Origin of the sequence: Halopseudomonas sp. (assembly GCF_047631575.1) — a bacterium.
GTDB lineage: Bacteria > Pseudomonadota > Gammaproteobacteria > Pseudomonadales > Pseudomonadaceae > Halopseudomonas.
Genome location: NZ_JBLIAB010000006.1, coordinates 113932 through 163909 on the forward strand (window position 1 = coordinate 113932; position 49978 = coordinate 163909).

The 49978-nt window shown below is 55.2% G+C and carries 52 protein-coding genes and 3 pseudogenes (1 of these 55 cut by a window edge); 19 read left to right on the plus strand and 36 right to left on the minus strand.

All coding sequences use genetic code 11. The features are described from left to right. Positions 1–76, minus strand: the 5' portion of a protein-coding gene (gene glnA / locus ACJAXR_RS12230; RefSeq protein ID WP_415058553.1) for a glutamate--ammonia ligase. 1328 nt of this gene lie to the left of the window's left edge; the window shows 76 of its 1404 coding nt (coding positions 1–76); the start codon lies at positions 74–76; its stop codon lies beyond the left edge, outside the window. A 440-nt stretch (positions 77–516) separates the two neighbouring features. On the opposite strand from glnA, the gene typA reads away from it, so the two are divergent. Further along, entirely contained in the window at positions 517–2325 is a 1809-nt protein-coding gene (typA, locus tag ACJAXR_RS12235; RefSeq protein ID WP_415058554.1) for a translational GTPase TypA, read from the plus strand. Between the two features lie 183 nt (positions 2326–2508). Here typA and ACJAXR_RS12240 read toward each other — a convergent pair. From ACJAXR_RS12240 to ACJAXR_RS12265, 6 genes and pseudogenes are all read right to left on the minus strand, one after another. Next, positions 2509–3897 (minus strand): annotated as a pseudogene (locus tag ACJAXR_RS12240) (membrane-bound PQQ-dependent dehydrogenase, glucose/quinate/shikimate family); the annotation flags it as partial. Next, positions 3887–4588, minus strand: coding sequence for a hypothetical protein (locus ACJAXR_RS12245; protein ID WP_415058555.1), 702 nt, complete (start codon positions 4586–4588; stop codon positions 3887–3889). The pseudogene ACJAXR_RS12240 and the gene ACJAXR_RS12245, both read right to left, overlap by 11 nt. 415 nt (positions 4589–5003) lie before the next feature. After that, complete coding sequence (locus tag ACJAXR_RS12250; protein ID WP_415058556.1) at positions 5004–5156, minus strand: hypothetical protein; 153 nt, start codon at positions 5154–5156, stop codon at positions 5004–5006. Between the two features lie 138 nt (positions 5157–5294). Continuing rightward, a pseudogene (locus tag ACJAXR_RS12255) lies at positions 5295–5354 on the minus strand (hypothetical protein); the annotation flags it as partial. Further along, positions 5329–5679, minus strand: a complete 351-nt coding sequence (locus tag ACJAXR_RS12260; RefSeq protein WP_415058557.1) for a hypothetical protein — start codon at positions 5677–5679, stop codon at positions 5329–5331. The gene ACJAXR_RS12260 and the pseudogene ACJAXR_RS12255, both read right to left, overlap by 26 nt. Before the next feature lie 78 nt (positions 5680–5757). Then, the gene (locus ACJAXR_RS12265) at positions 5758–5970 is read right to left on the minus strand and encodes a hypothetical protein (RefSeq protein ID WP_415058558.1); all 213 of its coding nucleotides are present in this window, start codon (positions 5968–5970) and stop codon (positions 5758–5760) included. A 324-nt stretch (positions 5971–6294) separates the two neighbouring features. On the opposite strand from ACJAXR_RS12265, the gene ACJAXR_RS12270 reads away from it, so the two are divergent. After that, complete coding sequence (locus ACJAXR_RS12270; protein WP_415058559.1) at positions 6295–7158, plus strand: DNA ligase; 864 nt, start codon at positions 6295–6297, stop codon at positions 7156–7158. Between the two features lie 164 nt (positions 7159–7322). Next, a complete protein-coding gene (locus tag ACJAXR_RS12275; protein WP_415058560.1) occupies positions 7323–7454 on the plus strand; it encodes an entericidin A/B family lipoprotein in 132 nt (43 codons plus the stop codon). Positions 7455–7514: 60 nt separating this feature from the next. Here the strand turns inward: ACJAXR_RS12275 and ACJAXR_RS12280 are convergent, their stop codons facing one another. The 3 genes from ACJAXR_RS12280 to ACJAXR_RS12290 form a co-directional block, all read right to left on the minus strand. Next, positions 7515–9173, minus strand: coding sequence for an NAD(P)/FAD-dependent oxidoreductase (locus ACJAXR_RS12280; RefSeq protein WP_415058606.1), 1659 nt, complete (start codon positions 9171–9173; stop codon positions 7515–7517). A gap of 120 nt (positions 9174–9293) precedes the next feature. Continuing rightward, complete coding sequence (gene yghU / locus ACJAXR_RS12285; RefSeq protein ID WP_415058561.1) at positions 9294–10172, minus strand: glutathione-dependent disulfide-bond oxidoreductase; 879 nt, start codon at positions 10170–10172, stop codon at positions 9294–9296. Positions 10173–10281: 109 nt separating this feature from the next. Next, positions 10282–10593 (minus strand): EthD family reductase, encoded by a 312-nt coding sequence (locus ACJAXR_RS12290; protein WP_415058562.1) that lies wholly within the window; start codon positions 10591–10593, stop codon positions 10282–10284. Between the two features lie 296 nt (positions 10594–10889). Between ACJAXR_RS12290 and ACJAXR_RS12295 the strand changes: the two genes are divergently transcribed. The 3 genes from ACJAXR_RS12295 to dtd all read left to right on the plus strand — a co-directional run bounded on the left by ACJAXR_RS12295 (position 10890) and on the right by dtd (position 13007). After that, a complete protein-coding gene (locus ACJAXR_RS12295) occupies positions 10890–11471 on the plus strand; it encodes an NnrU family protein (RefSeq protein ID WP_415058563.1) in 582 nt (193 codons plus the stop codon). Positions 11472–11594: 123 nt separating this feature from the next. Beyond that, positions 11595–12566 carry a prolyl aminopeptidase gene (gene pip, locus ACJAXR_RS12300; protein WP_415058564.1) on the plus strand — a complete coding sequence of 324 codons (972 nt, stop codon included), beginning with the start codon at positions 11595–11597 and terminating at the stop codon, positions 12564–12566. 3 nt (positions 12567–12569) lie between these two features. Then, positions 12570–13007, plus strand: a complete 438-nt coding sequence (gene dtd, locus ACJAXR_RS12305) for a D-aminoacyl-tRNA deacylase (protein WP_415058565.1) — start codon at positions 12570–12572, stop codon at positions 13005–13007. On the opposite strand, the gene ACJAXR_RS12310 is transcribed toward dtd, so the two are convergent. Both ACJAXR_RS12310 and ACJAXR_RS12315 read right to left on the minus strand, forming a co-directional pair. Beyond that, entirely contained in the window at positions 13004–13597 is a 594-nt protein-coding gene (locus ACJAXR_RS12310) for a 2-hydroxychromene-2-carboxylate isomerase (RefSeq protein ID WP_415058566.1), read from the minus strand. The genes dtd and ACJAXR_RS12310 overlap by 4 nt on opposite strands. Before the next feature lie 25 nt (positions 13598–13622). Beyond that, positions 13623–14351 carry an SDR family oxidoreductase gene (locus tag ACJAXR_RS12315; protein ID WP_415058567.1) on the minus strand — a complete coding sequence of 243 codons (729 nt, stop codon included), beginning with the start codon at positions 14349–14351 and terminating at the stop codon, positions 13623–13625. Between the two features lie 104 nt (positions 14352–14455). Here ACJAXR_RS12315 and ACJAXR_RS12320 point away from each other — a divergent pair, with 104 nt between their 5' ends. Beyond that, on the plus strand, positions 14456–14929 hold the full coding sequence (locus tag ACJAXR_RS12320; RefSeq protein WP_415058568.1) for a winged helix-turn-helix transcriptional regulator: 474 nt from the start codon (positions 14456–14458) through the stop codon (positions 14927–14929). A gap of 47 nt (positions 14930–14976) precedes the next feature. Here the strand turns inward: ACJAXR_RS12320 and ACJAXR_RS12325 are convergent, their stop codons facing one another. From ACJAXR_RS12325 to ubiE, 9 genes are read right to left on the minus strand one after another with little or no spacing between them, the layout of a single operon-like run. Then, entirely contained in the window at positions 14977–15684 is a 708-nt protein-coding gene (locus ACJAXR_RS12325; RefSeq protein ID WP_415058569.1) for a 16S rRNA (uracil(1498)-N(3))-methyltransferase, read from the minus strand. Next, complete coding sequence (gene tatC, locus ACJAXR_RS12330) at positions 15681–16460, minus strand: twin-arginine translocase subunit TatC (RefSeq protein WP_415058570.1); 780 nt, start codon at positions 16458–16460, stop codon at positions 15681–15683. The genes ACJAXR_RS12325 and tatC overlap by 4 nt, the downstream gene beginning before the upstream one ends. Next, positions 16450–16827, minus strand: a complete 378-nt coding sequence (gene tatB, locus ACJAXR_RS12335; protein ID WP_415058571.1) for a Sec-independent protein translocase protein TatB — start codon at positions 16825–16827, stop codon at positions 16450–16452. The genes tatC and tatB overlap by 11 nt, the downstream gene beginning before the upstream one ends. A 6-nt stretch (positions 16828–16833) precedes the next feature. Then, positions 16834–17070, minus strand: coding sequence for a twin-arginine translocase TatA/TatE family subunit (gene tatA, locus ACJAXR_RS12340; protein ID WP_415058572.1), 237 nt, complete (start codon positions 17068–17070; stop codon positions 16834–16836). Between the two features lie 22 nt (positions 17071–17092). Further along, a complete protein-coding gene (locus tag ACJAXR_RS12345) occupies positions 17093–17425 on the minus strand; it encodes a phosphoribosyl-ATP diphosphatase (protein ID WP_415058573.1) in 333 nt (110 codons plus the stop codon). Further along, complete coding sequence (gene hisI, locus ACJAXR_RS12350; protein ID WP_415058574.1) at positions 17418–17822, minus strand: phosphoribosyl-AMP cyclohydrolase; 405 nt, start codon at positions 17820–17822, stop codon at positions 17418–17420. Before hisI ends, ACJAXR_RS12345 begins: the two co-directional genes overlap by 8 nt. 53 nt (positions 17823–17875) lie before the next feature. Continuing rightward, on the minus strand, positions 17876–19468 hold the full coding sequence (gene ubiB / locus ACJAXR_RS12355) for a ubiquinone biosynthesis regulatory protein kinase UbiB (protein WP_415058575.1): 1593 nt from the start codon (positions 19466–19468) through the stop codon (positions 17876–17878). Beyond that, positions 19465–20088 (minus strand): SCP2 domain-containing protein, encoded by a 624-nt coding sequence (locus ACJAXR_RS12360; RefSeq protein ID WP_415058576.1) that lies wholly within the window; start codon positions 20086–20088, stop codon positions 19465–19467. The genes ubiB and ACJAXR_RS12360 overlap by 4 nt, the downstream gene beginning before the upstream one ends. Then, positions 20088–20849: a bifunctional demethylmenaquinone methyltransferase/2-methoxy-6-polyprenyl-1,4-benzoquinol methylase UbiE gene (gene ubiE, locus ACJAXR_RS12365; protein WP_415058577.1), complete on the minus strand. Its 762-nt coding sequence runs from the start codon at positions 20847–20849 to the stop codon at positions 20088–20090. The genes ACJAXR_RS12360 and ubiE overlap by 1 nt, the downstream gene beginning before the upstream one ends. Before the next feature lie 154 nt (positions 20850–21003). Here ubiE and ACJAXR_RS12370 point away from each other — a divergent pair, with 154 nt between their 5' ends. From ACJAXR_RS12370 to ACJAXR_RS12380, 3 genes and pseudogenes are all read left to right on the plus strand, one after another. Continuing rightward, complete coding sequence (locus tag ACJAXR_RS12370) at positions 21004–21279, plus strand: polyhydroxyalkanoic acid system family protein (RefSeq protein ID WP_415058578.1); 276 nt, start codon at positions 21004–21006, stop codon at positions 21277–21279. Positions 21280–21379: 100 nt separating this feature from the next. Further along, positions 21380–21802 carry a phasin family protein gene (locus tag ACJAXR_RS12375; RefSeq protein WP_415058580.1) on the plus strand — a complete coding sequence of 141 codons (423 nt, stop codon included), beginning with the start codon at positions 21380–21382 and terminating at the stop codon, positions 21800–21802. A gap of 20 nt (positions 21803–21822) precedes the next feature. Beyond that, positions 21823–22509: pseudogene (locus tag ACJAXR_RS12380) on the plus strand (phasin family protein); the annotation flags it as partial. Between the two features lie 102 nt (positions 22510–22611). Here ACJAXR_RS12380 and ACJAXR_RS12385 read toward each other — a convergent pair. The 10 genes from ACJAXR_RS12385 to ACJAXR_RS12430 all read right to left on the minus strand — a co-directional run bounded on the left by ACJAXR_RS12385 (position 22612) and on the right by ACJAXR_RS12430 (position 34889). Then, positions 22612–23226, minus strand: a complete 615-nt coding sequence (locus ACJAXR_RS12385; RefSeq protein ID WP_415058581.1) for a TetR/AcrR family transcriptional regulator — start codon at positions 23224–23226, stop codon at positions 22612–22614. 10 nt (positions 23227–23236) lie between these two features. After that, entirely contained in the window at positions 23237–24874 is a 1638-nt protein-coding gene (locus ACJAXR_RS12390; RefSeq protein ID WP_415058582.1) for a PHA/PHB synthase family protein, read from the minus strand. Positions 24875–24958: 84 nt separating this feature from the next. Further along, a complete protein-coding gene (phaZ, locus tag ACJAXR_RS12395; protein WP_415058583.1) occupies positions 24959–25816 on the minus strand; it encodes a poly(3-hydroxyalkanoate) depolymerase in 858 nt (285 codons plus the stop codon). A gap of 23 nt (positions 25817–25839) precedes the next feature. Continuing rightward, on the minus strand, positions 25840–27519 hold the full coding sequence (phaC, locus tag ACJAXR_RS12400) for a class II poly(R)-hydroxyalkanoic acid synthase (RefSeq protein ID WP_415058584.1): 1680 nt from the start codon (positions 27517–27519) through the stop codon (positions 25840–25842). A gap of 208 nt (positions 27520–27727) precedes the next feature. Beyond that, positions 27728–28111, minus strand: a complete 384-nt coding sequence (locus ACJAXR_RS12405) for a gamma-butyrobetaine hydroxylase-like domain-containing protein (RefSeq protein WP_415058585.1) — start codon at positions 28109–28111, stop codon at positions 27728–27730. A gap of 81 nt (positions 28112–28192) precedes the next feature. Then, the gene (gene hslU / locus ACJAXR_RS12410) at positions 28193–29533 is read right to left on the minus strand and encodes an ATP-dependent protease ATPase subunit HslU (RefSeq protein ID WP_415058586.1); all 1341 of its coding nucleotides are present in this window, start codon (positions 29531–29533) and stop codon (positions 28193–28195) included. Positions 29534–29552: 19 nt separating this feature from the next. Continuing rightward, entirely contained in the window at positions 29553–30083 is a 531-nt protein-coding gene (gene hslV / locus ACJAXR_RS12415) for an ATP-dependent protease subunit HslV (RefSeq protein ID WP_415058587.1), read from the minus strand. Between the two features lie 142 nt (positions 30084–30225). Further along, positions 30226–30816: an SPOR domain-containing protein gene (locus ACJAXR_RS12420; RefSeq protein ID WP_415058588.1), complete on the minus strand. Its 591-nt coding sequence runs from the start codon at positions 30814–30816 to the stop codon at positions 30226–30228. 5 nt (positions 30817–30821) lie between these two features. Next, positions 30822–32567 carry an arginine--tRNA ligase gene (argS, locus tag ACJAXR_RS12425; RefSeq protein ID WP_415058589.1) on the minus strand — a complete coding sequence of 582 codons (1746 nt, stop codon included), beginning with the start codon at positions 32565–32567 and terminating at the stop codon, positions 30822–30824. 105 nt (positions 32568–32672) lie between these two features. Continuing rightward, positions 32673–34889: a primosomal protein N' gene (locus ACJAXR_RS12430; protein ID WP_415058590.1), complete on the minus strand. Its 2217-nt coding sequence runs from the start codon at positions 34887–34889 to the stop codon at positions 32673–32675. 195 nt (positions 34890–35084) lie between these two features. On the opposite strand from ACJAXR_RS12430, the gene rpmE reads away from it, so the two are divergent. The 4 genes from rpmE to ACJAXR_RS12450 all read left to right on the plus strand — a co-directional run bounded on the left by rpmE (position 35085) and on the right by ACJAXR_RS12450 (position 38928). Then, complete coding sequence (gene rpmE, locus ACJAXR_RS12435; RefSeq protein ID WP_415058591.1) at positions 35085–35297, plus strand: 50S ribosomal protein L31; 213 nt, start codon at positions 35085–35087, stop codon at positions 35295–35297. A 5-nt stretch (positions 35298–35302) separates the two neighbouring features. Next, a complete protein-coding gene (locus tag ACJAXR_RS12440) occupies positions 35303–36130 on the plus strand; it encodes a thermonuclease family protein (RefSeq protein ID WP_415058592.1) in 828 nt (275 codons plus the stop codon). Beyond that, positions 36130–37569 carry a M48 family metalloprotease gene (locus ACJAXR_RS12445; protein WP_415058607.1) on the plus strand — a complete coding sequence of 480 codons (1440 nt, stop codon included), beginning with the start codon at positions 36130–36132 and terminating at the stop codon, positions 37567–37569. The genes ACJAXR_RS12440 and ACJAXR_RS12445 overlap by 1 nt, the downstream gene beginning before the upstream one ends. 96 nt (positions 37570–37665) lie before the next feature. Further along, positions 37666–38928 (plus strand): malic enzyme-like NAD(P)-binding protein, encoded by a 1263-nt coding sequence (locus tag ACJAXR_RS12450; RefSeq protein WP_415058593.1) that lies wholly within the window; start codon positions 37666–37668, stop codon positions 38926–38928. Positions 38929–38984: 56 nt separating this feature from the next. On the opposite strand, the gene ACJAXR_RS12455 is transcribed toward ACJAXR_RS12450, so the two are convergent. The 5 genes from ACJAXR_RS12455 to fmdA form a co-directional block, all read right to left on the minus strand. Next, the gene (locus tag ACJAXR_RS12455; protein WP_415058594.1) at positions 38985–40043 is read right to left on the minus strand and encodes an AAA family ATPase; all 1059 of its coding nucleotides are present in this window, start codon (positions 40041–40043) and stop codon (positions 38985–38987) included. Between the two features lie 21 nt (positions 40044–40064). Continuing rightward, positions 40065–41111 (minus strand): aliphatic amidase, encoded by a 1047-nt coding sequence (locus ACJAXR_RS12460; protein WP_415058595.1) that lies wholly within the window; start codon positions 41109–41111, stop codon positions 40065–40067. A 33-nt stretch (positions 41112–41144) separates the two neighbouring features. Beyond that, positions 41145–42776 carry a sigma 54-interacting transcriptional regulator gene (locus ACJAXR_RS12465; RefSeq protein ID WP_415058608.1) on the minus strand — a complete coding sequence of 544 codons (1632 nt, stop codon included), beginning with the start codon at positions 42774–42776 and terminating at the stop codon, positions 41145–41147. A gap of 92 nt (positions 42777–42868) precedes the next feature. Then, positions 42869–43192 carry an FmdB family zinc ribbon protein gene (locus tag ACJAXR_RS12470; protein ID WP_415058596.1) on the minus strand — a complete coding sequence of 108 codons (324 nt, stop codon included), beginning with the start codon at positions 43190–43192 and terminating at the stop codon, positions 42869–42871. A 70-nt stretch (positions 43193–43262) separates the two neighbouring features. Continuing rightward, positions 43263–44492, minus strand: coding sequence for a formamidase (gene fmdA / locus ACJAXR_RS12475; protein ID WP_415058597.1), 1230 nt, complete (start codon positions 44490–44492; stop codon positions 43263–43265). A gap of 509 nt (positions 44493–45001) precedes the next feature. On the opposite strand from fmdA, the gene urtA reads away from it, so the two are divergent. The 5 genes from urtA to urtE all read left to right on the plus strand — a co-directional run bounded on the left by urtA (position 45002) and on the right by urtE (position 49782). Next, complete coding sequence (gene urtA, locus ACJAXR_RS12480; protein ID WP_415058609.1) at positions 45002–46177, plus strand: urea ABC transporter substrate-binding protein; 1176 nt, start codon at positions 45002–45004, stop codon at positions 46175–46177. Between the two features lie 75 nt (positions 46178–46252). After that, entirely contained in the window at positions 46253–47176 is a 924-nt protein-coding gene (urtB, locus tag ACJAXR_RS12485) for an urea ABC transporter permease subunit UrtB (RefSeq protein WP_415058598.1), read from the plus strand. 27 nt (positions 47177–47203) lie between these two features. Continuing rightward, the gene (gene urtC / locus ACJAXR_RS12490) at positions 47204–48340 is read left to right on the plus strand and encodes an urea ABC transporter permease subunit UrtC (RefSeq protein ID WP_415058599.1); all 1137 of its coding nucleotides are present in this window, start codon (positions 47204–47206) and stop codon (positions 48338–48340) included. Beyond that, a complete protein-coding gene (urtD, locus tag ACJAXR_RS12495; RefSeq protein WP_415058600.1) occupies positions 48337–49077 on the plus strand; it encodes an urea ABC transporter ATP-binding protein UrtD in 741 nt (246 codons plus the stop codon). The genes urtC and urtD overlap by 4 nt, the downstream gene beginning before the upstream one ends. A gap of 15 nt (positions 49078–49092) precedes the next feature. Further along, positions 49093–49782: an urea ABC transporter ATP-binding subunit UrtE gene (gene urtE / locus ACJAXR_RS12500; RefSeq protein ID WP_415058601.1), complete on the plus strand. Its 690-nt coding sequence runs from the start codon at positions 49093–49095 to the stop codon at positions 49780–49782. Positions 49783–49978 lie beyond the last annotated feature (196 nt).

Here is a 49978-nt window from a genome sequence, read left to right on the forward strand (position 1 = left end):
TGCCTTTGGTGTCAGTGAAGCGCAGGTCAACCCACTTCACGTCAAATTCTTTTATCAGTTTAACGGTCTTCGACATGGTTTCCTCCATAAGGAATCATTAGCCGGGTATTGGTCCCGACGTTACTAAATTCGAGCGGACAACATCCGCACTCCGCTTGCCTTACAACGGAGCAAAAGATGTGCCATTTCGGCGCATCGGCTGGAAGCTCCGCCAATCCTGGCTTTCAGCGATCACCGGCACATCTGCACCTTTTAAGTGCGCACTATTAAAGTGCAAATAGGTTCTGCGGTGACCCGTTGTGGTGCGCTTCGCTCCGGCTTAGACGGTAAATCTATCAGGCCCCATCTCAATAAAGCGGCATGCATAATGCGCTGCTTTTAAACTTCTTGCACCCGTCGAGGCCGGAAACTCCTATTTCGTACAAAAAACATACACTGTCACGCTAGTGTCTGTATAATGCCCCCCTCTTTTTTCAGTTAGCCGGGCTACCGCCGGGCCACCCCAGGATGTCCATAGTGATCGAGAATCTTCGCAACATCGCCATCATCGCCCACGTCGACCACGGCAAGACTACGCTGGTTGATAAGCTACTGCGCCAGTCTGGCACCCTCGAGCGGAATGAGCTCGACACAGAGCGCCTCATGGACTCCAACGACCAGGAAAAAGAACGCGGTATAACTATTCTGGCCAAGAACACAGCTATTAACTGGCACGACCACCACATCAACATCGTCGACACCCCCGGCCACGCCGATTTCGGCGGTGAAGTAGAACGAGTGATGTCCATGGTCGACTCGGTATTGCTCTTGGTTGATGCCGTAGACGGTCCAATGCCGCAGACTCGCTTCGTGACACAAAAGGCTTTCCAGGCTGGCCTGCGCCCGATCGTAGTGGTGAATAAAGTCGATCGCCCTGGCGCACGTCCTGACTGGGTTGTTGATCAGATGTTCGATCTGTTTGACAACTTGGGTGCTACTGAAGAGCAGTTGGACTTCCCGATTGTTTTCGCATCAGCGATCAACGGTATGGCCGGCTTGGAGCATGACAATCTGGCCGAAGACCTGACCCCACTGTTTCAGGCCATTGTTGATAACGTTCCCGCGCCGAACGTCGACCGCGAAGGTCCGTTCCAGATGCAGATTTCTGCGCTGGACTACAACAGCTTCCTCGGCGTGATCGGCGTTGGTCGTATTGCCCGTGGTCGTATTACCCCGAACACTCCCGTGATTGCCATCGACACCGAAGGCAAGCGTCGCAACGGTCGCATTCTCAAGTTGATGGGTCACCACGGTCTGCATCGCGTCGATGTTGAGGAAGCTGCAGCTGGCGACATCGTCTGCATCAGTGGTTTCGATCAACTATTCATTTCCGATACTCTGTGTGATCCACTGAATGTGGAGGCCATGATCCCACTGTCCGTCGACGAGCCCACTGTGAGCATGACCTTCCAGGTCAACGATTCGCCGTTCTGCGGTCGCGAAGGTAAATACGTTACTAGCCGCAATATCAAGGAGCGTCTGGATCGGGAGCTGCTGTACAACGTGGCTCTGCGCGTAGAAGAAGGTGAAAGTGCTGATAAGTTCAAGGTCTCCGGTCGTGGTGAGCTTCACCTGTCGGTACTGATTGAAACCATGCGTCGCGAAGGTTTTGAGATGGCAGTAGGCCGTCCTGAGGTCATCATCCGCGTTATCGATGGCGAGAAGCAGGAGCCTTTTGAGAACGTCACTATCGATCTGGAAGAGCAGCACCAAGGCGGCATGATGGAACAGATGGGCCTGCGCAAGGGTGATCTGACCAACATGGTTCCGGATGGCAAGGGTCGCGTTCGCCTGGAATACACCATCCCGGCTCGCGGCCTGATCGGCTTCCGCAACCAGTTCCTGACCATGACATCGGGTTCGGGCATCATCACCAGCATCTTTAGCCACTATGGGCCGTTGAAGTCGGGCGAGATGTTCGGTCGCCAGAACGGCGTACTGGTATCGGTTGCTACCGGCAAGGCGTTGACCTACTCGCTGGAAACCCTGCAGGCACGTGGCAAGCTGTTCCTGGGCCACGGTGACGAGGTCTATGAAGGCATGCTGGTCGGTATCAACAACCGTGATAACGACATGGGTGTTAACCCCACCAAGGGCAAAAAGCTCGATAACATGCGGGCATCCGGCAAGGACGAGACCATCGCCCTGGTACCACCGATCCGTTACACGCTGGAGCAGGCTTTGGAGTTCATCGAAGACGACGAACTGGCAGAGATCACGCCCAAGTCGATCCGTCTGCGCAAGAAGTTGCTCAGCGAGAGCGAGCGCAAGCGTTCCGGCAAGTAAGTTGGTAAATAATTAGCAGTACTAAAGAACCCGCCGACCGGCGGGTTTTTTATTGGTTTTTATTGGCTTTTCTGTTCCATTGCCGGTAATCGATTACTCTTGATGGGCGAGCTTTTTAAGCCAAAACGCCTTCGTCGGCGATTTCATTGATATTACTTGCTATAAATCTCCGGCACTAACCGATCACTCTCGATCTCGATGCCCTAGTTTGTAAGCCAGTACGTAGTCACCGATCGTGGTCCCTACCGAGCCGTGCCCTCCGGCCACCAGCACCACCATTTGCTCACCTTTACTATTGAGATAGGTCATGGGCGTCGCCTTGCTGCCGGCGGGTATGTGCTGCTCCCACAATTGTTCGCCATCCGTCAGGCGATAGGCGCGAAAGTACTTGTCTACGCTGGCGGCCAGAAAAGCGATGCCGCCACGGGTGATGATAGGACCACCAATACCCGGTACGCACATCTTGATTTTCAGGGGTAGGGGAGTCATGTCCTGAACCGTTCCGTTCTTGTGTTTCCAGTGAATCTTGCCGGTACGCAGATCCGCACCCGCAACGAAGCCCCAGGGCGGTTGCTGACAGGGAATGCCAAGCGGCGACAGGAAGGGGCTAAGCTCGACAGCATAATCACCGCCCGCGTTTCGTTAAGGCCCTGCTCACCCTGGTTGGTGGCTCCACCCGGGGTTTTACCGTCCTGTTTGGCCACCAACTTGGAGGTGAACGCCAGGTACAACGGCATGCTGAACATGACCTGGCGTTCCGGATCTACCGCAACGCTACCCCAGTTGAACACGCCGAAGTTAACCGGATAGACCAGCGTGCCTTGCTCGGACGGCGTTGTGTAGCGGCCTTCATAGCGCAGCGACTGGAACTGAATGCGGAACATCATCTGGTCCAGCAAAGTGGCGCCCCACATGTCTGAAGAAAGCAATAGTGGGGGCGCTAAGCTGAGCGCAGAGATCGGCTGGGTGGGCGCAGTCCAATCACCGGCAACAGTGCCTTGTGGCGCAGGGACTTCGGTAATGGGCAGCAGCGGTTCGCCGGTTTTGCGGTTCAATATATAGACATCACCCTGCTTGGTGGGTACGACCAGTCCAGGCTCTAAGCCCTTTGCGGTCTGAATATTCACCAGGCTAGGCTGCGCGGGTGAGTCCATATCCCATAGATCATGATGAACGAATTGTTGGACCCATTGCGCCTTACCTGTTGCAAGGCTCAGTGCGACCACCGAACTGGCATATTTTTCTTCCGCAGGTGTGCGGTACATGCCCAGTTGGTCGGGGGTCCGGTTGCCCATGGGGAAATAAATCATACCCAGTTCTTCATCCGCACTGGCCACCGACCAGCTGTTGGGTGAACTGGTGGCGTAGGTATCTCCCTCGGCTATCGGTGCGGTGTCTTCGGGATTAGCTGAGTCCCAGTTCCAGCGCAGTTCGCCCGTCGTAGGCGCGGATCACCCCAGAGGGGGAGTCGATGTCGTAATTGTCATTCACTGCACCGGCGACCACGACTAGATCCGCGGCGACCACGGGCGGTGACGTGGCATAGTAATAGCCCTTTTGGCTAAAGGGCATTTAGCGCCACTTTTCCTTCTGCCTTTACCAGTACTTTATACAAGATCCCCCAAACTGTGCCATCAATCAAGGATTCACGTAAACCGCCCGAAGCATCGCAAAGCAGTGAATCCTCTAACAATCCCTCAAATACCTTACGATATTTTGCACTATGGCCTAGCCTAATCGGCGTACTAAAAAAGATGGTTGCCATGTCTCGCTCGCTACCCTCAGGGGTATACTGATAACTCAAGATAACACGAGCAAAAATACCGACATCTCCTGCACTCGCTTTTGACCACTTCTCTTCCAGCTGCCAGGAATCAGTTGAGACACTTTCTAAATCCTCGCGACAGGATACCGCTAGAAATCCTGTGATAACGCCAAGATGCTGGTAGACAATGCCTGCCATTTTCAGGAAGTTATCAAGATTAGTATGCTGTGCTTGAATCTCAATATTTCGCGCATTATCCTGAATTTCACCTTGCTGAATAAAAAAACCGATTACCAACCAGAGAAAAGCCAAAGGGCTAAAAGCACCTCCGAGAAAACTACCGAATTGATCCAAAGGTAATTGCAAAAATTGTCGCCAACTGACCTGTTGAAACAAATAAAATACAAGTATCACGAGCCACACTATACTGACTATCGTGCCAACGACAATCCGCCAATCGACTCTATCTTTGACGTCACCTTGATTTGCTAACTGCATGATCACCGCTCTATTTTTGTTTAATTATGTATAGTAGCCTTAATTTACTCCACGTAGCGCCGACATTGAAGATCTGGATCACACTCTTAGCATCGGATGCTCAGTAGCCAGATTATGCACTCATTGATACTTAATAGTATCGGTATTGACATGGTTCTAATCAATATCTGGCTCCATCAACTATTAAATAGGTGTAGTACTTTCCTCGATAACTTGCAGTCGTCCATATAACCCCCTACTTTATAAGCTCTATAACTAAATAGAGAACAGTATGCCAAACCCAAATGATAAATATAGTATTGTTAGTACTGATTATACCGTTGGTCAGGATAACGTTTAGCGTTGGGGGTTTGATATTCATAACCCCGTATTCGGCATAAGCGCCGGTCTAATTCTCATTTTCTTAATCACCATATTAGTCGTTGTGCATCAGATCGAGTATGCCATTGTTGGCAAAGTTGCTGCAGCGTGCGCCGGTTTGCGGATCGACTGCGATCAAGCGTGCATCCGAGGTGGGCATGTACAATTGAGCATCGCAGCGCACGGGTGCGAGAGTCTCGGCAGGCACTGACGCTGTTTGGGAATGTGCAATTGTCGTTTTGTTTGTGGCGGGCTCCCCGACTGGTGCCAAATAGGAAACGCCCCGGCATGTCTGGTGTTGACGCTGGCTTTCTGCGGGGACCTTGGCGTTATATACCCACTGCTCTTTACCCGTATCCGCGTCCAGTGCGACTAGCCAGTTATGCGGTGTACAGGAACAGGCTATTGCCGATCTTCAGCGGTGTGGCTTCGTACGTGGTTTCGTTGACATCTTCAGGGCCTTTGAGGTCACCCGTTTGATACTCCCAGGCCAGTTCCAGCTCGGCAACGTTCGCTGGAGTAATCTGATCCAGCGGTGAATATCGCTGACCATAATGACTGCGGCCGTAACTGGGCCAGTCGTTCTGATCAGCTGCCAATCCCAGATCGGGATCACTCACCACCGACTCGGTCGTCAGTTCACCCACAATGCGATGAGCGTCGTTAAAAACGCTACTGACCAGAATCAGCCCGCTTACCGTCCAGATGCCAAATAGCACCATCAAAGGCACGCGACTCACCTGCCTGGAGGGCCACAAAAGGGGTATGGCGAGCAGCAACAGAATGCCCAGACGCGTTGCCAACGGCCATCAATCGTAGCCACTTTCCCACAACGCCCAGATGGCGGTGCCGGCGAGTAATGCTGCATACAGCAGCTGAGCAGCGTTGCGTCGCGAGCGTAGTAACAAAGCTACCGTCAACAGAGCGGTACCGGCCATTGCGTAGTAAAGGCTGCCCCCTAGCGCCGCCAGCCATATACCCCCGGTCAGTAAGGCTACCAGTAGGACTAAGAGGGCAATCATCTGACGGAGCCTTGTGCCAAGGTTATCTAAATTAGCCAAAACCGGCTGGGGACGGCATAGACTCCTGAGGAGTGGCGAGCTAACAGCCGGGTTGCTTCTTCAGCATAGACTACCGATTGATTGGTCTGACGTTTGTTGTGAGTAGCCGTACTTCAGTCATCACGATTATTTGATGTGCGCGAGCTTTTGATCACCGAGTTGTATTTCAGGAACCAGTACACAAATACCACTTTCTTGGTTTGGTTTTGCAGGCGTGGACTTGCAGTATTGGCCCTACTGCCTCAGATCCACTTCAAATCAGTAGGCGACGACAGGGACGTCATCATGCGCAATCTTCGTTTCGTTTGGCTGTATCTTTATATTGTATGCGCTTCCTCGATCGTCGGCGCCCAAGGTGCAAGCCACAAAGCTATGCTGGCGAGCATCTACCCAGGCAATGCGCCGGTTACTGAATATTGGGTTAGCGAAAAGCTGGACGGTGTGCGGGGGCATTGGGATGGGGAGGCGCTGTGGACCCGAAGCGGCTACCTAATTAAAGCGCCAGCCTGGTTCACCCAACACTGGCCTGCGATGACTATGGACGGCGAGTTGTGGATCGCGCGCGGCAGTTTCGATGTGACCAGTACCATTGTGCGCAGCAGTGGTACTGATGATGCTGAGTGGCATCAAATCCAGTTCATGGTTTTTGACTTGCCCGGGCATGGAGGTGTATTTGGTGAGCGGGTGCAGGTCATGGGTGATATTGCGGCGCACGCAATCCCGTGGTTGCGAGCGATCAAGCAGTTCAAGGTGAGAAGTACCGATGAGCTTGATCTAGCGCTTGAGGCACTGGTTGCCGATGGCGGCGAGGGGCTGATGCTGCATCATCAGAACGCAAGGTATTTATCCGGGCGCAGCCAGGATTTAGTCAAATACAAATTGTACGAGGATGCAGAAGCTCGCGTGCTCGGCTACACCGCGGGCAACGGAAAGTACACGGGTAAGATTGGTGCACTGGATGTAGAGAGCGCGGATGGAAGGCGCTTTCGCCTGGGCAGCGGATTAAGCGACGCAGACAGAACGCAACCACCCCCCGTGGGTAGCTGGGTGACTTACCGCTTTAACGGGCTGACCTCGTCAGGTCTACCACGCTTCGCGCGATTTTTGCGCACTCGGAAAGCACCGCCTACGTCCCCGATATTGAACTGAATCTGTTGTTCAAGCTCTAACCAAATACGGAACGGATTTTCAATCTGCCAGTTGATTGAGTGGGGCGGGTTCCGGGACCAGACGCAGGCGCAGCCACGTCAGAAATGGCAGCGTAACTGCGAAATGTGCCCCACCTTTTCAAGCGTTGGATAAGGAGTTTTATAATGAACCTGAAAATTAAATCGATTCTGTTGGGTATGTTCTTGCTGTTCAGCATCGTTGGCTGCAACACCCTGCAAGGCGCGGGAGAGGATATTGAGCAAGGTGGTGAAGCTATTCAGAGAAGCGCGGGTTAACTAACTCACTACACAGGTAAAGCTGGGCCTGTCATCCGGCGCCAGCATTTGTCAGTGGATTCAGTTCTTTTTAGGTTGCGGGCGGTGTCCTACGGTGGATCCCATGGATAAATCGCTGAGCATTGCCAGGGCGACGGCTTCGGCTACCTTGATGCCATCTACCCCGGCAGACAGGATACCTCCCGCGTACCCAGCGCCCTCGCCAGCGGGATAGACGCCTCGGGTGTTGATGCTTTGCAGTGACAGATTGTCGCGCTTGATGCGGATCGGTGACGATGTACGAGTCTCTATGCCGGTGAGGATTGCGTCATGCCGGTCGAAGCCGCGAATCTGTTTGCCAAAGGCTGGCAGGGCCTCGCGGATCGCGTCGATGGCGTAAGCCGGCAGAGCCGCCGCCAGGTCGCCCAGCAGTACACCAGGCTGATAGGAGGGTTCTACTTCACCTAGTTGAGTAGACGCCTGGCTGCGGATAAAGTCTCCGACCAGTTGCCCAGGTGCACAATAATCGTTGCCACCCAGCTCAAAGGCCTTGGATTCGAGCTTTTCCTGCAATTCCATACCGGCTAGTGGCCCTCCGGGAAAATCTGCTTCCGGAGTAATGCCAACAACGATGCCAGCATTGGCATTACGCTCGTTGCGCGAATACTGGCTCATACCATTGGTCACGACCCGGTTGGGTTCCGACGTGGCCGCTACCACAGTGCCGCCGGGGCACATGCAGAAGCTGTAGACGGCCCGGCCATTTTTCGCGTGATGCACCAGCTTGTAGTCGGCGGCCCCCAGATCGGGGTGTCCGGCATACTTACCCAGGCGCGCCTTGTCGACCACCGATTGCGGGTGCTCAATACGAAATCCGATTGCAAAGGGCTTGGCTTCGATATAAATGTCCCGGGCATGCAGCCGCCGAAAGGTATCGCGCGCGCTATGACCCAGCGCGAGTACAACATAACGACTGCGCAGTTCCTCTCCGTCGGCCAGAGTGACGCCTTCGATCCGTCCGTCCTCGACGAGGAAATCGGTGACCCGGCTGTCAAACCGCACTTCGCCGCCCAGGGCTCGGATTTCTTCGCGCATAGTCGAGACGACGCCGGTCAGCCGGAAGGTGCCGATATGCGGCTTGCTGACGTACATGATCTCGGCTGGCGCGCCGGCACGCACAAACTCGTGCATCACCTTGCGGCCATAAAATTTGGGATCCTTGATCTGGCTGTAGAGCTTGCCATCAGAAAACAGCCCCGCCCCGCCTTCACCAAACTGCACGTTGGATTCGGGCGTCAGTACCTTGTTGCGCCACAGCGCCCAGGTGTCCTTGGTGCGGGCACGCACCTCCTTGCCCCGTTCCAGTACGATGGGTCGGAAACCCATTTGCGCCAGGCTTAACGCGGCAAATAGACCGCAGGGTCCGAAACCAATCACTAGAGGCCGTTCATTCAATTCGGCGGGCGCTTGCGCCACCGGGTAGTAACCGGTGTCTGGAGTGAGCCGCACGTTGCGGTCGTGGGTGAATCGAGCAAGCACCTGTGTTTCGCCATGCACCTGGACATCAATGATGTAAACGAAGTTGATCTCACTGTTCTTCTTGCGCGCGTCGTAACTGCGCTTGAACACGGTGAAATCGATCAGATCGGACTCGCCGAGCTTGAGCCTCGCGAGGATTGCGCTGCGCAGGGCCGCGGACGGATGTCCAAGGGGGAGCTGTAGTTCATTGATACGAATCATAGTGGAGTCCTGGCCGGTGTCTCCGGCAGAGGTGCATAGCTTCGTCCACTCTATATGGACGAAGCCGGGGCGGATCAGTCTGGCGGGCATTCTAACTGCCTTGGAGTTTGGGACCAAGACTCAATTTTTTTGCGCGGCGTCGAGCTTGTCCTGAGTACGGTTTTGGAAATCGCTGGCGTCGTGTCGTTCGCGCAATTGCTCGCTGGGATCACCCCAGGCCCGATTGACCATACGACCCCGTTTGACCGCGGCGCGTTCTTCCAGTTGAAGGGTCCAACGCAGTAGATTTGTGTAGCTGTGAGCTTCCAGAAACTCGGCAGCCTCGTAGACCTTATTGGTTACCAAGGCGCCATACCAGGGCCAGATGGCCATATCGGCGATGGTGTACTGATCACCGGCGATGTATTCCTGACTCGCTAGCTGCCGATCGAGTACATCGAGCTGACGCTTGACCTCCATGGCGTAGCGATTAATGGGGTACTCGTATTTTTCCGGGGCGTAGGCATAAAAATGTCCGAAGCCGCCGCCGAGCATCGGTGCGCTGCCCATCTGCCAGAACAGCCAGGACAGGCATTCGGCGCGCTGTGCGGGGTCGGTGGGGACGAAAGCACCGAACTTTTCCGCCAGATACAGAAGAATGGCGCCGGACTCAAACACGCGCACCGCGGGATCGGCAGTGCGATCGAGCAGTGCAGGGATCTTGGAATTGGGATTGACGCTTACAAAGCCGCTACCAAACTGGTCACCCTCGGTAATTTTGATCAGGTGCGCATCATATTCTGCGCCCTCAAAACCCTTCTCTAGCAGCTCCTCAAGCATGACGGTGACTTTGACACCGTTGGGCGTGGCGAGCGAATACAGCTGCAACGGATGCTTGCCTACCGGTAATGCCTTGTCATGGGTAGGCCCGGCGACAGGGCGGTTGATGTTGGCGAATGCACCCCCATTTTCGGCATCCCAGGTCCAGACTTTTGGCGGCGTATAGGTTGGGTCGGTCATGACAGTTGTGCTCCTGTTGGTGGACATCAGGTTGCGGGCAGTTTCGCCCGGTTTCACGCTCGCGGGGATGCCAGTGGCGCCGGCGAGCATGTTTTCTCGACTGGAGACATTAGCCCTGTATTTCGCTGATTTGAATTTGAGCGACGATATCGGTGTAGTTGGGAATGTCTTCAGCGAACGCTTTAGCGTTAGGCGCGAAAGCCTGCTGGAAACTCTCGAGGCTGTCGAAGTAAAGGTTGGCGATGGCCACAAACGGGGCTTCGGCTCCAGGCGTGCCACCGGCGACGCCCTTCTCTACTTCCGCTTTCAGGCAAGCATCGGCCAGAGCGCTGGTCACCATGGGCATATGAGAGTCCAGGTAGTATTTCATGTCGAAACGGGCATTAGGGCTATTGGGATACATCACGCTTGCTTTGATCATTGGGTGTCTCCTGTTTTTGGTATGTTCAAGGTAACCTGTCTTGTATGCCGGAGTGAACCGCATAAGTGCCAGAACATGCGATTAACTAGGGCCAAATCGGTGTTAGCTGAAGAGACCGTCAGGGTAGTGAAAAAATTCAGCGCTATGCGCTTGGTACAGTAAAGGATGATTGCATCATCCATCAGTGACTGTCTTATATTTAAATGTAGAGGGGACGGATGCGCTGGCCAGTCACGCCGGCTATAGTGGTCTCCTGCATTAACGATTAGCAGTAAAACGATAAAAAGGACATTACGATGTTGGCTTTGGTGATTGGTCTGTTGTTGTTTCTTGGGGTGCATTCCGCCCGCTTGTTCGCCCCCCAGTGGCGTGCGGCAAAAATCGATAAAATAGGTCTGTTGCCCTGGAAGGGTGTCTACTCGCTGATAGCTCTTCTAGGCCTGATCATGATCATCTGGGGCTACGGTCAGGCACGGCTTGATCCGACCTGGTTGTGGGTGTCGCCAGCATGGACTCGCCACCTGGCTGCCTTGCTGACCATTCCCGCGTTCATTCTGCTGGTGGCCACCTATGTGCCGCATACGCACATCAAGGCCCGCGTGGGTCACCCGATGTTGTTGGGTGTGAAGTTCTGGGCCGTTGCTCATCTTCTGGCCAATGGCACCTTGGCTGATTTGCTGTTGTTTGGTGGTTTTCTGCTCTGGGCTGTGCCGCTGTATGTCGTATCACGCAAGCGTGATCGGATTGCAGGTGTGCGTTATCCAGCAGGCCAGGTCAGCCGGGATGCTATTGCTATCGTCGTTGGGTTGGTGTTGTGGGTCGCATTTGCACTCTGGTTGCATGTCCTGCTAATTGGTGTGAAGCCCTTCGGCGTCTGAGCCGAGCGACAGAACCCCCAGCGGTCAGTAGTGTTGTGGGTGAGAGCGCGCTAGCGTCTATCAACGCGCTTTCCCCCAGGAATCAGCCCATTGTGGCTGTCACAGAGGTCAGGAGCCATCACCATGCAGCTGTTGTATCCGGAGATCAAACCTTTCGCCCGTCATGAGTTGGCTGTGCAAAAGCCCCATGTGCTCTATGTAGATGAGAGTGGCCAGGCCGATGGCTTGCCGGTGGTGTTTATCCATGGTGGCCCCGGTGCGGGCTGCGATAGCTTGAGCCGTCGTTTCTTCGATCCCTCGGTGTATCGAATCATCACTTACGATCAGCGCGGCTCCGGCCGATCCACGCCCCATGCCAGCCTGGAGAATAATACGACCCAGCATCTGGTCGAGGACCTCGAAGTGTTGCGCGAGCATCTAGGTATCGAAAAATGGGTCCTGTTCGGTGGATCCTGGGGGTCTACTCTCTCACTGGCTTATGCTCAGGCATATCCGGATCGGGTGATGGGTTTGATTTTGCGCGGCATCTTCCTGTGTCGCGACCAGGATATTCAGTGGTTCTACCAGAAAGGGGCGAGCCATATATTCCCGGATTATTGGGAGGACTATGTATCGATGATCCCGGAGGTCGAGCGCGGCGATATGGTCGCTGCGTTCTATCGGCGCCTGACCGGTGATGATGAAATCTGTCGTATGCATGCGGCTAAGGCATGGTCTCTTTGGGAGGGTCGTTGCGCAACACTGAGACCCAGTCCGCAGGTCGTGGATCGTTTCAGCGATGCACGGCGTGCCTATGCCATCGCGCGAATAGAATGCCACTATTTCGTTAATCATTCGTTCCTCGAGCCGAATCAGTTGCTGGACAACATGCATCGCATTGAGTACATCCCCGGCATCATCGTGCACGGGCGTTACGATATGGTCTGTCCGTTGGACAATGCACACAGCCTTCACCACAAATGGCCGGGTAGTGAGTTGCAGATCATTCGTGACGCCGGTCATGCGGCTTCTGAAAACGGTATCGCCGACGCATTGGTCAGAGCTTCAGAAACCATGTCTCGTCAACTTCTTGGTCTGGCACCCCGGGCGGAGTAGCGTGTGAAAGCACTGCTGCAAAGAGTCAGCACAGCACGCGTCGAGGTGGCCGAGGAGACAGTGGGATCGATCGGCCAAGGCCTGCTGGTGCTGGTCGGTGTTGAACCGCAGGATGACCAGCAGACTGCCGACAATATGTTGAAGCGGCTACTGGACTACCGGGTCTTCAATGATCCCCAGGGGCGTATGAATCTTTCCCTGCGGGATGTCGGCGGAGGCTTGCTTCTGGTGTCGCAATTTACCCTCGCCGCCGATACTCACAAAGGTCGGCGACCGGGTTTCTCCACAGCAGCATCGCCTGAGCACGCAGCCGCCTTGTACGACTACATGCTCGGTCGCGCGGTCTCATTGCACCAGCCCGTGGCTAGTGGGCGCTTTGGCGCTGACATGCGAGTGCATCTGGTCAACGATGGACCGGTCACCTTTCTGCTTGAGAATTAACCCATAGCCGCCAGTTTTTCCTCGACGAAATCCAATCGGTCTTGGCCGAAAAACATGTCACCGTCGACGAATAGTGTAGGCGCGCCGAATATGCCGCGCCGCACTGCCTCCTCGGTCGTATCCTTTAGCCCCTGCTTGACTACCGGATCACTCAAATGCTCCATTAATTGAGCGGGATCGAAATCCGCCGCGGCCAGCACCTTGCCGACGACTTCCGGCTGGCCCATGTCCTGTTCATCTACCCACATTGCAGTGAAGACGGCGGTGAGATAGGGCACCAGTTGCTCGGTCTCAAGCAGTGCTTGCGCGCCGCGCATTAACTGTAACGTGTTGATTGGAAAGTACGGGTTGTGCTTCAGGGTTACCCCGTAGCGCTGGGCGTATCGTTGAAAGTCGATACGGCTGTATGCGCCCTTGGCTTCAATGCTGGCAGGTGATTGGTTACCGGTCGCTTGAAACACACCGCCAAGTAACATGGGTCGGTATACCAGTGTCGCGCCATGGCGCTCAGCCAATGCTGGAAGCTGTGTCCAGGCCAGATAGCTGGCAGGGCTGCCAACGTCAAAAAAGAATTCGATTTGTTTGTTCATGATTATCTCTCGCAGGGAAGGGGGCTTAAAACGTTTCCATCCAGGGGCGCAGATCAAGTTCGTGCGTCCAGGCATCACGGGGTTGCCGATGCAATTGCCAGTACTGCTCGGCAATATGTTCAGGGTTGAGAATGCCATCCTCGGACTTCAGTGCGTAGCGCTCGGGAAACGTATCACGAATAAAGGCCGTATCGATTGCGCCGTCGATAATCGGGTGGGCGACATGGATACCTTGGGGTCCCAATTCGCGGGCCATGCTCTGAGCCAGCGCGCGCAAGGCAAACTTGGCACTGGCGAAAGCGGCGAAGCCGCTGCTCCCGCGCAGTGATGCGGTTGCACCGGTAAAAATAATGGTGCCCCGTGCGCGCGGCAACATGACCTTCGCCGCTTCGCGGCCAGCCAAAAAGCCACCCAGCGCAGCCATTTCCCAGACCTTGCGAAAGACCCTCTCGGTGGTCTCGGTGATCGGGAAGCGCACATTGGCGCCGATGTTGAATACCACTACTTCGATCTGGCCGACGTTCTGCTCGATGTGCTCGAACAGCTCGACCATTTTCTCCTCGCTTCGCGCATCACAACCAAAGGGGTGGGCGATGCCACCCTCTTGGCGAATGCCATCGACTAACGGACCAAGCTGTTCAATCTTGCGGCGGGTCACGCAAAGCGTGTAACCCTCCCGGGCGAAGCGCCGAGCAATAGCGCCGCCAGTCGCATCGCCGGCACCGATAATGACTGCAACAGGTGAGGTAGACATAGCTTCTTCCTTTGTGGGTTCTTTTTTGGAACTATATTCATAGTCAGTTTCTTTTTGGAACCTGTCAAGTTATTGTGAGCCTGTATTATTGATGAGGATTAACCATGCGTTGGGAAGAACTGGATCAACAGCCCTGCTCGCTGGCGCGAACCCTGGCGGTGATTGGCGATAAATGGACGCTGTTGGTCTTACGCGATTGCTTTCTCGGTATTCGCCGTTTCGACGAGTTCGAAAAGCGCCTGGGCATAGCGCGCCATCTACTCGCCAGTCGTTTAAAAAAGCTGGTCGAGCATGGCGTACTGACAAAAGTGGCCTACCAGCAACGACCCGTGCGCGAGGAATACCGTTTGACCGAAAAAGGTCTGGATTTGCATTCTACTATTCTTGCACTGGTTTCCTGGGGGGACCGGCATATGCAGGATGAGCGTGGGGCACCTGTGCTGCACGTGCATAAGGCGTGCGGTCAGGTGATGCGTCCGATCACGGTGTGCTCTGAGTGCGGCGAGCCGGTTGGTGCACGCGATGTGCGAGCTGTTGCTGGTGCAGGCTGGTCTGGTGAGAGTGTACTTCCTGTCTAGCAGTCTGGAGTAAGCAACTACAGTAAAGGCAGCGGGTCAACGGTAGGTCAGAACAGGCGGCTAACCAGAGCCGTTACCGCGGTTTCTACCCGCAATATGCGCTCGCCCAGTTGGACGGGTTGCAGTCCGGCCGCAACGAGTTTGTCGAGCTCGTAGGGTATCCAGCCACCCTCAGGACCTATGGCTAGCGTTACTTGCTGGGTGACCTGTCGCGGGCACTGAGCATAGTTGCCTGGGTGTGCCACCAGGCCTAGAGAGCCAGCAGTTATCTCAGGGAGCTGATCTTCGACGAAGGGTTTGAAGCGTTTTTCGATGCGAACGGTTGGCATGATGGTGTCGCGTGCCTGCTCCAGCCCAAGCAGCAGGTTCTCTTCAATGTGGCCGGGCTGCAGAAAGGGGGTTTGCCAGAAGCTTTTTTCAACGCGGTAACTGTTGAGCAGAATAATGTCGGCTACGCCGAGGGTGGCGCAGTGTTGGAGAATGCGGCGAAACATCTTGGGGCGGGGCATGGCCAACACTAGTGTCAACGAGAGCTTGGCTGGGGGTTGCTGGGTAAAATTCACCTGCAGCTCGACGCGTTCATCGTCCAGGCTGAGTACACGGCCCTCACCCATTAACCCGCCAAGCAACCCTATTTTGATTGTGTCGCCCGGTTGTGCCTGATGCACGCCGCGTAAGTGTTGCAGGCGCCTATCGCGGAGTTCGATCCGGTCGCTGGAAAGAAAATCGGCGTCTTTGACGAGAACGAGGTTCATGCCCCGGGCTGGTCATCCGAGGGCTGTTCGGCGAGCTTGCGTTTTTTGATCAACATACTGAACAGGATGCCAACTTCGTACAGTAGCCACATGGGTATCGCCAGCAAGGCCTGCGATATCACATCCGGCGGCGTTAAGACCATGCCGATGATGAAACATCCGACTATGACGTAGGGGCGGATCTCTTTCAGTTTGGCGACGTCAACGACGCCAGCCAATACCAGTAAAATGGTCGCGATGGGGATTTCGAATGCTAGCCCGAATGCCATAAACAGGGTCAGCACAAAATCCAAATACTTGTTGATATCCGTCATCACCGCTACGCCGGCGGGCGCTGTACTGGTAAAAAAACCAAAAACCAACGGAAAGACAACGAAATAGGCAAAAGCCATACCCGCATAAAAAAGCACAATACTGGAGGCGAGCAGCGGAACCGCGAGACGCTTTTCATGCTTGTAGAGGCCTGGCGCTATGAAGCTCCAAAATTGGTGCAGGATGAAAGGCATGGCGAGGAACAGCGCACTGACCAGAGCCAGTTTGAATGGGGTTAGAAATGGCGATGCCACGTCCGTGGCGATCATGCTGGTGCCTTCCGGCAAAAACACGCGTAGGGGTTCAGAAATAAAGGTATACAGGTCGTTGGCGAAATAGAATAGACCAGCAAATATAACCAGCCAGATCATCACGATGCGTAACAAGCGAGAGCGCAACTCGGTCAGGTGCGCTACCAGCGGCATGTCTTCGGCAAGTTGGGCGGGGGTGCGTTTATCCGTCATTGCGGGGGTTTTGCTCGTTTGCGGCACTGTGTTCGGTATCTTGGCTGGGCGGATCGGCAACAGGATCAGTTTGTTCTGTATCCGTGACAGCCGTATGACGATCAGTTTTTACATTTGAGACTGGAGGAACAGCCTCTTTTGCCTGATCTTCCAGCGTGTTCATTACCCGCTCATTGTGCAGCTGCTGTCGAATCTCATCTGCACCAATCTCGCGCTCGATCTGAGACTTTACGTCGGAGAATCCCCGCTTGATTCGGCCGATGGTTAGCCCGGCCATGCGTATGGCGCCCGGCAACCGTTCGGGTCCGAGCACCAGCAAGGCGATGATTCCGATCACCAGTAATTCGAAAAACCCGACATCGAACATGGGTAATCAGTCTCCGGACCGGCTTTCCTGCTTTTTACGTTCAGCTTCAGCCTCATATGTCTCTGCGCTTGTCTTGTCCTGCACCGAAGGCTTTTCATCCTCGGTGTTGACCGACTTGCGAAAGCCCTTGATTGCTTCGCCCAGATCGCTACCGACGCCTTTCAGGCGCTTGGTGCCGAAAAGCAGAATAACAATCACCAGAACGATTGCTAGTTGCCAGATGCTGATGCCACCAAAACCCATGGGAAACCTCCAGGGCGAAGCCCTATTTCAGTTGGCGAGATGCCTTTTCAGCCAGACCGGAGAGATCGAAACGTTGCTCCAGTTCGCTCAGTATATCGTTCGGTCCCAGACCCAGATGGCTGAGCATGACCAAGGTGTGGAACCACAAGTCGGCAGTTTCTCCAATCAGTTCGGACTTGTCTTCGCTATGCTCGCAATCCTTTGCTGCCAGTAGCGTTTCCGTGCATTCCTCGCCGACCTTTTCGAGAATCTTGTTGAGTCCTTTGGCGTGCAGACTGGCAACGTAGGAGTTCTCGGTGCTGGCCAGCTTACGCTGTTCGAGCACGACTGCCAGGCGGTTCAGAGTGTCATTCATGTTTGTGCTCATAAATATGCTCGGGATCCTTTATAACAGGGTCGACCGACTGCCATTCACCGCCGCGCAGGACGCGATAAAAGCAGCTTTCCCTGCCCGTATGACAGGCCATGCCGCCGATCTGCTCGACCATCAGGATAATAACGTCAGCATCACAGTCCAGACGCAGTTCATGTAGCACCTGCACGTGTCCTGATTCTTCGCCCTTGCGCCACAGTTTTTGCCGTGAGCGAGACCAATAAATACCGCGGCCTTCGGCGGCGGTGAGCTGCAATGCTTCGCGGTTCATCCAGGCGACCATCAACACACGCTGGGTGTGAATATCCTGTGCAATCGCTGGGATCAGTCCATCTTGACCCCACTTTATGTTGTCCAGCCAATTGTTTTTTTCAGTCATGTCACTCATGCGTGGAAGTGTGCCAGTTATGGGTCGGGTTGCGCCAGCGGTAGTTATCCGCGACCCAGCACCAGCCAGCCGCCGAGCGCCACCAGCAACCACTGGACCGGTTCGGCCTCGCTCCACGTTGCAGGATCTGCGCCTAGTTCGCTTGCACCCAGCAGCACTAGTAACAAGCCAACCACACGCAGGCCGGTATTGCCGGAGCGAATAACTACTTGCGGCTGGCGCTTAGGCAAGTTGTCCAGTGCATACCGGGCACTGTTCAGTAAAGCTGGGACCTGCTCGAGCTGCTTGTGCCAGTGCCGCAACTGTTGGGCTGGCATGGCGCGCTCGCGCATCCAGCGTTCGAGGTAGGGCTGGCCGGTGGCCCACAAATCGAGCTCGGGGTAGAGCTCTCGGCCCAGACCTTCGATGTTCAACAGGGTCTTCTGCAAAAGAACCAGCTGCGGTTGTACTTCCATATTAAAGCGTCTAGCCGTCTGGAACAGGCGCAGTAGCAACTGACCAAAGGAGATGTCTTTCAGTGGTCGCTCGAAAATCGGTTCGCAGACGCTACGGATGGCCGCTTCGAATTCATTGACCCGCGTGTCGGCGGGCACCCAGCCGGAGTCGATATGTAATTGTGCAACCTGCAGATAGTCGCGTTTGAAGAAGGCCATTAAATTACGCGCGAGGTAGTTCTGATCTTCCGGGGTAAGGCTGCCGACTATGCCGAAGTCTACCGCCAGATACTGGGGGTCCCATGGGTGACTGCGCGAGACAAAAATGTTTCCCGGATGCATGTCAGCGTGAAAGAAGCTGTCGCGAAAAACCTGAGTGAAAAATATCTCCACGCCACGCTCGGCGAGCTTTTTCATGTCGGTGCGTTGGTCAACCAGGCTGGCCATGTCGGTCACGGCCAAACCGTTGATACGCTCCATCACCAGTACCTTGTGGCGACTCCAGTCCCAGTAGATCTTGGGTATGTAGAGTAGCGGGGAGTCTTCGAAATTGCGCCGCAACTGTGAGGCGTTGGCAGCCTCTCGATACAGATCCAGCTCATCGAAAATGGTGTTCTGATAGTCGCTGACGACTTCTACAGGACGCAGGCGACGGCCTTCAATCCAGACACGTTGGAGCAGTCGGGCGGCCAGGAATAGCCATTGCATGTCTTGATGAATGGTTGCGCCGATGCCGGGTCGAATAACCTTAACTACTACCTCGCTGCCATCATGGAGACGCGCAGCATGGACCTGCGCGACCGACGCGGAGGCTAGTGGCTCGTTGCTGAAGCTACTGAATACCGAGTCAATGGATTGACCTAGTTGCTCTTCGATGCGCCGCCGGGCCTGGTCGGCCGGGAAGGGAGGTACTTTGTCCTGTAGGCGCGCCAGTTCCAGTGCAATATCGTCTGCCAGCAGATCCCGGCGAGTAGACAGAATCTGGCCGAACTTGACGAATACCGGGCCGAGATCCTCGCAAGCCAGACGGAGACGTGCCCCGCGGCCAAGGTCGCGCGGGGCGGGCCACAGCCGCCAGGGACCGATGCGCAACAGTAATCTGGCAAACCAGGGCAGCGGGAATGTGAGAAGCAGCTGATCAAGGCGGTAGCGGGTAAAGATACGGGCAATGCGCAGTAAGCGCAGTAGAGCGGTCGGGTTCATGCTTTAGGGGGTTCCGGGTCGGTTACGCTCAGTTGATTTACCCGAGCTTCCAGGCGGTCGAGATCCAGGCGCAGCTGATACAACTGTTCGGCAGAGGCGCCAGCTTCGGCGTTCCCTACCAGTTGACCGCTCTCTTCAGTAAGGTATTCGGCGAGGCTACGGTTTATTGACTGTCTCGCCTGCCCCCCCCACTGCCAACTTCCACGCGCGATGTCGGCAATGGCATGGGCGGCAACTGGCCCGAGCCAGCGGGCCAGTTCGGCTTCACCGTCCAGACGTAGATCGCCCATCGTGTTTTGCAGGCTGACCAATACCTGGCTATCGCCGGTGAGCTGCAATTGCGGGTCTTGCAGCAAACGCTGGCGCTGATTGCTGAGCAGGAGACGAACAAGCAAATTGCTGGGTGCACTTAATGTACAGTCTGGCTGTGAGCCATGACTGGTGGACAGAGCGATCCCTTCGTTGCCAGGCTGGAGATACAGTTGCCAGTCTGGATCACGGCCCTGAACCAGTATGGTCTTGCCCTCCAGCGGAGCGAGACGTCTGGCCGTCAGTGGGTCGCGGTTCAGCGCCAGCTTGAGGCTACGCTCCGTTGCAGCAAGCATTGCTCGGGTCAGCATCAGGGCTTGATTCCCCGATGCAGCGCTACTACGCCACCGGTCATATTGTGAAAAGTAACCCGGGCAAATCCTGCCTCTTCCATCATGGCTTTGAGTGTTTCCTGATCCGGATGCATGCGGATCGACTCGGCAAGATATCGGTAGCTCTCTGAATCGTTGGTAACCAGCTTGCCCATCAGCGGCAGCAGCTTGAACGAATACTGGTCATAGGCCCGTGACAACCACTTGTTGCCGGGTTTGGAAAACTCCAATATCAGCAAACGGCCCCCAGGCTTCAATACGCGGAGCATCGAGGCGATAGCGCGATCCTTGTGAGTTACGTTACGCAAACCAAAGGCGATGGTGATGCAATCGAAATGATTGTCCGCAAAAGGCAATGCTTCGGCATCCGCCTGTACGAATCGGACATTACCTGCCACGCCGAGATCCAGCAGGCGGTCACGACCGACCTTGAGCATGGACTCATTGATATCGGCGAGGACTACTTCGCCCTCCGGGCCAACCAGGCGCGAAAATTTCTGGGCCAGGTCACCTGTGCCGCCGGCGATATCCAGAACCCGGTTGCCCGGACGCACACCGGACAGTTCGATAGTAAAGCGCTTCCATAAACGATGTATGCCGCCTGACATTAAATCGTTCATCAGGTCGTAACGCGCTGCGACCGAATGGAATACATCGGCTACGCGCGCCGCCTTCTCCGACTCGTCCACGGTCTGGTAGCCAAAGTGTGTAGTGCGATCTGTTTTCTGCTCGTCTGTCATGGGCTCGTCTGCCTGGGCAAATCAGCGCTCATTCTAACCACTTTTTCATTCTGAGCGGGGCTTTTCAGGTGGACAAGCTGTCGCACAGGCAGGATGACGTTAGACTGGCTTTGGGGCATGCTGTGGCACTGGTAACTAACAAGAGAGATACCCTATGGCGACTGTCGATATCACCCGCGAGCACAACCTGGGCAAGGATGAGGCGCGTTTGCGAGCGCAGAAACTGGCAGACAAGCTGGCGCAGAAGCTGGATGCCAAGTGCACGTGGGAAGGCGATGATCTAAAATTCAAGCGCAGTGGAGCTGATGGCTGCATCAGTGTTTCGGAGAATCAGGTACATGTGACGGTCAAGCTGGGCATGATGCTTACGCCTATGGCGGGCATGGTCAAAGGCGAGATTGATAAAGCGTTGGATAAGTATTTGAGTTGAAATCACGCTTTTAGTATGTTTTTTCTAATTTTGATCGGTAGTTTGGCTTCCAAGGATCGATATCCGGTCCACTTTTAAATACATCAAAGGAGTCACTACCATGGCCAAATCCACAGCCAAGAAAGTTGAAGAAAACACCGCGTCTGCTGCAAGCGATATGAAAAACTACGCCCACCAGATTTGGTTGGCAGGCCTGGGTGCCTACGCCAAGGCCGGTAAGGAAGGCGCCGACTACTTTAAAAAGTTGGTAACTGAAGGCGAAGCAGTCGAGAAGCAAGGCAAGGAACTGGTTTCCAGCCAGGTTGAGTCTGCTACCAGCCGTGTTAACAGCAAGGTAGAAAGCCTGCGTGAGCGCTTTCAGACACGCACAGGTTCCAGCCTGAACAAAGTTGAAGAAGTATTCGACGATCGTGTTGCCTCTGCGTTGAGCCGCATGGGTATTCCCAGCAAGAAAGACATTGATCAGGTATCTGCTAAGCTGGATGATCTGAACGCTGCAATCAAGTCGATGCAAAGCAAGTAAGGTCACAAAGGAGTCACTCCATGGCGGGCAAGAAAAAGCAGGAAAAAGACACAGGTTGGATCAGCGATATAGAAAGCTATTCGCGGCAGATCTGGCTGGCAGGTTTGGGCGCTTACGCCAAGGTCGGTAAGGAGGGTGTCAAACTCTTCGATACGCTGATCAAGGATGGCGAGCAAGCTGAGAAAGCGGCTAAAGCCGAAATCGACAAGCAAGTCGATACCGTTAAAGGTAAGGCAAGCAAAACCAAGAAAGATTCTGTCGAGGCTACCAAGTCCAAGGTCGACAAGGCCCGGGGCAAGGTGTCAAGCAGATGGGATGAGCTGGAAGCTGCTTTTGACAAGCGTCTTAACAGTGCCGTGTCCCGCCTGGGTGTGCCTTCACGCGACGAAGTAAAAGCGTTGAATGCGAAAGTTGATGAGCTGACCAAATTGATCAGCACATTGAAGGGTGCCAAGGCGCCGGTGAAGGCGGCTCCTAAGGTTGCAGTCAAGCCGATAGTAAAGCCCGCAGTCGCTAAGCCTGCGGCCAAAAGCTCTCCGGCTAAGGTCAAGGCCCCGGTTGCAGCGAAAGCGCCAGCCAAGCCCAAGGCACCAGCTAAGCAGCGCACGACTGCTGCTAAGCCGCAGGCGGCTCCAGGCAAGATTGACGCTACCGCTCCGGCGGCACCAGCGGCAATCAGTCCGGTTACGTCAGCGGAGAAGCCAGCGAATAGCTGACGTCTGCTGAGATGACTAACCCGACCCGCGCAAGTAGGTCGGGTTTTTTATTGCCTGAGGGTAGAGATTTCTGCTGTCAGATTACAGTCCGATTCAATCGTAGCGTTCTATCAGGCTGCTCATCCAGTGACGGGTATCGGCTTCAAGATAGGGTACTAGCAGCCCCAGCACCTGCTGCACTGCATGGGTAGGGTCACCGTCTGCGCGACTACTGATGCGCTGGTAGTCGAGCCAGAACAGAACGGTTTGGCAAAGTGCGTCGAGCAGCCGTTCGAGGGCGCGATCATCGCACCGCAGGCGCTCTTGATCCCGGAGTGCAAGGAGCAGCTCCAGCAATGTGCCGCGAAGCGCTTCAACCCACTGCCGCATACTTCGAGAGATCAGGCTGTAGCGCCCCATGAGGTTGGACAGGTCCTGAAACAGGAAGCGGTATGCGATGATCGACTCGAACAACAGGTGAAGAAAAAGCCAATAGTCCTCGGGCTCAAGCCCTTGCGGGTCGGCTTCGAGGTGAAGCAATCCATGGGTCTTGTCCATGAAGTCAGCGAGTAACTCTTCCAGCAATGCTTCCTTGCCACGAAAATGGTAGTAGAGATTGCCGGGGCTCATATCCAGCTCATTGGCTATATCCAGCGTGGTGACATTTGGTTCGCCATCTTCGTTAAACAGCTCCAGAGCACATTGCAGGATACGTTCACGCGTTTTCATTGCTGCTCCCTCATGATTGGTGAACGTAACGCCCGGGTGCGGGCTGTAATGGTGGGAATGCGGCGCTACCCAGAACTTTTGGTGCAGCGACGATCTTCCCGCTGTGCAATTTGAGCCAGGCTGTCCAGTGGTGCCGCCAGCTACCTGACTGAGGGCTATATTTATTCAGCCATTCGGGCATGTCATCGTGTGCAACTTTTCCGGCACGAAACCAGGCGCCGGGATGGTCAGGCGGGTTTATCAGGCTCTGGATATGCCCGCTGTGACTTTGCACAAACGTGCTGTCGCCACCCAGCCGTTGGCCGGGGAAGCTATTATGGCAGGGTACGATGTGATCATGCTGTGCACCCAGGTGCCAGCTGGGAGTGGTGATTGCGCGCAGGTCGATAGAACACCCTTGCAGGACTAGGCTGCCTGGACAGGCAAAGGGGTCACGTTCGAAATAGTCCAGTAGGTCGTCCACCAGATGGGCCGGAAGACGCGTGCTGTCCTGGCTCCATGACATTATCTCCCGTGGCATAGGTGTGTGTCCCAATGCGTATCGATCCAGTGCCTGAGGCCAGACGAATTGTTCCGGACGTTGCCATGCAAAAGCGCGAGCCATATCCTCAGCCGGCAGAAAGCCACGCTGCCATACTTTTAAGCGCAGTCGCTGGCGGGCTGCAGGGCCAAGCAAGCGAACCAGTCCGGTGCTCAGACGAGCGTCAATCGGCGTGACCATATAGCTGGCAGCACAGACTCTATCGCCTTGCCTTCTACTCGTTAATACGCCTTGTAGCAACAAAGTGAGCAGGCCCCCGGCGCAGACACCGAGCAGGCTGACCGGGGCATGGTTGGTCACCTGGCTCACGATTTTCAGTGCGTGATCGCAGGCCCTGACATAGTGGTTGAAGCCCGATCCGCAGTGACTCGCGTCTGGGTTACGCCAACTGATAAGGAACACATGCAATCCCTGATCAAGGGCATGCTTGACCAGGCTGGTGCGTTCGGTCAGATCCAGCAAATAAAAACGGTTGAGCGGTGGAGGGATTATTAACAGGGGGCTGGCGTGTAGCTGTACCGTTGTGGGGCGATACTGGATAAGTTCGAATAGTGGCTCGCGAAGAATCACCTGTCCGGGCGTATGCGCCAGGTCTCGACCTACAAGGAAAGCGTCGTCAGGGCACAGCGGAGCTAGGGGTTGCCGCAATACAATGTCGGCAGCCAGGTTCTGTGCGCCTTGGCAAAGGCTAGCTCCGCGCGTAGCCTTTACGCGCTCGAGAATCCGTGGATTGAATGGTGTATTGCTGGGCGCGAGGGTTGCGCTGAGCATCTCACCAAGCTGAATGAGCCGTGCACGATCTGTTTCGGCAATATCGAGTCCGCTCAACCACTGTTGATACTGCACTGTGCTACCAAGCCACATCTGCAATATACGCTGGAGCAAAGGGTTGCTTTGCCAGGCAGGATGATCGAACCGGCTATCACGTTGCGGGATGGCTAGAGTGCTCTGGCCGCGCGCTGCACGAAGTAATTGCGTAACGAGCCTAGCCAGTTGTCTGGTGTGATACGAGCGTTGCGCTGGCAGCGTACCCAATACGGCTTGCAAGCTGTTGGCGAGATCGCCTGCCAGGGCCGCCGATCCGGTATGGGCACTGCTCACGGGCATCCAGCGTTCCTTGTCCAGATACAAAATAATTGATTGGAAGTGCAGCCAATGTATCGCGCGGCATTGCTCTGGCCAGTCGTTGTTTCAGCGCTTTGCTGCCGTTTCCCTGGGGGGCCGAATTACAGCCGGTCGCCTTTCCTCATGGAGAAAACGCATGATGATCGGCGCTACTGCGTCTGCCCGAGTAATCAGGAAAAGGTGTCCATCATCAATCACGTGAAGCTCGGCATTCGGGATACGCCAGGCGATCATGCGCATGTTGACCAGTGGGATGATGGGGTCGTCGTCACCGGCCAGCACCAGTGTTGGCTGATGGATTTTATGCAACCAGTGAATGCTGGTCCAGGCGATGCCAGCGGCCAACTGCCAGTAGTAACCCATCTTGCCTGAGGAGCGAACCTTCGCTGCATGACTGCGAGCTAGATTGGGATCGCGGCGGAATGCACCGCCATAAATGTCAGGGGCAATCTTGATGACATGAGATGGCTGGATATAACGCCTGGGGCTGGCCATCTTGAGAAGGACCTTGGGTTTGCCCGGTACCATGGCCATACCCGCGGAGGTGGCTGCGAGAATGAGTTTCTTGCAGCGTTCAGGATAGTCATGGGCGAATTGCTGCGCCAGCGCGCCCCCCCAGGAAACGCCAATGACGTTGACCTGACCGTAATCCAGGTAATCGAGCATGCGTGCAGCAAGCTTGGCCAGACCTGGGAAACGGAAGGGTGTTTTGGGCGTCGAGGAGCCACCAACACCGGGGGCGTCAAAGACGATGACTTCCATGTCAGGGTCAAGTGCTTTGACAAATGGAAAAACTAATTCGAGATTCGCGCCAATGCCGTTAAAGATAAGCAATGGCGGGATATGACTCTTGCCCCGTCGGACGGCCGTGCGCAAGAATTGGCCATCTAACTCAATGGTGCGAAATACAAATGACTGAGGCATGTATCGATCTCGTTTGCACGCTCCTAGCGTTCGTGGACGTAAGTCCCGGGCGCCGCTTCCATCGGCGCAAATTCTTCACTGCCGAGTTTTGTGGGCGCAGGTTTCATTTTGCCAGCCCGTGCGTGCAGCCAGTTGAGCCAGTACGGCCACCAAGAGTCTGCCTGCTTGGTGGCGGTTTCCAGCCATTCCTTCGGATCGTCAGGCATATGCGTGTTGGTAAAGAAGCGCGACTTGGGGTTGCCAGGCGGATTCAGGATGCTCTGGATATGACCACTGGAAGACAGCACAAACTCACACTTGCCGCCTAGAAGCTGCGCTGATTTATAACAGGCGTCCCAGGGAGTGATGTGATCATTCAGTCCAGCGATACAGAAAAAGTCTGCCTTTACCTGCTTGAGATCAATGGGTGTTCCGCAGACCTCTAATGCTTTTGCCCGGGTCAGAGGGTTGGTCTTGAACATTTCCAGGAACTCGCCATGCAACGCTGCGGGCAAGCGGGTAGTGTCGTTGTTCCAGAAAAGAATGTCGAACACCGGCGGCTCGTTGCCCAGCAGGTAATTATTGACCCAATAGTTCCATATCAGGTCATTGGGACGCATCCAGGCAAATACCTTGGCCATGTCCCTGCCCTCCAGAACGCCGTTCTGGTAGGACATACGCCGCGCTGCCTCAATTGATCGTTCGTCTGCGAACAGTGCGACCTGCGTTTTTATCCGGGTATCCAGCACGCTGACCAACAGGGTGAAGGCGTGTACTTTCTTTTCTTTCAAAGCAGCATAATGACCTAGCAGCGATGCGGTAGTGATGCCGCCGGAGCAGGCGCCAAGCATGCTCAGATCCTTGCTACCAGTGATCGCCAGGACGACGTCGATGGCTTCTTTCAGCGCCTCGATATAGGTCGAAAGGCCCCATTCACGCTGGGATTTGGTCGGATTGCGCCAGCTGACAACGAAAGTCTGCATGTGACTTGCAGTCAGATAGCGAGCGAGACTCTTTTCCGGCGACAGGTCGAATACGTAAAACTTGTTGATCTGAGGCGGCACGACGAGCACCGGGCGCTCGTAGACTTCTTCGGTCAGGGGCTTGTACTGGATCAGTTCCAGCACCTCGTTACGAAACACGACCGAGCCTTTGGTGATGGCGAGATTCTTACCGACCTCGAAGGCCTTCATGTTTACCTGGCTGGGCATGCCACCGTTGTTGGCTATGTCGTGTACCAAGTGGGTTAAACCGTCTTTCAGGCTTGTGCCGCCGGTTTCGAAAAAACGTTTGATCGCCGCGGGATTAAGTGCGGTATTGGTTGGTGCCATGGCTTCTGTCAGGAGCGAAATGACAAATTGCGCGCGTGCAATATCCTGCGTAGGAAGGTTCGAGGAGGTGATCCATTCGTTGAGCTCGGTCCGCCAGGCCAGATAGTTCTGCATATAGCGCCGATATAACGGGTTGAGACTCCACGTGGGGTCAAGGAAGCGTTTGTCTTCTGGAGTCGGCGCTATTTCAGAGCGCCCAAGCATGACTCGGGTGACGGCCATTGACAATTTGCCGATATGTTTGAGGCTGTGTACGGGCTGTTTGACGGTCTGTTGCATGACCTGTCTGGCCGTGTTGATGATGTCGCGCGTGGGTGCGCCGATTACCGGGTTCGGCCCGAGAATACTCTCGCTTGCCCTCTTGCCTAGCTCTTCATTATTGTTGTGGCCCATCGGGTAATGCTCCGTAGGTTAGCAGATCTCAGTAATAACTGATGGTCGTGGCGTTTTTTTGAAGGTATGAAGGGGGTCTTCGAGAATCCAATCAATTGTGACCTTATGATTCAAATTAGCATGGCTTGCGCGGCAGTTAAATAAATTTTTTCCTTGCTTGGAGGTATTTAGATGCTTGTTCGCGGTTGTTGGGTCGCAGAGAGTAGGCTCAGGGGCTAAAGCGGACTGCGCTGGTATGTGGGTCACGGCTGGCGCCGGCATCGTGCATTTGATCAAGGTATGCCTGCCAGCGACTGGATTGTTCGATCGCTAGTTCATGCAGGTAATCCCAGGTATACAGGCCGCTATCGTGTCCGTCATCGAAGATCAGCTTCAGAGCGTAGCGTCCGGCGGGCTCCGCTCCGCTTAGCGCAACATGCTGTTTACCGGTCTGCAGCACGGGTCTGCCGTGGCCGCGCACCTCAGCTGAGGGAGAGTGCACGCGCAAGTATTCGGCGGACAGATCGAAGCTTCGGCCATCGGCATAGGTGAGGCGTAAGGTGCGCGAGGCTTTCTGCAGTTTTATGGCTGTGGGAACGGGTGCGGGCGACATGGGCTGTCCCTCTTGGTGGGCCGAGCTGTTGCAGACCTGTAAGCAAGTGCCTGGTCTGCAACGCGCTGCCCGGGTGCTGGTCTAGAGAATATAGCGGGACAAGTCCTCGTTTACCGCCAACTCGCCGAGATGTTCGTCCACGTAGGCCGCATCGATCACGATCGCGGTGCCGTCTTGTGTTGAAGCGAGGTCGCCGGCACTGAAGGAAATGTCTTCCAGCAGCCGTTCAAGTACCGTATGCAGGCGACGGGCACCAATATTCTCGGTCTTCTCGTTGACCTGCCAGGCGATCTCGGCCAGCCGGCTGATTGCGTCGTCGGCAAACTCGATGGTCAAACCTTCGGTTTGCATCAGAGCGCGATACTGCTCGGTCAGAGAGGCGTCGGGCTCGGTCAGAATGCGCTCAAAGTCACTGGGCGTCAGGGATTTTAGTTCGACGCGGATGGGCAGGCGGCCTTGCAGCTCGGGAATCAGATCTGAGGGCTTGGTCAGATGAAAGGCACCCGAAGCGATGAACAGGATATGGTCAGTCTTGACCATGCCGAATTTGGTATTGACCGTGCAGCCTTCGATCAGAGGTAGCAGGTCGCGCTGGACCCCTTCGCGTGAAACGTCCGCGCCGCTGCCGCTATCGGCACGCTTGCTCACCTTGTCGATCTCGTCGAGGAAGACGATGCCATTCTGCTCGACTGCCTCGATGGCTTTAGATTTGAGTTCTTCCTCGTTGACCAATTGCGCCGCTTCCTCGTCACGAATCAGTTTGAACGCTTCCTTGACGGTGAGCGTGCGCGTCTTGCGCTTGTCCTTGCCAAAGCTGGAAAACATGTTCTGCAGCTGGCTGGTCATTTCTTCCATGCCCGGTGGTGTCATGATCTCCACGCCGACAGGCGCATCGGCTACGTCGATGTCTATTTCTTTGTCATCCAGCTGGCCTTCGCGCAGGCGCTTGCGAAACAGTTGTCGGGTGCTGCTGTCTTCCCGGGCAGGCTGGTCGCCGGTACCTTGACGAGCGGGCGGCAGGAGTGCGTCAAGGATTCGCTCTTCGGCGGCATCTTCGGCGCGGTGGCCGACCTTGGCTATCTCCTGCACGCGGAGCATCTTTAAGGCCGCATCGACCAGATCGCGAATGATCGATTCGACATCACGACCGACATAGCCCACTTCAGTAAATTTGGTAGCTTCGACCTTGATAAAAGGAGCCTGTGCCAGCTTGGCAAGACGGCGGGCAATTTCGGTTTTGCCTACACCGGTCGGACCAATCATCAGGATATTCTTGGGGGTCACTTCGTTGCGCAGTGCGTCGGGCAGCTGCTGGCGACGCCAGCGATTGCGCAGCGCGATGGCTACGGCGCGCTTGGCGTCCTGCTGACCAATAATATGGCGGTCCAGTTCATGGACAATCTCGCGGGGGGTCATGGACATGCTTGTGATTCTGGGCGCCTCAGGTATTGGCGTCCAGCTCCTCGATTGTCTGGTTATGGTTGGTATAGATGCATATCTCACCGGCGATACTCAGGCTCGACTCGACAATTTCGCGGGCAGACAGGTCGGTATGGCGCAGTAGAGCGGTGGCGGCAGATTGGGCAAATGGCCCGCCGGAGCCGATCGCGATCAGTCCTTCTTCGGGCTCGATGACATCCCCATTGCCGGTAATGATCAAGGACGCATCTTTGTTAGCAACCGCCAGAAGGGCTTCGAGACGGCGCAGGGCGCGGTCGGTACGCCAGTCTTTTGCCAGCTCAACCGCGGCGCGCACCAGATTGCCCTGGTGTTTCTCCAGTTGCGCTTCAAAGCGCTCGAACAATGTGAAGGCGTCGGCGGTCCCTCCGGCGAAACCGGCGATGACTTGGTCCTTGTATAGGCGGCGTACTTTGCGGGCATTGCCCTTCATCACGGTGTTGCCCAGAGAAACCTGGCCATCGCCACCGATTACGACCTTGCCGTGCCGGCGAACAGAAACGATTGTAGTCACGCGCAACTCCTGGTTGGCTGGTCTGCAGTAAATGGAGGGCGCAGCACATTCTGCCCCATAAAGCTTATCTTGGGGCACCCGGAGCTATTTCAAGTTTTGATCTGCCGCGCCGCCCTGAACCGAGGTTGTTCAGGGCGATTAGTCAGGGCTTGGCGGTACGCTGCTGCAGCAACAAGTTGTCGAATCCATTGCCGGTCAGTACTTGCTGGGCCTGGCTCAGCTTGGTGCGGTCGGTGTAGGGGCCGACCTGAACCCGGTACCAGACGTCACCACTACCCAGGCGGGCATCTTCTAACCGAACATCCAGGCCCAGCAGTAGTATTTGCGCCCTGACCCGATCGGCTTCCGCCTGCTTGCGAAAGGATCCTGCTTGCAGGAAGAACCGGGTTCCCGTGTCTTTGGCGGCGCCAGACGGGCTATCCACCTGCGGGTCTGCTGCCGGCGCGACTTCGGGTACGCCGCCCTGCGGGACTATCACTTCGGACTCAGGCAGCAAAGTATAGAAGTCATACCGTGGCTCTTCCGTTGCCTTGCGAGTCTGACTCGGCGGGGGTGCTGGTGGCGTCTTGTCGCGCTTGACCGTCTCCTTGCCGGGTTCGAGCTGAAACAAAAAGGCGATGAATAGGCCTATGGCCAATCCACTGACCAGCCAAAGCCAGCCGGGAATGGCGCGGCGTGGCGCAGACTGTTGGCGGCTGGCGCCGCGTCTGGGGGCTTTGCGTGCTTTGGCCATACTGCTTACATGCGCTCCAGCGTATTGATGCCGAGCAGGTTGAGTCCCTGCTGCAGAGTGCGGCCGGTCAGGGCAGCCAGGCGCAAACGGCTATCGCGCTGGGCGATCTCATCTGCAGCCAGTATCGGGCATTGCTCATAAAAACCGGAAAATCGACCTGCCAGTTCGTACAAATAATGGCAGAGTACATGAGGGGTGCCTTCGCGGGCGACATAATCCAGCGTTGCGGCGAATTGGGCCAGATGAGCGCCGAGTTCGACCTCGGTCGGTTGCGCCAACTGCATGGGCCCCAGATCGTCCAGTTGCGTCATGCTGCGTTCGAGCTTGCGAAATACACTGGCAACGCGGGTGTAGGCATACATAAGGTAGGGAGCCGTATTGCCCTCGAAGCTGAGCATCTGCTCGAAATTGAAGTTGTAATCGCTGCTGCGATGTTTCGACAGGTCGGCATACTTGACAGCGCCGATACCGACGGCATGTCCGATCTCGCGCAACTCACTTTCGGCCAACTCAGGATTCTTCTGTGCGACCAGGCGGTGCGCTCGTTCTTCAGCCTCATCGAGTAAATCGGTCAGTTTGACGGTGCCGCCAGAACGGGTCTTGAAGGGTTTGCCGTCGGCTCCGTTCATTGTGCCAAACCCCATGTGTTCGAGCTGCATGCTGTCAGGGACAAATCCGGCCAGACGCGCAACGGCGAAGACCTGCTGGAAATGCAGGGCCTGACGCTGGTCGACGAAATACAACACCCGGTCAGCATTAAGTGTCTGGTGTCGATAGCGCATTGCAGCCAAATCGGAGGTCGCATACAAATAGCCACCACCGGCCTTCTGGATAATCACCGGTAGGGGATTGCCGTCGGCATTCTTGAACTGATCGAGGAATACGCACTGCGCGCCTTGGCTTTCGGTCAAAAGCCCAGCCGTGCGTAGCTGGTTTACGACGCTGGCGAGTTGATCGTTGTACGCGCTCTCTCCGCGCACATCGGTAGTGCTCAGGCTTACACCGAGGCGGTCGTATACTGCTTGGCAGTGCCCCAGCGAGATACTGTTGAATGTGTCCCAGAGACCCAAACATGCGGGATCGCCAGCTTGCAGCTGAACCACGCGCTCGCGGGCTCGGTCGGCAAAATCGGGGCTTTCATCGAAACGCTGCTTGGCTTGCCGATAGAAGTTCTCCAAGTCCGCCAACTCAGCTTCGGCGTCGACACTGTGTTCTTCCAGATAGGCCAGTAACATACCGAACTGGGTGCCCCAGTCGCCCACGTGATTCTGGCGAATAACGCTGTGACCCACGTATTCAAGCACGCGGGTGACGGCATCACCGATAATGGTTGAGCGCAGATGGCCGACGTGCATCTCCTTGGCCAAGTTGGGCGATGAGTAGTCGACTACTATCCGCTGGGATAGCTGAGCAGGAATAACGCCGAGTCGTTCGTGCTGCAACGCTTCATCTAGGCGCGCAGCCAGCCAATCCCGGCTCTGAAAAATATTTATGAAGCCGGGTCCGGCTATGCCGACCTCGGAGATTGCTTCGTGGGCTGGCATGGCAGCAATGATTTTTTCCGCCAGGTCGCGCGGCTTCATCCTCGCCGGCTTGGCCAGCGTCATGGCCAGGTTGCTGGCAAAGTCGCCATGGGCTTTATCGCGGGCAATCTCGACCTGGATCGACGGTGCGACGTCGGACGGCAATACGCCTTCGCTCTGGAGGCGGCTGACGGCGCTGCCGAGCAGTTGGCTGATAAGATTCTTCATATGCAATAGGGTATCCGGCATCTGCCTGTGGAAAGCCAGTCATTATCCGGGTTCGACAAGGGATTGCCAAATCTGTCTTTGCCGGGGTGGCTGGCTGGAGCCGTGCTAGAACATATCCAGTGGGTCGACATCGATGGACCAGCGGACTTTACGACTGAGGCTGTGGCTTTCGAGCTGGACCAGCCAATGGTGCAACAACTGATGCAATGCGGAACGTTGTGGCGCCTGCACCAGCAGTTGCGCCCGGTAACGGCCGGCTCGCCGCTCCATGGGGGAAGGCACCGGACCGAGCATGTCGATTCGGTCCAGACCCAGATCGAGGCAGAGTGCTTCAGCTAGCTCGCAGGCCGATTCGAGAAACGTATCGGCTGTGGCGGCGTTGTTCGCCTCGGCACGGAGCAGGGCGATGAAGCTGCACGGTGGCAGTCCGGCTTTTTCGCGGGCGTCGAGCTCATGCTGAGCGATGGTGGCATAGCCGTGTTCGGTTAGATCGATCAACAAAGGGTGTTCAGCCATGTGGGTCTGGATCAATACCTGGCCGGGTTTTTCTGCCCGCCCGGCCCGCCCCGCGACCTGGGTAATCATCTGGGCCATGCGCTCGGGCCCACGAAAGTCGGAAGAGAACAGGCCGCCGTCGGCGTCCAATATGGCTACCAGTGTGACATCGGGAAAATGATGCCCCTTGGCCAGCATCTGCGTGCCGACCAGCAGGCAGGGCTGCCCGGTTTGAATGCGTGCGAGCATGTCCTGCATGGCTTTCTTTCGGGCCATGCTTTCGCGATCAATGCGCAGTACCGGGAAATCCGGAAAGCAACTGGTCAGATGCTCTTCGGTGCGCTCGGTACCCGCACCCAGCGAGCGCAGCTCCGTGCCTTGGCAGGTTGGACAATGACGGTCGATCGGCCGCTGGCTGTCGCAATGATGACAATGAAGACGCGCCGGCGACTGATGGACGGTCATGCGTGCGTCGCAGCGGGTGCACTCAGCCATCCAGCCACAGTCATGGCACATGAGTGTAGGTGCAAACCCGCGGCGGTTGATAAATACCAGTACCTGGTTGCCCTTGTTCAGGTGCTCGCCGATGGCCTCGACCATGGGGCGACACAACCCAGCTTCCAGCTTGCGGCTGCGAATATCGATGCACTGAAATACAGGGGGTTTTGCGTGACCTGCACGTTCAGTGAGATGCAGGTGCCGGTAGCGTCCGCGTCTGACATTGTAAAGACTCTCCAGCGAGGGCGTGGCGGAGCCGAGAATAATGGCGGTATTTTCCAGATGCGCGCGGTAAACGGCCAAGTCCCGTGCGTTGTAACGCAAGCCTTCCTGCTGCTTGAAGGACAGGTCATGCTCTTCATCGACAATGATCAGTCCGGGTCGTGCCAGCGGCGTAAAGATGGCCGACCGCGTGCCGATCACGATACCTGCTTCGCCGTCACGTGCCGCGACCCAGGCATCGAGCCGCTCGCGGTCATTGAGGCCAGAGTGCAGGATCACTACGGGTACGCTGAAACGCCTTTGAAAGCGCTCAAGTGTTTGTGGCGTCAAGCCAATCTCGGGGATCAGCACCAGCACCTGTCGGCCCTCGCCTAGACAGTGCTCGATGGCTTGCAGGTACACTTCGGTCTTGCCACTACCGGTCACGCCATCCAGTAACCAGGCAGCGAAGCCGTCTTGTGCCTTAATCGCTTCTAGCGCAGAGGCCTGTTGCGCATTGGCTGGTAGCCGGGATTCGCGTAGCAATGGTAAAGGCTCATGGATGTGATGGTGGGATTGGCTTATGCGCTGAACCAGCCCTTTTTTCTCCAGCGCTTCAAGTGTGTCGCGGCTCAAGCCCCATTGGCTGGTCAGTGCATGGGATAGGCCGTGAGGATGTTTGGCGAGCATCTGTACCGCCAGCTTCTGCTTGGCTGCACGACTGATCGCCGGATGTTCGGGGTACGCGCCGGGCAACAATTGCCAGAGACGATCCTGACGCGCGATAGCTGGCTCGCCCTGGCGCAGCAGCGTAGGTAGCGCGCAGCTAAGGGTGTCGCCAAGGCCATGCTGATAATAGCTGGCCGTCCAGCAGCACAGTTGCCATAGGGTTTCCGGCAGCAAAGGCGTCAGGTCGACCAGTTCGACTGCGCGCTTCAGGCGCGCCGGCGGGACGTCCGAGGTATCACTCAGGGAGGCAATCACCCCTACCATCTGGCGCTGTCCGAAAGGCACGCGGACACGCTGGCCTGGGCGCAGGTCCTCTTGTCGAACGCCATTGGGCGCTTGATAATCGAATAGTCGTCGCAGCGGCGAGGGCAGTGCGACCTGCAGTATGGGTCCGGACACATCGGCTCCTTCGTGGGTCGTGCATGTTAGCATCGCCGGGCCATTCGCATGAGACTTGCGTTGCGGCAGGTATCTGGTATTATCGCCGACCTATTTTAAGGTCTCTGCGTATTAGCGCCGGGACTGTCAGACAACCACAGTGCGGTGCCAGATCAGGTCGATCGGGTGGCGGCACACCTACCGAGGAAATATCCCATGAAAGCTGATTTGCATCCTGTTTATCAGGAAATCGAAGCCACCTGCAGCTGCGGTAACGTGATCAAGACCCGTTCCACGCTGAAAAGCGGCATCCATCTGGACGTCTGCTCCGAGTGTCACCCCTTCTACACTGGCAAGCAGAAGATGCTGGACACCGGCGGTCGTATTGAGCGCTTCAAGCAGCGTTTCGGCGCCGTTAGCTCCAAGTAATCACCATGCTCGGCCGCTTGACAGTGTCGGCTACGAAGCTAGTGAATAGAAAGGCGTTCCTTTGGAGCGCCTTTTTTATTGCCTGGCTGATCGCCCTGCCGTCCCAGGCAGATCCCTGTGCGGCGGTGGGAGCGGGTAGCAACGTTGTCAGTCGTTTCGCGATTGACGGCGATACGCTGGAGCTGGTGGACGGGCGCCGCGTACGACTGCTGGGTATCGATACGCCCGAAATTGGTCGGCGCGGCAAGTCCTCAGAGCCTTTCGCCCAGGTGGCAAGAAAACGTCTTGAGCAACTGACACAGTCTTCTGGCCTGCGCATGTATGTGGGTGAGCAGCCGCAGGATAGATACGGCCGGATCCTGGCTCATTTGTTCGCTGCAGATGGCCGCAATATCGAGGCGCAATTGCTGGAGGAGGGTCTGGGATTCGCACTGGTGGTCCCACCCAATGATCGATTGATGACCTGTCACGGCATAGCAGAACGGGTTGCTCGCGCGGCGGATCGCGGTATATGGAGCCGTTCACCGGTCATGCCGGCCGCCAGGGTTGCCGATGGCGGCTTCACCTTGATCAGTGGGCGAATTACATCCGTCAGTGAGGGAAGGGGTCATCTCTGGCTGGATCTGGACGGCCCCGTCACACTGCGTATCGGTCGGGACGAGCGAGTTTCCTTCATGGATATGCTTGGAAATCGGCCGCCGGCGAACTGGGTGGGGCGCAATGTGGAGGCGCGTGGCTGGGTAGTGGATCGCCAGCGCAAGGGCTCGTCGCCAAAGGCCTATAAAAGGTTCATGCTGCCAGTACGTCATCCCTTTATGCTGGAGATCAAATGATGCGCTATTGCTTCCCATATTTGGTGCTTTCAGTATTGCTGATGCTGCAGGGTTGCGCGGTCAACCCAGTCACCGGCAAGCAAGATTTCGTGATGATGTCCGAAAGCCAAGAGCTCGCCATGGGCAGTCAGGCCAACGCTCAGATCAATCAGCAGATGTCGATGGTAGAGAGCGCGGCCTTGCAAAGTTACGTGCAGCGGGTGGGCGAGGGGCTCGCACGCAATAGTCACCGCAGTAATCTTGAATACCATTTCAAAGTCGTTGATTCCGCTGATATCAATGCCTTTGCACTGCCAGGCGGTTACATTTTCATGAATCGGGGCCTGATGGCCTACCTGAACTCGGAAGCAGAGCTGGCAGCGGTGCTGGGGCACGAAATCGGGCATGTGACTGCCCGCCATGGGGTCCGTCAACAGAGCATGGCCATGGGCTCGGGTCTGCTGGGGCAACTGGTCACAATCGGAACTGGAGTGCAGGCCGCGGGCGACTTGAGTAATCTGCTTGGGTCCGCTTTAGTCAAGGGGTACGGTCGTGACATGGAGCTACAGGCAGACGGTCTGGGTGCCGAATACCTGGCTCGAAGCGGCTATCGACCCGATGCCGTGCTGGAAGTCATCGGAGTGCTCAAGGATCAGGATACCTTTGCCCGCGAGCAGGCGGCGGCACAAGGCAAGCAAGTTGAAAGCTATCATGGCTTATTTGCCTCTCATCCGACGCATGATCAACGACTGCAGCAGGTAGTGGAACAGGCCCAGGCGCTGTCTACCGGCAGCAGCCAGCGCGTGGGCCGCGATGACTATCTCAAGGCTATCGACGGGATGGTATACGGCGAAAGCGAAGCTCAAGGGGTAGTGCGAGATCAACGTTTCTACCATGTGCCCTTGAATATGCGCCTCGATTATCCACGCGGCTGGACCGTTCTAAATCGGCCAGACGTGGTTTTGGGGCACACGGAAGATGAGAGCGCATTTATTGCGATGACGCTCGAGACGGTTGATGAAAAATCCAATGTGGCTGATCTGCTACGCATGCGTGCAGGCAAGCAACAGCTGACACAGGAGCAGCGTTTTTCTGGTCAGGGCTTTCAAGGCCTCATGGCCATTCTGCCTGGGCAGAGTCCACGTCGGGTAGCGGCCATCCTGCGCAAGGATCAGTTGGTTTTGTTCATTGGCGCTGTCCGTGGTCAGGCTCGGCTGGAAAGTCACGATGCGCAGTTCGTCAGTGTTATTCGCAGCTTTGCCGGGCTGAGTGCTGCAGACCGCAAGAAGGCCGCGCCGATGCACATACGTCTGGTGCAGGTGAGTAAAGGTGATACGTATGCACGTTTGGCGCGAAACAGCCCCTTGGGCGATGATGCGCAAGCGCAATTGCGGCTGCTTAACGGCCACTGGCCTGACGGTCAGCCTGAGCAAGGGCAGTGGCTCAAAGTTGTAAGATAATGTCCTTGACATTGATGCGGTGAATGATCTTGTCCGAGGAGGCCATTTTCTGTACAATCTCCGACCCGCATAAGCCACTTGACCGGAATATTGAACATGTCTGATTTGAGAACCGATGCACTCGACTATCATGCCAACCCGCGTCCGGGCAAGCTAAGCGTCGAGCTAACAAAACCTACTGCCACTGCCCGTGACCTTGCGCTTGCCTATAGCCCAGGCGTAGCAGAGCCAGTTCGCGAAATTGCCAAAGACCCTCTCAATGCCTTCAAATATACCGGCAAGGGCAACCTGGTAGCGGTCATTTCCGATGGCACCGCCATCCTTGGTTTGGGTAACCTGGGCCCGCTGGCGAGTAAGCCAGTAATGGAAGGTAAGGGTGTACTGTTCAAGCGATTCGCAGGTATCGATGTATTTGATATCGAAGTCGAATCAGAGAGCTCGCAGGCGTTTATTGATACGGTCCGTCGTATTTCCTGCACCTTTGGCGGCATCAACCTTGAAGATATCAAAGCGCCTGAGTGCTTTGAGATCGAGAAAGCTCTGATTGAGCAGTGCAACATTCCGGTGTTCCACGACGATCAGCACGGCACGGCCATTGTGACTGCCGCTGCAATGATCAACGCACTCGAGCTGGTTGATAAGAAGTTGGAAGATGCCAAGATCGTTTGTCTGGGTGCTGGCGCCGCTGCCATCGCCTGTATGAAGCTGTTGGTCAGCATGGGTTGCAAGGTTGAGAACATCTACATGCTCGACCGCAAGGGCGTTATTCATTCTGGTCGTGATGACCTGAATGAATATAAGGCGATCTTCGCCACCGAAACGGACAAGCGCACACTGTCCGATGCCATGAAGGGCGCGGATGTATTTGTTGGTCTGTCTGGCCCTAATCTGCTGAAGCCGGCTGAGCTGAAGTTGATGGCGGAAAACCCCATTGTGTTCGCGTGCTCCAACCCTGATCCAGAAATCGATCCCGAGCTGGCTCGTGCCGCACGTCCAGACGTGATTATGGCGACTGGTCGTTCGGATTATCCGAACCAGGTCAATAATGTACTGGGCTTTCCCTTCATTTTCCGTGGAGCATTGGATGTCCGTGCTACCAGGATCAACGAAGAGATGAAGATTGCAGCAGTCCACGCGATCCGCAAGCTGGCCAAAGAGCCCGTGCCTGATTATGTCTGCGAAGCATACGGCGGGATCAAGCTCGAGTTTGGTCGCGAATACATCATTCCTAAGCCGATGGACGTTCGTTTGATCGAGGAAGTGCCTGCTGCAGTAGCCAAGGCCGCCATCGATTCAGGGGTAGCCACGTTGCCCTACCCGGCGCATTACCCGCTGAAATCAGTCGAAGACTGCATGTAATCTGGCGGTTATTGACTCGGTAATTGAAAAACCCCGCTTTGGCGGGGTTTTTTATGTCAGTCGTCAGGGCTAGTGAGAGTCAGTCTAACCTTCTGTTGTGCATCCAGATCTGCCAGGAGTAGACAGCCTGATGGCCTGTTTTGGGTTTCCAATAACGCGCGAGCAACCTCCGGTTCCAGATGTTGGCGAAAACAGCGGGACATGGCTCTGGCCCCGTAGCGCCGGTCGAATCCCTGGTTGCCTAGCCAATTTTTGAGCGCCGGCTCAGCGATCAGTTGAACCTGATGGCGTGCCAGCCGACTATTTAGCCGTTCGAGTGCTAGTTCTACTAGCACAATAACCTGATCATCGCCGAGGTGTTGGTAGATCAACTGCTGATCGATACGATTGAGAAATTCCGGAGCAAAGACTTTTTCCAAGGCGTGTTGTTGGTGTTTCTGCTCCTGACGTATTCGCCAGGTCTTGGGCAACAGGCGTCGCCAGCTGTTTTGCTGGCGCTGTTGCCAGGCCCAGATTGACTGTGCACCTACGTTACTGGTCATAAAAATCAGGCTATTGCGAAAATCCAGCGTGCTGGTACCGGAGCTGAGTCGCAATTGTCCGTTGTCAAAAATATTCATCAACGCTCGAATAACCGGTTCACTGGCTTTTTCCAGTTCATCGAACAACACAATACCGGGCTTGCCGAAGGTTCCCTCAACTGCTTCACGGTCAAACAGCGTGTTGCCTTCCTTGCTGCCAACATAGCCCGGAGGAGCGCCGATCAATGAGGCTGCGTAATGCTCCTGTGCCAATGTGTTCATGTCTATCCGGCACAGTGCATCCGAGCGGCCGTGGATGGCCTCAGCCAGCAGGCGCACGGTTTCCGTCTTGCCGACCCCGGTAGGCCCCATCAGTAGCATGACCGCCAGGGGTTTACGGGGATCACCGAGCTCGGCCTTGGTCATGGCCAGGCTAGCGGCCACCGCGTTCAATGCAGCCGTCTGTCCGGTGATGCGCGAGCGCAATAGCTGCATCACCTTGTCCTGATCAAATTGAAAGCGTGATTGGCGCATGATCGGCGTATCGCTGCTCACGCGCTGATTATGCGCCACTACGTCATTGATAAAAGGCATGGATGAATTCCGTCAGGGCCATTAGGCTCCTATTTCCTTGTCCTTACCTGAATGCGGCAGCTCTCCGACCGGACAGTCTTTGACGCCAATAGTGCTGCGTGTCATTTTTTCCACATCGTCCCGCGCCTTTTCTGCATCTAGTACCCAAGTGCGATAGAAGTCGAAGGGGCAGTCGGCTATGCCGCGGTCACCATCACCGGAATTGTAGACGCCGGTATAGCCTCGATGAAGCAGTTTGAACAGGTGGTTCTGGGACTGATCGTTGGCCCGCGCGTCGCGGATTTGCGATACCGACAGCTGGGCGTACTGAATGCCCATATCCTCTTCGCCGCATTCGCCTAAGGTGCGGCCGTCAAAGCCAATAATCGCCGAGTGTCCGAAGTAGGAATAAACGCCATCAAAGCCACTGGCATTAGCAACGGCGACATAGCAGTTGTTGGCCCAGGCCATGCTTTTGGCCATCATCACCTGCTGCTCCTTGGCCGGATACATATAGCCCTGGCAACGGACGATCAGCTCTGCACCCTTCATCGCACAATCGCGCCAGATTTCGGGGTAGTTCCCATCATCGCAGATGATCAGGCTGATTTTCATGCCTTTTGGTCCGTCTGAGACGTAGGTGCGGTCGCCGGGATACCAGCCTTCAATCGGGCACCAGGGTATGCATTTGCGGTACTTTTGAACGATCTCGCCCTGGTCGTTGATTAGTACCAGAGTGTTGTATGGCGCCTTGTGCGGGTGGTCTTCATGTTGCTCGCCAGTCAGTGAGAAGATACCCCAGGTTTTTGCCTGTTTGCAGGCTTGGCTGAAAATACGCGTTTCGTCGCCAGGAATGGTGGCTGCTGTAGCCATCATTTCGTCGTTGTCGTACATGATGCCCATGGTGCTGTATTCCGGGAATACCACCAGATCCATACCGGGAAGACCTTTTTTCATGCCGACGATCATTTCGGCGATGTTGTTAGCGTTAGCAAGCACTTCGTCACGTGTATGCAGTCGGGGCATTTTATAATTGACCACGGCAACACCGACGGTATCAGGGCTGCTTGAAATATCTCCATGACGCATTGGATAGTCCTCTGTTTGCTTGATTAAAAAGGCTCAGGTGAGCTCGATACCCAGTTTGTTAACCCGGTAGCGTAGTTGTCTGAGACTGAGATTCAGGCGCCTGGCAGCTTCTGACTGGTTGTTATTGGTGTCGACCAGCATTGCCCGTATGTGCGCTGCTTCATCCTGATTGACCCAGTTATAAGTGCGTCCGTAAGGTCGCTGCCCCGGGCCGCCTGGCTGAAAAACAGTGGGATCGGTAACCGTGGCAGTCGTTGTTTTGTCATGACTGGTTTGTTGGGGAAGATTGATTGCGCTTTCCGAATCCAGACTGCGTTTGATCTTCGCGCCACTCAATGAATCCTCATCGCTGGTGAGTGCGGTGCGCTCCAGCACATTTTGCAGTTGCCGGATGTTGCCCGGCCAATCAAAGCGCTCAAGTACATCAAAGGCATCCGAGTTCAAGCTCCAGTTGCGCTCATAGTGATGATTGAGTTCGTTGAGAAAATGCAGGGCAAGCTGTCGGATGTCGCCCTGACGCTCGCGCAACGGCGGTAGATGTACCGGCACTACATGCAGGCGATAAAACAGATCCAGTCTGAAGCGGCCCTGATTGACCGACTCTTGCAAGTTGACATGAGTGGCGGTGATGACGCGAAAGTCCACTGAGACAGCGCTTTCGCTACCGACCGGATCCACCTTCTTTTCCTGTAGCACACGTAGTAGCTTGGCTTGCAGCGCTAGGGGCATGTCACCGATTTCATCGAGGAAAAGCGTGCCACCGTCGGCCTGTACTATTTTACCCTGCTTGCTTTTAGAGGCGCCGGTGAAAGCGCCTTTGGCGTGGCCGAACAATTCCGACTCCAGCAGGTCGGAGGGGATCGCTGCACAGTTGATACAGATAAACGGCTTCTCTCGGCGGTCACTCTGCTGGTGAGTCATCCGCGCAAACTTTTCCTTACCGGTCCCGGACTCGCCGAGCAACATGACCGGTGCGTCGCTGCGGGCAACTTGAATTGTTGAGCGAACGGCGTCCATCAATGCCGGGCTGGTGCCGAGAATGCCATGGGCCAGGCTCTGCTTGAGCATGGACTCGATCGCTATGCTGTGTCGTAGATGCTGATTTTCCTTAACCAGGTGTTCCGTCTGGTCGACTACAAACTGATGGATACGCAATACCTGGCCAACCATTGAGGCGGCTATTCGCAATAGGCTGATGTCGCCATCAAAGGGTCGATCATGTAGACCCTCGCGTTGTATGGATAGAACGCCAATCGGCGTGCCCGATTCAAGTATGGGCACTGCAATGAATGTCATGCGGCCACCAGTATGATTTGACAGTTCAGCTACACGATAAATAAATAAGGGCTCTTTATTTACGTCGGGCACCAAGCCGATCGAGCCAGTGCGCATGACATAGCCAGTCACTCCCTGGTTGATATTCAGGGTGAAGCGTCCGGCTTTGAGATCTTCGATCGACAGCCCATAGGAATAACGCACTTCCATGGTATTGCTGGCCGCCACCGGTAGACTGACCCTGCCGCAGTTAAGGCCGTAGAGTTGCGAGAGCAGGCGAAGGATCCCTTGAATAGTACGTGGGGCGTCCAGCGGCTTTTCCAGCAACTTGGCCATTTCCAGGATCACGACCAATTCACGCTTCATCTGTTGGGATATCCCATCGTGCATGGTTGTCACGTAATGCAGGCTCCTTAGATAGGGGACAAAATGAGCCCCTATGGCCTGCGACTGGATCGTGAACTGAGCTCGTGCGGATGAACTCAGTGGCTGATCATCCATGGACGTCGCGGACCACTTTGCTGCTTGAGGGGCGGGGGTTGGCCCTCGGCGCGGGGCTTGTGCGTGCAACTACCTGAGCTGCAACAATTGTGCCCATGGCTTACTTTTGGTTCATGCGCACTGCGCTCATTTGTTTCGTGAGCTGTACGCTGCTGCTTGCTGATCACCTGTAAGCGGGGTGCACTGATCAGGCGCTGCATGGTCTGCCCGCATGCGGGGCAGTTGCGTGGGAGGTTGCGTTCGACGCTGGGTATCAGCGCTTCGAATACACCGCATTCGTAACAGTCGAAATCATATAGGGGCATAAAATGCTCTCTGACGGTGCGCTCAAGAGGGTGGGCGCCGCACTAAGATGGCCGCGGCGCCACATCAAGGTTACTTAATCCATTTGGATGTGGGGACTTCTGGACTGTTGACCGAGATAGTCGGCCCATCTGCGTTGGGCATGATATCGAAGTCGAATATTTCAGTCGGGATCCACAACGTAGCGCAGACGTTGGGTACGTCCACAATCCCGCTGATATGGCCCTGTACCGGAGCAGTACCCAGGAGTGAATAAGCTTGGGCTCCACTGAAGCCAAACTTTTTCAGGTACTCGATTGCATTCAAACAGGCCTGACGATAAGCCACGTGGGCATCCAGGTAATGTTGTTTGCCGTTCTCATCAACGGAAATACCTTCAAATATCAGGTGCTTTTTATAGCTTGGGGCCATATCACTGGGCTGGAAGATCGGATTTTTCACGCCGTATTTTCTCACGCCGTCCTTGATCAAGCTGACGCGGATATGAATCCAGCCGGCCATCTCGATCGCACCGCAGAAGGTGATCTCGCCGTCGCCCTGGGAAAAGTGCAGGTCGCCCATGGACAGACCACCGCCTTTGACATAAACCGGGAAAAATACGCGCGAGCCCTTGGTCAGATCCTTGATATCGCAGTTGCCGCCGTGCTCGCGTGGTGGCACGGTGCGTGCGCCTTCATTGGCAATCTTGGCTGCTATATCGCCTGTTGCGCGGCCGGTGTGAGCAGTGGGGGCGTATGGGGGGTTGGCCAGGCCGGGTACACGGTCAGGGTCGGTGTCGATCAGGGCCTGCTCGCGTTTGTTCCATTCATCGAGCAGCTCCTGGGACGGCAGGCAGCCGATTAGGCCGGGGTGCATCAAGCCAATAAATTCGACCCCAGGAATGTGCCGAGATTTGGTATAAATGCCATTGAAGTCCCAGATGGTCTTGCGTGCCTCCGGATAATGCTCGGTCAAAAAGCCACCACCGTTTTCCTTTGCGAATACGCCGTTGAAACCCCACATCTGGTCGGCGAAGGCACCTATATCAAGAATATCTACGACCATCAGATCGCCGGGCTCCGCGCCTTCAACAGCAACTGGGCCACTGAGGTAATGCACCTTGCTGAGATCAACGTCCCGGACGTCGTCAGCGCTATCATTATTGGCGATTTGCCCACCGGTCCAGTCCATGCATTCGATGATGAAGTCGTCACCGGGCTTTACCGTTGCGACCATTGGCACGTCAGGATGCCAGCGGTTATGAATCGTATCGTGCTCCTTTGGGCTCTTGTTCAGGTCGATCTTGATTAATGTCTCAGCCATGACGGTGAATCCTCTGTGTGGGTGATAGCGCTCTCGGCCAGCTTGCGGCCAGTAACGAAACCAGAGCAGATGGCGTGCCAGCTTTGTCATTTATGAATAAACTCATTTATATTCAATAAGTTGAAGCATAATTGTCAGTTAATGTCATATCCAGTCAAGACTCGACAGTGACAATGTCACTCGTGAGCATCTGACATTGTCATGACAATGTCAGATGCTGTTGCGCCCCGGGCATTGCAGCCATATCTGCAGCATCAATAGCTATCATCCAAAGGGGTAACGCAACGCATTGATAGTAAACAGGTTATTTTGGTAGAAAGAAGTTTATGCGGTTGGACTAGTGTGAGTGGCACAAGGGTTGCTCTGATGTTCAGTGACAGGTCGGCGAGCAGGATCACCGTTCGCTAGCCGGTTTTACCCACATCTAGGAGAACCACCCTATGCAAGATTCAATACGCAAAATGCCCGCCTGGAGGCGCCATGTGCTGGCACTAGCGCTGGGCACCGGTATGGGCGTGACTGGAATGGCCGGCGCTGCCGACTACCCGACTGACAAGGTCAACACCAGTGGTTTGGCGGTTACCGATGACACGGTCAAAGTCGGCATACTGCATTCGATTACCGGGACTATGGCTATTAGTGAGACCGGCTCGGTCGAGGCCGAAATGCTGGCCATCGAACAGATCAATGCAATGGGAGGCGTACTTGGCCGACAGATCGAGATAATTCAGGAAGACGGCGCCAGTGATTGGCCGACCTTCGCGGAGAAGTCTCGCAAGTTGTTGACTCAAGACAAAGTGGCTGCGGTATTCGGCTGCTGGACGTCCGCATCGCGGAAAGCAGTCTTGCCCATTTTCGAGAAAGAAAACGGCATGCTTTACTACCCGACTTTTTATGAAGGTCTCGAGCAGTCCAAAAACGTGATCTATACCGGCCAGGAAGCTACTCAGCAGATTCTTGCCGGGCTTGATTGGATAGCCAAGGAAAAAAGCGCGAAAACTTTTTACCTAGTTGGTTCTGATTACATTTGGCCACGTACCTCTAACAAGATCGCACGCAAGCATATCGAGAATGTTCTCGGTGGCACAGTAGTGGGCGAAGAGTACTACCCACTGGGGAATACCAACTTTGGTTCATTGATCAACAAGATCCGCCTCAAGAAGCCTGATGTAGTGTATTCAAGCATCGTTGGTGGCTCTAACGTCGCTTGGTGGAAGCAGCTGAACGCCGCTGGTATCACGGCTGATCGGCAGACCATCATGACCATCTCGGTTACTGAGGACGAAGTGCTCGGTATCGGCGGCGAGAACATGAAGGGCTTCTACTCATCGATGAAGTATTTCCAGTCACTGGAGAACGATAACAACATCGAGTTCGTCAAAGCATTCAAGGCCCGCTGGGGTGAAGACAGTGTAATAGGCGACGTTACGCAAGCAGCCTATCTCGGCCCTTGGTTGTGGAAAGCGGCAGTAGAAAAAGCGGGTAGCTTTGATGTTGATAAGATCGCCGAAGCCTCTGCTGAGATTGAACTAACCACGGCACCTGAAGGTTACGTCAAAGTTCACGAAAACCACCACCTGTGGAGCAAGTTGCGTGTAGGCCAATGGCAGGAAGATGGTCAGGCTAAAGTGGTTTACGAGTCAGAGCTGATCGAACCGAACCCATTCCCCGAAGGCTACCAATAAGTCGCTCCCGTCAGGGTAAATCAATACAGGTGCGGTCTTCTTTGACCGCACCTTTACGAGTCAAGGAGAGCGATCATGGGCGGATATTCCTCGCAAGAACTCACAGCTATCTTCGTTATGCAGGGATTCAGCGGGCTTAGCCTGTTCTGTGTATTCCTGCTGATGGCGTTGGGTCTGGCGATCATCTTCGGGCAGATGGGCGTGATCAATATGGCACATGGGGAGTTTCTTACCCTGGGTGCCTACATTACCTGGCTGGTATCTGTACTGGGCACTGAGATATGGCCATGGATGGAGCATATCTATTTCCCAGTTGCCATTCTCGCGGCATTTGCCGGTACTTTTATTCTCGGTTATCTGGTCGAGCGTTTCATGATCCGTCTTTTGTACAAGCGCCCGCTCGATACTTTGCTGGCGACATGGGGGCTCGGCCTGATCATGCAGCAGGCATTCCGCTCGGGCTTTGGGCCGCGTGAAGTAAGTGTCAACTTGCCGCCCTGGCTGATGGGTTCATGGAGGCCCACCGACATGATCGATATTCCAGTTAACGGAATGCTCGTCATGGTCATTACGTTTTTTATTACCCTGGGTGTGGCTTTCCTTCTTTACCGCTCGCGCTGGGGCATAAAAGTACGTGCCACTACGCAGAATCGCGCCATGGCCAATGCTACGGGTATTAATACCCAGCGTGTAGATCGCTTGACGTTTGCTCTGGGCTGTGGAATCGCAGGTGTCGCTGGGGCGGCCTTCACTACTATAGCCTCGACGGGGCCGACGACCGGTTCACTCTATATTGTCGACACCTTCTTGGTCGTTGTCTTCGGTGGCGCAGCCAGCATTCTTGGCACTGTGGTGTCGGCGTTCGGTATTGCCCAGTCGCAGTCGTTGCTCGAGTTTTTCCTCAGCGGCTCCATGGCCAAGGTCATCACCCTCTCGGTTGTTGTCGGCATTCTGATGGTTCGTCCCCAGGGACTCTTTGCAAGCAAAGTACGCCGGTGATCGGCCTAACCACTGGAGGTTATTGATATGCATAAATGGATAGCAGCATTCGGGGGAGGTCAGCGCCTGCTGCAATTGCTGGCGCTGGCCATTTTGCTGTTGGTTATTCTGCCGATGACACTGGATATATTCCGGCTCAACCTGCTGGGTAAATACCTTACCTATGCATTTGTCGCCGTAGGTCTCGTGCTGTGTTGGGGGTACGGGGGCATTTTGAGTCTGGGGCAGGGAATCTTTTTCGGTGTTGGCGGATATTGCATGGCGATGTTCCTGAAGCTTGAATCATCTGCACCGGAGTTCACCTCGATTCAGAGCACACCCGGCATACCAGATTTCATGGACTGGAATCAGATTACTGAACTGCCTTTGATGTGGGTGCCATTCAATAGTCTGTTTCTGACAATCGTGCTGATGTTGACAGTTCCTGCTCTGATCGCTTTCTTTATCGGCTTTGCCATGTTCAAGCGTCGGGTTGGTGGGGTGTATTTCGCGATCATCACACAGGCAATCGCTTCGATCGCAACCATTCTTATTGTGGGGCAGCAGGGTTACACCGGTGGCATTAACGGTATTACCGATTTGCGTACGCTTTTGGGTTGGGATATTAGGTCCGATAGTGCGCGTTACATCCTTTACTTTGTTTGCTGCGTAGCGTTGATCGTTTGTCTGCTGGTAGGCCAGTTCATCCTTGAAAGTCGCTTTGGCAAACTATTAATCGCGATGAGGGACCAGGAGGATCGAGTTAGATTCTCGGGCTACGACGTTGCTAACATCAAGATTTTTGTCTTCGTGATAGCCGCTATATTTTCAGCCGTTGGCGGGGCCATGTTCGCGTTGCAGGTAGGCTTCATGTCGCCGTCATTCGTTGGCACGGTCGCATCAATTGAAATGGTGATTTTTTGTGCGGTGGGCGGGCGCCTTTCTCTTATCGGTGCGGTATATGGCGCATTGTTGGTTAATCTGGCCAAAACCATGCTTTCAGAAACATTTCCCCAGCTATGGATTGTTTTCATGGGTGCCTTGTTTATCGGTGTGGTGTTGCTGTTCCCCCAGGGGCTCGCCGGCATCTACAACGATTATGTTAAGCCCTCAGTTATTAAGTTGCTGGGCCGTAACAGTAAACAGCTGGACCGGGTGGTTAATAATCAGGAGGTACAGCCATGACGTCTCCAATATTGCTCGCGATTGAAGACTTGACGGTGTCTTTTGATGGCTTCAAGGCGGTCGACGGGTTGAACTTATATGTAGAACGCAACGAGGTGCGGGTAGTGATCGGCCCTAATGGTGCAGGGAAAACAACCTTGCTGGATCTGATCTGTGGCAAGACACGTGCATCGTCGGGATCGATCATGTTCAAGAATGTCGAACTGACCAAGCTGGCTGAGAACCAGATCGTCAAGGCCGGCGTTGGCCGGAAATTTCAAACACCTTCTATATACGAAAATCTGACTGTTAGAGAAAATCTTGAGTTGTCCTATCCGGGCGGACGCACCGTATTTGGTAGCCTGTTCTTCAAGATCAATGAGCAGGTGACTCAGCGGGTAAGCGATATTGCAGCGGATATTTTTCTAGCGGATCGCCTGGATATCAGTGCGGGTCTGTTGAGCCATGGACAAAAACAATGGCTGGAAATTGGGATGTTGCTGATCCAGGATCCGGAGTTGCTGATGCTAGACGAACCGGTTGCCGGTATGAGTGTATCAGAGCGTGAAGCGACGGCCGATCTGTTGAAGCGTATCAGTAAGAATCGCTCCGTGATTGTCATTGAGCACGACATGGACTTCGTCAAAGACATCGCCAATAAGGTGACCGTGCTACATCAGGGCAAGTTGCTGGCTGAAGGCAAAATGGATGATGTGCAGAAAAACGACAAAGTCATCGAAGTCTACCTGGGCTATTAAAAGAAGGAGTCGGCTATGTTGGCTGTTCGCGACCTGCGCGTGAGCTACGGAATGAGTGAAGTCATCCATGGTATTTCGCTTGATGTTGGTGCCAATGAGACAGTAGCAGTAATGGGGCGTAATGGTATGGGCAAGACGACCTTGTTCAAATCCCTGATTGGTATGCAGCCCAATAGTGGCGGAAGCATAACCTTCAATGGCAAGGAATTGAGCAAGGTACAATCTTACCAACGGGTTGCGAGCGGTATCGCCTATGTTCCCCAGGGCCGCATGGTTTTTCCTACATTGACGGTTGAAGAGAATATCGTGGCGGGTCTTGAGGCTTCTGGACGAAAGAAGGTTCCAGGCGATATCTATGAGCTATTTCCAGTTTTGCTGGAAATGCGTCGGCGTAAGGCGGGCAACCTATCAGGAGGGCAGCAACAACAATTGGCAATTGCCCGAGCGCTTGCTGCCGACCCCAAGATTCTTTTACTGGATGAGCCCACCGAAGGCATACAGCCCTCAATTATTAAGCAATTGGCCTCAACCCTGAATGAAATCAAAGACGCGCGTAAAATTAGCATTGTGGTGTCCGAGCAGGTACTCAGTTTTGCCTTAGCCGTGTCTAATCGAATGCTGGTGATAGATAGAGGCGTTATTGTCCACGAAGCTAGCGGCGACCAAATCGACCGCGCACATATCAGCAAATACCTCTCCGTGTGACCCCTTGTGGTCAAACCTTCCGTGCGCGCAAGCGGGCGGAAGGTTTTTTTATTGAGGTAAAGTAGAAACAAGCCTTGACGGCAAAACCTCAGCCCCTATAATGCGCGTCTGCCCAGAGGGGGCGCTTTGTATAAAGCGTTTTACAATCAATGAGTTAGCGATAATTCAGGGGTTGACAGGGCAGGCAGAGCAGGTA

What these genes read in the sequence shown, in the direction of transcription:
- hslU (WP_415058586.1), bottom strand. Translation starts at nt 29,533, where the DNA reads ATGTCCATGACCCCCCGCGAGATTGTCCATGAACTGGACCGCCATATT.
- hisI (WP_415058574.1), bottom strand. Translation starts at nt 17,822, where the DNA reads ATGACTGAAAAAAACAATTGGCTGGACAACATAAAGTGGGGTCAAGAT.
- ACJAXR_RS12290 (WP_415058562.1), bottom strand. Translation starts at nt 10,593, where the DNA reads ATGATCAAAGCAAGCGTGATGTATCCCAATAGCCCTAATGCCCGTTTC.
- urtE (WP_415058601.1), top strand. Translation starts at nt 49,093, where the DNA reads ATGTTGGCTGTTCGCGACCTGCGCGTGAGCTACGGAATGAGTGAAGTC.
- urtC (WP_415058599.1), top strand. Translation starts at nt 47,204, where the DNA reads ATGCATAAATGGATAGCAGCATTCGGGGGAGGTCAGCGCCTGCTGCAA.
- ACJAXR_RS12450 (WP_415058593.1), top strand. Translation starts at nt 37,666, where the DNA reads ATGTCTGATTTGAGAACCGATGCACTCGACTATCATGCCAACCCGCGT.
- ubiB (WP_415058575.1), bottom strand. Translation starts at nt 19,468, where the DNA reads ATGAACCCGACCGCTCTACTGCGCTTACTGCGCATTGCCCGTATCTTT.
- ACJAXR_RS12295 (WP_415058563.1), top strand. Translation starts at nt 10,890, where the DNA reads ATGTTGGCTTTGGTGATTGGTCTGTTGTTGTTTCTTGGGGTGCATTCC.
- ACJAXR_RS12460 (WP_415058595.1), bottom strand. Translation starts at nt 41,111, where the DNA reads ATGCGTCATGGAGATATTTCAAGCAGCCCTGATACCGTCGGTGTTGCC.
- tatB (WP_415058571.1), bottom strand. Translation starts at nt 16,827, where the DNA reads ATGTTCGATGTCGGGTTTTTCGAATTACTGGTGATCGGAATCATCGCC.
- ACJAXR_RS12265 (WP_415058558.1), bottom strand. Translation starts at nt 5,970, where the DNA reads ATGATTGCCCTCTTAGTCCTACTGGTAGCCTTACTGACCGGGGGTATA.
- ACJAXR_RS12440 (WP_415058592.1), top strand. Translation starts at nt 35,303, where the DNA reads ATGCTCGGCCGCTTGACAGTGTCGGCTACGAAGCTAGTGAATAGAAAG.
- ACJAXR_RS12275 (WP_415058560.1), top strand. Translation starts at nt 7,323, where the DNA reads ATGAACCTGAAAATTAAATCGATTCTGTTGGGTATGTTCTTGCTGTTC.
- urtA (WP_415058609.1), top strand. Translation starts at nt 45,002, where the DNA reads ATGGGCGTGACTGGAATGGCCGGCGCTGCCGACTACCCGACTGACAAG.
- ubiE (WP_415058577.1), bottom strand. Translation starts at nt 20,849, where the DNA reads ATGACAGACGAGCAGAAAACAGATCGCACTACACACTTTGGCTACCAG.
- tatC (WP_415058570.1), bottom strand. Translation starts at nt 16,460, where the DNA reads ATGACGGATAAACGCACCCCCGCCCAACTTGCCGAAGACATGCCGCTG.
- pip (WP_415058564.1), top strand. Translation starts at nt 11,595, where the DNA reads ATGCAGCTGTTGTATCCGGAGATCAAACCTTTCGCCCGTCATGAGTTG.
- ACJAXR_RS12390 (WP_415058582.1), bottom strand. Translation starts at nt 24,874, where the DNA reads ATGCCCGTGAGCAGTGCCCATACCGGATCGGCGGCCCTGGCAGGCGAT.
- ACJAXR_RS12280 (WP_415058606.1), bottom strand. Translation starts at nt 9,173, where the DNA reads ATGATTCGTATCAATGAACTACAGCTCCCCCTTGGACATCCGTCCGCG.
- ACJAXR_RS12445 (WP_415058607.1), top strand. Translation starts at nt 36,130, where the DNA reads ATGCGCTATTGCTTCCCATATTTGGTGCTTTCAGTATTGCTGATGCTG.
- ACJAXR_RS12360 (WP_415058576.1), bottom strand. Translation starts at nt 20,088, where the DNA reads ATGCTGACCCGAGCAATGCTTGCTGCAACGGAGCGTAGCCTCAAGCTG.
- ACJAXR_RS12420 (WP_415058588.1), bottom strand. Translation starts at nt 30,816, where the DNA reads ATGGCCAAAGCACGCAAAGCCCCCAGACGCGGCGCCAGCCGCCAACAG.
- phaZ (WP_415058583.1), bottom strand. Translation starts at nt 25,816, where the DNA reads ATGCCTCAGTCATTTGTATTTCGCACCATTGAGTTAGATGGCCAATTC.
- ACJAXR_RS12320 (WP_415058568.1), top strand. Translation starts at nt 14,456, where the DNA reads ATGCGTTGGGAAGAACTGGATCAACAGCCCTGCTCGCTGGCGCGAACC.
- ACJAXR_RS12315 (WP_415058567.1), bottom strand. Translation starts at nt 14,351, where the DNA reads ATGTCTACCTCACCTGTTGCAGTCATTATCGGTGCCGGCGATGCGACT.
- ACJAXR_RS12345 (WP_415058573.1), bottom strand. Translation starts at nt 17,425, where the DNA reads ATGAATGACACTCTGAACCGCCTGGCAGTCGTGCTCGAACAGCGTAAG.
- ACJAXR_RS12245 (WP_415058555.1), bottom strand. Translation starts at nt 4,588, where the DNA reads ATGCAGTTAGCAAATCAAGGTGACGTCAAAGATAGAGTCGATTGGCGG.
- ACJAXR_RS12325 (WP_415058569.1), bottom strand. Translation starts at nt 15,684, where the DNA reads ATGAACCTCGTTCTCGTCAAAGACGCCGATTTTCTTTCCAGCGACCGG.
- ACJAXR_RS12270 (WP_415058559.1), top strand. Translation starts at nt 6,295, where the DNA reads ATGCGCAATCTTCGTTTCGTTTGGCTGTATCTTTATATTGTATGCGCT.
- rpmE (WP_415058591.1), top strand. Translation starts at nt 35,085, where the DNA reads ATGAAAGCTGATTTGCATCCTGTTTATCAGGAAATCGAAGCCACCTGC.
- phaC (WP_415058584.1), bottom strand. Translation starts at nt 27,519, where the DNA reads ATGGGCCACAACAATAATGAAGAGCTAGGCAAGAGGGCAAGCGAGAGT.
- tatA (WP_415058572.1), bottom strand. Translation starts at nt 17,070, where the DNA reads ATGGGTTTTGGTGGCATCAGCATCTGGCAACTAGCAATCGTTCTGGTG.
- urtB (WP_415058598.1), top strand. Translation starts at nt 46,253, where the DNA reads ATGGGCGGATATTCCTCGCAAGAACTCACAGCTATCTTCGTTATGCAG.
- ACJAXR_RS12385 (WP_415058581.1), bottom strand. Translation starts at nt 23,226, where the DNA reads ATGAAAACGCGTGAACGTATCCTGCAATGTGCTCTGGAGCTGTTTAAC.
- fmdA (WP_415058597.1), bottom strand. Translation starts at nt 44,492, where the DNA reads ATGGCTGAGACATTAATCAAGATCGACCTGAACAAGAGCCCAAAGGAG.
- ACJAXR_RS12470 (WP_415058596.1), bottom strand. Translation starts at nt 43,192, where the DNA reads ATGCCCCTATATGATTTCGACTGTTACGAATGCGGTGTATTCGAAGCG.
- ACJAXR_RS12310 (WP_415058566.1), bottom strand. Translation starts at nt 13,597, where the DNA reads ATGAACAAACAAATCGAATTCTTTTTTGACGTTGGCAGCCCTGCCAGC.
- ACJAXR_RS12455 (WP_415058594.1), bottom strand. Translation starts at nt 40,043, where the DNA reads ATGCCTTTTATCAATGACGTAGTGGCGCATAATCAGCGCGTGAGCAGC.
- ACJAXR_RS12405 (WP_415058585.1), bottom strand. Translation starts at nt 28,111, where the DNA reads ATGTCGCCCGCACCCGTTCCCACAGCCATAAAACTGCAGAAAGCCTCG.
- argS (WP_415058589.1), bottom strand. Translation starts at nt 32,567, where the DNA reads ATGAAGAATCTTATCAGCCAACTGCTCGGCAGCGCCGTCAGCCGCCTC.
- yghU (WP_415058561.1), bottom strand. Translation starts at nt 10,172, where the DNA reads ATGACCGACCCAACCTATACGCCGCCAAAAGTCTGGACCTGGGATGCC.
- ACJAXR_RS12465 (WP_415058608.1), bottom strand. Translation starts at nt 42,776, where the DNA reads ATGCACGATGGGATATCCCAACAGATGAAGCGTGAATTGGTCGTGATC.
- ACJAXR_RS12370 (WP_415058578.1), top strand. Translation starts at nt 21,004, where the DNA reads ATGGCGACTGTCGATATCACCCGCGAGCACAACCTGGGCAAGGATGAG.
- ACJAXR_RS12375 (WP_415058580.1), top strand. Translation starts at nt 21,380, where the DNA reads ATGGCCAAATCCACAGCCAAGAAAGTTGAAGAAAACACCGCGTCTGCT.
- urtD (WP_415058600.1), top strand. Translation starts at nt 48,337, where the DNA reads ATGACGTCTCCAATATTGCTCGCGATTGAAGACTTGACGGTGTCTTTT.